The sequence below is a fragment of the Streptomyces sp. NPDC037203 genome (assembly GCF_055605065.1).
Genome location: NZ_JBVJUC010000002.1, coordinates 305,103 through 362,235, shown reverse-complemented (window position 1 = coordinate 362,235; position 57,133 = coordinate 305,103). Strand labels below are relative to the sequence as shown.

General features: G+C 73.1%; 48 protein-coding genes (1 of these 48 running past the window's edge). 26 read left to right on the top strand and 22 right to left on the bottom strand.

All coding sequences use genetic code 11. From position 1 onward, the window contains the following. Positions 1 to 817: the 3' portion of a 2-hydroxyacid dehydrogenase gene (locus ACZ7EC_RS06110; RefSeq protein WP_471058656.1), read on the top strand. The gene continues 206 nt to the left of window position 1, outside the view; the window shows 817 of its 1,023 coding nt (coding positions 207–1,023); its start codon lies off the left edge, out of view; the stop codon is at positions 815 to 817. A gap of 156 nt (positions 818 to 973) precedes the next feature. Here the strand turns inward: ACZ7EC_RS06110 and ACZ7EC_RS06105 are convergent, their stop codons facing one another. Beyond that, complete coding sequence (locus ACZ7EC_RS06105) at positions 974 to 1,630, bottom strand: mycothiol-dependent nitroreductase Rv2466c family protein (protein ID WP_471058654.1); 657 nt, start codon at positions 1,628 to 1,630, stop codon at positions 974 to 976. Positions 1,631 to 1,770: 140 nt separating this feature from the next. Between ACZ7EC_RS06105 and pepN (ACZ7EC_RS06100) the strand changes: the two genes are divergently transcribed. Both pepN (ACZ7EC_RS06100) and ACZ7EC_RS06095 read left to right on the top strand, forming a co-directional pair. Beyond that, a complete protein-coding gene (gene pepN, locus ACZ7EC_RS06100; protein ID WP_471058652.1) occupies positions 1,771 to 4,341 on the top strand; it encodes an aminopeptidase N in 2,571 nt (856 codons plus the stop codon). Positions 4,342 to 4,586: 245 nt separating this feature from the next. Further along, positions 4,587 to 5,648: a hypothetical protein gene (locus ACZ7EC_RS06095; protein ID WP_471058650.1), complete on the top strand. Its 1,062-nt coding sequence runs from the start codon at positions 4,587 to 4,589 to the stop codon at positions 5,646 to 5,648. 1 nt (position 5,649) lies between these two features. Here ACZ7EC_RS06095 and ACZ7EC_RS06090 read toward each other — a convergent pair whose 3' ends face one another. Together ACZ7EC_RS06090 and ACZ7EC_RS06085 are read right to left on the bottom strand one after the other, a co-directional pair. Then, a complete protein-coding gene (locus ACZ7EC_RS06090; protein WP_471058649.1) occupies positions 5,650 to 5,865 on the bottom strand; it encodes a hypothetical protein in 216 nt (71 codons plus the stop codon). A gap of 147 nt (positions 5,866 to 6,012) precedes the next feature. Further along, a complete protein-coding gene (locus ACZ7EC_RS06085; RefSeq protein WP_471058647.1) occupies positions 6,013 to 6,744 on the bottom strand; it encodes a Crp/Fnr family transcriptional regulator in 732 nt (243 codons plus the stop codon). Positions 6,745 to 6,848: 104 nt separating this feature from the next. Between ACZ7EC_RS06085 and ACZ7EC_RS06080 the strand changes: the two genes are divergently transcribed. After that, positions 6,849 to 7,586 (top strand): nucleotidyl cyclase domain-containing protein, encoded by a 738-nt coding sequence (locus ACZ7EC_RS06080; protein ID WP_471058645.1) that lies wholly within the window; start codon positions 6,849 to 6,851, stop codon positions 7,584 to 7,586. A gap of 10 nt (positions 7,587 to 7,596) precedes the next feature. Next, on the top strand, positions 7,597 to 8,040 hold the full coding sequence (locus ACZ7EC_RS06075; RefSeq protein WP_471058643.1) for a hypothetical protein: 444 nt from the start codon (positions 7,597 to 7,599) through the stop codon (positions 8,038 to 8,040). 77 nt (positions 8,041 to 8,117) lie between these two features. Here the strand turns inward: ACZ7EC_RS06075 and ACZ7EC_RS06070 are convergent, their stop codons facing one another. Beyond that, complete coding sequence (locus tag ACZ7EC_RS06070) at positions 8,118 to 9,245, bottom strand: serine hydrolase domain-containing protein (RefSeq protein ID WP_471058641.1); 1,128 nt, start codon at positions 9,243 to 9,245, stop codon at positions 8,118 to 8,120. Positions 9,246 to 9,347: 102 nt separating this feature from the next. Beyond that, positions 9,348 to 11,096: a TIGR03767 family metallophosphoesterase gene (locus ACZ7EC_RS06065; protein WP_471058639.1), complete on the bottom strand. Its 1,749-nt coding sequence runs from the start codon at positions 11,094 to 11,096 to the stop codon at positions 9,348 to 9,350. Positions 11,097 to 11,662: 566 nt separating this feature from the next. Here ACZ7EC_RS06065 and ACZ7EC_RS06060 point away from each other — a divergent pair. Continuing rightward, on the top strand, positions 11,663 to 12,679 hold the full coding sequence (locus ACZ7EC_RS06060) for an aspartate-semialdehyde dehydrogenase (protein WP_471058637.1): 1,017 nt from the start codon (positions 11,663 to 11,665) through the stop codon (positions 12,677 to 12,679). A 61-nt stretch (positions 12,680 to 12,740) separates the two neighbouring features. Here the strand turns inward: ACZ7EC_RS06060 and pepN (ACZ7EC_RS06055) are convergent, their stop codons facing one another. The 4 genes from pepN (ACZ7EC_RS06055) to ACZ7EC_RS06040 form a co-directional block, all read right to left on the bottom strand. After that, positions 12,741 to 15,311: an aminopeptidase N gene (pepN, locus tag ACZ7EC_RS06055; RefSeq protein ID WP_471058635.1), complete on the bottom strand. Its 2,571-nt coding sequence runs from the start codon at positions 15,309 to 15,311 to the stop codon at positions 12,741 to 12,743. Between the two features lie 362 nt (positions 15,312 to 15,673). Continuing rightward, entirely contained in the window at positions 15,674 to 16,222 is a 549-nt protein-coding gene (locus ACZ7EC_RS06050) for an NUDIX hydrolase (protein ID WP_471058633.1), read from the bottom strand. 12 nt (positions 16,223 to 16,234) lie between these two features. Then, complete coding sequence (locus ACZ7EC_RS06045) at positions 16,235 to 17,359, bottom strand: adenosylhomocysteinase (RefSeq protein ID WP_471058631.1); 1,125 nt, start codon at positions 17,357 to 17,359, stop codon at positions 16,235 to 16,237. Then, a complete protein-coding gene (locus tag ACZ7EC_RS06040; RefSeq protein ID WP_471058629.1) occupies positions 17,346 to 17,765 on the bottom strand; it encodes an ATP-binding protein in 420 nt (139 codons plus the stop codon). Before ACZ7EC_RS06040 ends, ACZ7EC_RS06045 begins: the two co-directional genes overlap by 14 nt. Positions 17,766 to 17,921: 156 nt before the next feature. Here ACZ7EC_RS06040 and ACZ7EC_RS06035 point away from each other — a divergent pair, with 156 nt between their 5' ends. Both ACZ7EC_RS06035 and ACZ7EC_RS06030 read left to right on the top strand, forming a co-directional pair. After that, positions 17,922 to 18,464, top strand: a complete 543-nt coding sequence (locus tag ACZ7EC_RS06035) for a UTRA domain-containing protein (protein WP_471058627.1) — start codon at positions 17,922 to 17,924, stop codon at positions 18,462 to 18,464. Beyond that, entirely contained in the window at positions 18,461 to 19,246 is a 786-nt protein-coding gene (locus tag ACZ7EC_RS06030) for a GntR family transcriptional regulator (protein WP_471058625.1), read from the top strand. Before ACZ7EC_RS06035 ends, ACZ7EC_RS06030 begins: the two co-directional genes overlap by 4 nt. 113 nt (positions 19,247 to 19,359) lie before the next feature. On the opposite strand, the gene ACZ7EC_RS06025 is transcribed toward ACZ7EC_RS06030, so the two are convergent. Continuing rightward, complete coding sequence (locus ACZ7EC_RS06025) at positions 19,360 to 20,871, bottom strand: FAD-dependent monooxygenase (RefSeq protein WP_471058623.1); 1,512 nt, start codon at positions 20,869 to 20,871, stop codon at positions 19,360 to 19,362. Positions 20,872 to 21,002: 131 nt separating this feature from the next. On the opposite strand from ACZ7EC_RS06025, the gene ACZ7EC_RS06020 reads away from it, so the two are divergent. After that, the gene (locus tag ACZ7EC_RS06020) at positions 21,003 to 21,602 is read left to right on the top strand and encodes a TetR/AcrR family transcriptional regulator (RefSeq protein WP_471058621.1); all 600 of its coding nucleotides are present in this window, start codon (positions 21,003 to 21,005) and stop codon (positions 21,600 to 21,602) included. A 110-nt stretch (positions 21,603 to 21,712) separates the two neighbouring features. On the opposite strand, the gene ACZ7EC_RS06015 is transcribed toward ACZ7EC_RS06020, so the two are convergent. Genes ACZ7EC_RS06015 through ACZ7EC_RS06005 form a run of 3 tightly spaced genes read right to left on the bottom strand, consistent with a single transcriptional unit; the run spans position 21,713 to position 24,485 of the window. Continuing rightward, positions 21,713 to 21,994: a hypothetical protein gene (locus ACZ7EC_RS06015; protein ID WP_471058619.1), complete on the bottom strand. Its 282-nt coding sequence runs from the start codon at positions 21,992 to 21,994 to the stop codon at positions 21,713 to 21,715. 58 nt (positions 21,995 to 22,052) lie between these two features. Continuing rightward, entirely contained in the window at positions 22,053 to 24,197 is a 2,145-nt protein-coding gene (gene malQ, locus ACZ7EC_RS06010; RefSeq protein WP_471058616.1) for a 4-alpha-glucanotransferase, read from the bottom strand. Further along, entirely contained in the window at positions 24,198 to 24,485 is a 288-nt protein-coding gene (locus tag ACZ7EC_RS06005) for a hypothetical protein (RefSeq protein WP_471058613.1), read from the bottom strand. Between the two features lie 129 nt (positions 24,486 to 24,614). On the opposite strand from ACZ7EC_RS06005, the gene ACZ7EC_RS06000 reads away from it, so the two are divergent. Continuing rightward, positions 24,615 to 25,160, top strand: a complete 546-nt coding sequence (locus ACZ7EC_RS06000) for a PadR family transcriptional regulator (RefSeq protein ID WP_471058610.1) — start codon at positions 24,615 to 24,617, stop codon at positions 25,158 to 25,160. A 121-nt stretch (positions 25,161 to 25,281) separates the two neighbouring features. Here ACZ7EC_RS06000 and ACZ7EC_RS05995 read toward each other — a convergent pair whose 3' ends face one another. After that, positions 25,282 to 25,818, bottom strand: a complete 537-nt coding sequence (locus tag ACZ7EC_RS05995) for an HNH endonuclease (protein WP_365578184.1) — start codon at positions 25,816 to 25,818, stop codon at positions 25,282 to 25,284. Positions 25,819 to 26,144: 326 nt separating this feature from the next. Here ACZ7EC_RS05995 and ACZ7EC_RS05990 point away from each other — a divergent pair, with 326 nt between their 5' ends. From ACZ7EC_RS05990 to ACZ7EC_RS05925, 14 genes are all read left to right on the top strand, one after another. Continuing rightward, positions 26,145 to 27,260, top strand: coding sequence for a mechanosensitive ion channel family protein (locus ACZ7EC_RS05990; protein ID WP_471058607.1), 1,116 nt, complete (start codon positions 26,145 to 26,147; stop codon positions 27,258 to 27,260). A gap of 167 nt (positions 27,261 to 27,427) precedes the next feature. Next, entirely contained in the window at positions 27,428 to 28,639 is a 1,212-nt protein-coding gene (locus ACZ7EC_RS05985) for an ROK family transcriptional regulator (RefSeq protein ID WP_471058604.1), read from the top strand. Between the two features lie 126 nt (positions 28,640 to 28,765). Then, positions 28,766 to 30,118 (top strand): ABC transporter substrate-binding protein, encoded by a 1,353-nt coding sequence (locus tag ACZ7EC_RS05980; RefSeq protein WP_471058601.1) that lies wholly within the window; start codon positions 28,766 to 28,768, stop codon positions 30,116 to 30,118. A 3-nt stretch (positions 30,119 to 30,121) separates the two neighbouring features. Next, positions 30,122 to 31,063, top strand: a complete 942-nt coding sequence (locus ACZ7EC_RS05975; RefSeq protein ID WP_471058598.1) for a carbohydrate ABC transporter permease — start codon at positions 30,122 to 30,124, stop codon at positions 31,061 to 31,063. Positions 31,064 to 31,065: 2 nt separating this feature from the next. Then, positions 31,066 to 31,959: a carbohydrate ABC transporter permease gene (locus ACZ7EC_RS05970; protein WP_471058595.1), complete on the top strand. Its 894-nt coding sequence runs from the start codon at positions 31,066 to 31,068 to the stop codon at positions 31,957 to 31,959. Positions 31,960 to 31,966: 7 nt separating this feature from the next. Further along, positions 31,967 to 33,232: a 6-phospho-beta-glucosidase gene (locus tag ACZ7EC_RS05965; protein WP_471058592.1), complete on the top strand. Its 1,266-nt coding sequence runs from the start codon at positions 31,967 to 31,969 to the stop codon at positions 33,230 to 33,232. After that, a complete protein-coding gene (locus tag ACZ7EC_RS05960; RefSeq protein WP_471058589.1) occupies positions 33,223 to 34,209 on the top strand; it encodes an N-acetylglucosamine kinase in 987 nt (328 codons plus the stop codon). The genes ACZ7EC_RS05965 and ACZ7EC_RS05960 overlap by 10 nt, the downstream gene beginning before the upstream one ends. A 200-nt stretch (positions 34,210 to 34,409) precedes the next feature. Then, positions 34,410 to 35,861 carry a hypothetical protein gene (locus ACZ7EC_RS05955; RefSeq protein ID WP_471058586.1) on the top strand — a complete coding sequence of 484 codons (1,452 nt, stop codon included), beginning with the start codon at positions 34,410 to 34,412 and terminating at the stop codon, positions 35,859 to 35,861. Positions 35,862 to 35,875: 14 nt separating this feature from the next. After that, the gene (locus ACZ7EC_RS05950) at positions 35,876 to 36,901 is read left to right on the top strand and encodes a glutamate ABC transporter substrate-binding protein (protein ID WP_471058583.1); all 1,026 of its coding nucleotides are present in this window, start codon (positions 35,876 to 35,878) and stop codon (positions 36,899 to 36,901) included. Between the two features lie 40 nt (positions 36,902 to 36,941). After that, positions 36,942 to 38,216, top strand: coding sequence for a coiled-coil domain-containing protein (locus ACZ7EC_RS05945; RefSeq protein WP_471058580.1), 1,275 nt, complete (start codon positions 36,942 to 36,944; stop codon positions 38,214 to 38,216). After that, entirely contained in the window at positions 38,213 to 40,738 is a 2,526-nt protein-coding gene (locus ACZ7EC_RS05940) for a serine/threonine-protein kinase (RefSeq protein WP_471058577.1), read from the top strand. Before ACZ7EC_RS05945 ends, ACZ7EC_RS05940 begins: the two co-directional genes overlap by 4 nt. A 3-nt stretch (positions 40,739 to 40,741) precedes the next feature. Further along, positions 40,742 to 42,220, top strand: coding sequence for a PP2C family protein-serine/threonine phosphatase (locus tag ACZ7EC_RS05935; protein WP_471058575.1), 1,479 nt, complete (start codon positions 40,742 to 40,744; stop codon positions 42,218 to 42,220). An 88-nt stretch (positions 42,221 to 42,308) separates the two neighbouring features. After that, positions 42,309 to 43,646: a vWA domain-containing protein gene (locus ACZ7EC_RS05930; protein WP_471058572.1), complete on the top strand. Its 1,338-nt coding sequence runs from the start codon at positions 42,309 to 42,311 to the stop codon at positions 43,644 to 43,646. A 72-nt stretch (positions 43,647 to 43,718) separates the two neighbouring features. After that, positions 43,719 to 45,518 (top strand): FHA domain-containing protein, encoded by a 1,800-nt coding sequence (locus ACZ7EC_RS05925; RefSeq protein WP_471058569.1) that lies wholly within the window; start codon positions 43,719 to 43,721, stop codon positions 45,516 to 45,518. A gap of 18 nt (positions 45,519 to 45,536) precedes the next feature. On the opposite strand, the gene ACZ7EC_RS05920 is transcribed toward ACZ7EC_RS05925, so the two are convergent. Next, positions 45,537 to 46,514 (bottom strand): methyltransferase domain-containing protein, encoded by a 978-nt coding sequence (locus tag ACZ7EC_RS05920; RefSeq protein WP_471058567.1) that lies wholly within the window; start codon positions 46,512 to 46,514, stop codon positions 45,537 to 45,539. Positions 46,515 to 46,614: 100 nt separating this feature from the next. Between ACZ7EC_RS05920 and ACZ7EC_RS05915 the strand changes: the two genes are divergently transcribed. After that, on the top strand, positions 46,615 to 47,019 hold the full coding sequence (locus ACZ7EC_RS05915; protein WP_471058564.1) for a globin: 405 nt from the start codon (positions 46,615 to 46,617) through the stop codon (positions 47,017 to 47,019). 24 nt (positions 47,020 to 47,043) lie between these two features. Here ACZ7EC_RS05915 and ACZ7EC_RS05910 read toward each other — a convergent pair whose 3' ends face one another. Genes ACZ7EC_RS05910 through ettA form a run of 3 tightly spaced genes read right to left on the bottom strand, consistent with a single transcriptional unit; the run spans position 47,044 to position 49,826 of the window. Then, a complete protein-coding gene (locus ACZ7EC_RS05910) occupies positions 47,044 to 47,736 on the bottom strand; it encodes a DUF8185 domain-containing protein (protein WP_471058561.1) in 693 nt (230 codons plus the stop codon). Continuing rightward, positions 47,733 to 48,155, bottom strand: coding sequence for an acyl-CoA thioesterase (locus ACZ7EC_RS05905; protein WP_471058558.1), 423 nt, complete (start codon positions 48,153 to 48,155; stop codon positions 47,733 to 47,735). The genes ACZ7EC_RS05910 and ACZ7EC_RS05905 overlap by 4 nt, the downstream gene beginning before the upstream one ends. Before the next feature lie 6 nt (positions 48,156 to 48,161). After that, positions 48,162 to 49,826 carry an energy-dependent translational throttle protein EttA gene (gene ettA, locus ACZ7EC_RS05900; RefSeq protein ID WP_471058555.1) on the bottom strand — a complete coding sequence of 555 codons (1,665 nt, stop codon included), beginning with the start codon at positions 49,824 to 49,826 and terminating at the stop codon, positions 48,162 to 48,164. A 261-nt stretch (positions 49,827 to 50,087) separates the two neighbouring features. Between ettA and ACZ7EC_RS05895 the strand changes: the two genes are divergently transcribed. Then, the gene (locus ACZ7EC_RS05895) at positions 50,088 to 50,498 is read left to right on the top strand and encodes a hypothetical protein (protein ID WP_471058552.1); all 411 of its coding nucleotides are present in this window, start codon (positions 50,088 to 50,090) and stop codon (positions 50,496 to 50,498) included. Between the two features lie 21 nt (positions 50,499 to 50,519). Here the strand turns inward: ACZ7EC_RS05895 and ACZ7EC_RS05890 are convergent, their stop codons facing one another. The 4 genes from ACZ7EC_RS05890 to ACZ7EC_RS05875 form a co-directional block, all read right to left on the bottom strand. Further along, positions 50,520 to 51,872, bottom strand: a complete 1,353-nt coding sequence (locus ACZ7EC_RS05890; protein WP_471059738.1) for a TQXA domain-containing protein — start codon at positions 51,870 to 51,872, stop codon at positions 50,520 to 50,522. Positions 51,873 to 52,135: 263 nt separating this feature from the next. After that, positions 52,136 to 52,612, bottom strand: coding sequence for a single-stranded DNA-binding protein (locus tag ACZ7EC_RS05885; RefSeq protein ID WP_471058549.1), 477 nt, complete (start codon positions 52,610 to 52,612; stop codon positions 52,136 to 52,138). A 337-nt stretch (positions 52,613 to 52,949) separates the two neighbouring features. Then, positions 52,950 to 55,424: a YfjP family GTPase gene (locus ACZ7EC_RS05880; protein ID WP_471058546.1), complete on the bottom strand. Its 2,475-nt coding sequence runs from the start codon at positions 55,422 to 55,424 to the stop codon at positions 52,950 to 52,952. Positions 55,425 to 55,427: 3 nt separating this feature from the next. Continuing rightward, positions 55,428 to 57,050, bottom strand: a complete 1,623-nt coding sequence (locus ACZ7EC_RS05875; protein ID WP_471058543.1) for a dynamin family protein — start codon at positions 57,048 to 57,050, stop codon at positions 55,428 to 55,430. Positions 57,051 to 57,133: the final 83 nt, after the last annotated feature.

Sequence of the window (57,133 nt, the reverse complement as noted above, 5' to 3'; positions counted from 1 at the left end):
CCTCGTCACCCAGAGGGCGCCGGTCACCGAGCGGGTCCTCGCCGCCCGCCCGGAGCTGCGGCTGGTCGCGGTCTGCCGGGGCCGCCCGGTGAACGTCAACCTCGACGCGGCCCGCGCCCACGGGGTCCGGGTGTGCTGCGCGCCCGGCCGCAAGGCCGCGGCGGCGGCCGAGTTCACCGTCGGCCTGCTGCTCGCCGCCCTGCGGCGGATACCGCAGGCCCACGACCGCCTTGCCGGGCAGGGGGGTTGGGCGGGGTCGAGGTACTACACGTACGAGCACAGCGGCCTGGAGGTGGAGGATCTGCCCGTCGGGCTCATCGGCTACGGCGCGGTCGGCAGCCGGGTGGCGCGGGTGCTGGGGGCGCTCGGGGCGCGGGTGATGGTGTACGACCCGTACGCGCGGGGCGAGATGCACGGGCTGCGGATGGCGTCGCTGGACGAGTTGCTGCGGCGCTCGCGGGTGATCAGCCTGCACGCCCGGCTCACCGTGGAGACGCGGGGGCTGATCGGGGCGCGGGAGCTGGCACTGCTGCCGCCGGGGGCGGTGGTGGTGAACGCGGCGCGGGGGGCGCTGCTGGACGAGGGGGCGCTGTGCGACGCGCTGGAGGACGGGCGGGTGGCGGTGGCGGCGCTGGACACGTACGCCGAGGAGCCGCTGCCGGCGGACTCGCGGTTGCGGGCGGTGCCGGAGCGGGTGCTGCTGACGCCGCATGTCGGCGGGGCGAGCCGGGCGGTGGCGGAGAAGGGGGCGCGGATCGCGGCGGCGGAGGTGGGCAGGTGGGTGCGGGGGGAGGCGCTGGCGCACTGTCTCACATGAGCGGGGGGACCGCGCGAGACGGGCAGGGCCTCGCGCGCGACTCGCGAAGCCCTGCCCGTTGATCACGGCGGCACTCTCCCGCACCCGCGGAATCGATCCGCCCCGGCACCCAGGGGCCGGGTGCGGTCGGTGCCGTACTCTCCGCGTCCGCGCAGGTCAGTCGAAAATGGGCCCCTGCGTCCGCGTTCGCTTGATCTCGTAGAAGCCCGGTACCGAGGCGACCGCCAGGGTGCCGTCCCAGAGGCGGGCGGCCTGTTCGCCCTTGGGGGCGGGGGTGACGACAGGGCCGAAGAAGGCGATCTGCTCGCCGTTGTCGCCGGGGACGGCGATGACCGGGGTGCCGACCTCCTGACCGACCTTGTCGATGCCCTCCTTGTGGGAGGCGCGCAGCTCGGCGTCGAACTCGAAGTCCTCCTGCTCGGCGTAGTCGATCAGCTCGGCGGGCAGCCCGACGTCGGCCAGGGCACCGGCGATGGCCTCCAGGGTCGCGCCCTCGCCGTTGTTGTGGATGCGGGTGCCGAGCGCGGTGTACAGCGGGCCGACGACCTCCTGACCGTGCTTCTGCCAGGCGGCGGTGACGACCCGGACGCCCTGCCAGGCGCGCACCGCGAGCATCTCCCGGTATTCCTCGGGCAGCGTGTCCAGCTTGTCCTCGTTGAGGACGGCGAGGCTCATGACGTGCCAGCGGATCTCGATGTCGCGGAGCTTCTCCACTTCCAGGACCCAGCGGGAGGTCATCCAGGCCCACGGGCACAGCGGGTCGAACCAGAAGTCGACGGGGGTCTTGCCGGACGGGGACGCGGTGTCGGACATGGCTCTCCTCAGCGGGAAGGTGATTCTTCACGGATCAACGGCGTCGTCGCGGAGCGCATTCCCCGGTGCTTCCGGTCAGGAGCGCATGGCAGGATCGGTCCTGTTCAGCCCCCATCACGCGATCACAAGGGAGTGCCGCCGTGCCCGGTGAGAATCTTTCCCGCGAGGAGGCCCGCGAGCGGGCCGCGCTGCTGTCCGTCGACGGATACGACGTGTCCCTCGACCTCCGGTCGGCCGTCGGCGACGGGGACGGCGAGCCGCGCACCTTCCGCTCGGTCACCACGATCCGCTTCCGCTGCAACGAGCCGGGCGCCTCCAGCTTCGCCGACCTGATCGCGCCGAGCGTGACCGCGGTGTCGCTCAACGGCAAGGACCTGGACCCGAGCGAGGTCTTCGACGGCGCCCGGATCACGCTGGAGGACCTGGCCGCGGAGAACGAACTGGTGGTCGACGCCCGGTGCGCCTACTCCCGCACCGGCGAGGGGCTGCACCGCTTCGTGGACCCGGAGGACGGCGAGGTCTACCTCTACACGCAGTACGAACCGGCCGACTCCCGGCGGGTGTTCGCCAACTTCGAGCAGCCCGACCTCAAGGCGCCCTTCCGTTTCGAGGTGCGCGCGCCCGAGGGCTGGACGGCGTGGAGCAACGGCGCCGGTGAACTCGTCGACGGCGTATGGAAGTTCGCGGAGACGAAGCCGATCTCGACGTACATCACCTGCGTGGTGGCGGGGCCGTACCACTATGTGACGGACTCCTACTCGCGCACGCTCGCGGACGGTACGACGCTGGAGATCCCGCTGGGTGCGATGTGCCGCAAGGGGCTCGCGCCGCACTTCGACGCCGACGACGTCTTCCTGGTCACCAAGCAGGGCCTGGACTTCTTCCACGAGAACTTCGACTACCCGTACCCGTTCGGCAAGTACGACCAGGCGTTCGTGCCGGAGTACAACCTGGGCGCGATGGAGAATCCGGGCCTGGTGACCTTCCGCGAGGAGTACATCTTCCGCGGGAAGGTGACGCAGGCGTCGTACGAGGCCCGCGCCAATGTGATCCTGCACGAGATGGCGCACATGTGGTTCGGCGACCTGGTCACCATGGCCTGGTGGGACGACCTGTGGCTGAAGGAGTCCTTCGCGGACTTCATGGGCACGTTCGCCAACGTGGGCGCGACCCGCTTCAAGGACGCCTGGATCACCTTCGCCAACCGCCGCAAGGCATGGGCCTACCGCGCGGACCAGCTCCCGTCCACGCACCCGATCACCGCGGACATCCGCGATCTCCAGGACGCCAAGCTGAACTTCGACGGCATCACCTACGCCAAGGGCGCCTCCGTGCTCAAGCAATTGGTGGCGTACGTCGGGCAGGACGCGTTCCTGGAGGGCGCCCGCCGCTACTTCAAGCGGCACGCGTACGGCAACACGCGCCTCGGCGATCTGCTGTCGGTGCTCGGCGAGACCAGCGGCCGGGACATGACGGCCTGGTCGCGGTCCTGGCTCCAGACGGCCGGGGTGAACGCGCTGACCCCGCAGGTGCTCGTCGGGGACTCCCGCGTCGCCGAGCTGGTGGTGCTCCAGGAGGCCGCCGGGTCGCATCCGGAGCTGCGCCCGCACCGGGTCGCGGTGGGCCTGTACCGGCTGACCGGGGACGGCTCCCTTGAGCGGTACGCGCGGGCGGAGACGGACGTGGAGGGCCCTCGCACGGTCGTGGCGGACCTCGCCGGTGCCGAGGCCCCGGACCTGGTGCTGGTCAACGACGACGACCTCACCTACTGCAAGATCCGCTTCGACGCGGCCTCGCTGGACACGCTCCGGGAGCACCTGGGCGGCCTGACCGACCCGCTGGCGCGCGCCCTGTGCTGGTCGGCGTTGTGGAACATGACGCGGGACGCGCTGCTGCCGGCCCGTGACTTCATCGCGCTGGTGCTGCGGTTCGCGAGCCACGAGTCGGACATCGGCGTGCTCCAGATGCTGCACGCGTGGACCCACACCGCCCTGGACCGCTATGCCGCCCCCGAGTGGCGCAAGGAGGGCGGCGCGCTGCTCGCCGAAGGCGCGCTGCGTCAGCTGCGGGCGGCCGCGGCGGGCAGCGAGCACCAGCTGGCCTGGGCGCGCTTCTTCGCCTCGACGGCCTCGGCCGAACCGGACTTCGCGCTGCTGAAGGTGCTGCTGGACGGCACGGCCTCGATCGAGGGCCTGGAGGTGGACCAGGAACTGCGCTGGGCGTTCCTGGAGCCGCTGGCCGCCCACGGCGTCGCCGACGAGTCCGTGATCGCCGCCGAGCTGGCCCGCGACGACACCGCCTCCGGCAAGCGCCACCAGGTGCGGTGCCTGGCCGCCCGTCCGTCGGCGGCGGTCAAGGCGCAGGCATGGGCGCAGGTGGTGGAGTCCGACACGCTGTCGAACGCGCTGGTGGAGGCCACCATCGCGGGCTTCGACCAGCCGTCCCAGCGGGAGCTGACCGCGCCGTACGCGCCGAAGTACTTCGCGGCCATCGACCGGGTCTGGCAGGAGCGTTCGATCCAGATCGGCATGGACATCGTCAGCGGGCTGTTCCCGGCGCTCCAGGACCGGCCGGAGACGCTGGCGGCCACGGACGCGTGGCTCGCGGCGCACGAGGACGCGGCGCCGGCGCTGCGGCGGCTGGTGCTGGAGGCACGGGACGACCTGGCGCGGGCGCTGCGCGCGCAGGAGCGCGACGCGCAGGCCGGGTGACCCCCGGCCCCTGAGCTATGGCCCAAGCTTTGGCCCGAGCTTTGGCCTGAGCTTTGGCGGCCGGTGACCGTTACGGGACCCGGACCCGCGAGGCCGTAACCCCTGGTCCGCACCCGAGCGGACCAGGGGTTTCCGGTGTGCTTTCGGCCTCCGAACACCTGACCTTTAGTACTACCTTGTCCGCATTCTTCGACGACCGTGTAACAGCGGTTACCAGGGGGATCAGGGGTGGGCATCGGAAGGGCATGACGCACAATGCACCGCTCTCCTCCCGCCCCCTCGGTCCCCTCGGCCCGCTCGCCGGGCCCCAGCAGCGGGTCCTGACCACGGCCCAGTTGCGCGCCCACGGGGTGACCGCGGCCGAACTGTCCGGGCGCTGCCGTCCGGGCGGGCCTTGGTCCCAACTGCTGCCACACGTCTACTTGTTGCACCCCGGACCGCCGACGGACGAGGAGCGGCTGCACGGCGCCCTGCGGTACGCGGCCCGTGAGCCCGCGCCGGGCGTCCCGGCGCAGCCGACCGGACGGCACGCGCACCGGCCGCCCTACCCCGGCGCGGTGCTCACCGGCCTCGCGGCGCTCGCCCTGCACGGGTTCGCACAGACGCCGCTGCCGGACCTGGAGCACATCGACGTGCTGGTGCCCCGGCAGCGCCGGCTGCGCTCCACCGGCTACGTGCGCGTCCTGCGCACCGCCGACCTGCCGGCCCCCGTCACGGTGACCGGGCTGCCGGTGGCGCCGGTGCCGCGCGCGCTGGCGGACGCGGTGGCCGGGCTGCGGGACGGGACGGAGGTGCGGCGGCTGCTGACCGAGGCGGTGCGCGGCGGACACTGCGAACCGGCCGCCGTCGTACGGGAGTTGACGCGCGCCAAGCTGCTGACTCTGCCGCATGTGGTGGACGCGGTGGACTCGCTGGTGGCGGAGGGCCGCGCGATCGCGGAGAGCCGGCTGTACCGGATGGTCCGCGCGTACGGGCTGCCGGACCCGCTGTGGAACGTCGATCTGCGGCTGCCCGGCGGCCCCCGCCTCGGCGCCCTGGACGCGTACTGGCCGGACCAGGCCGTCGCGGTCGAGCTGGACACCCGGACGCGGCACGAACACGCGGAGGACGGGGCGGACGAGGACGCGGAGTGGTCGCACCACGCCCGCAAGCGGGAGCACCTGGAGCGGCTGGGCATCACGGTCGTGCACCTGACCCCGAGGAAGCTCAGGGACGCGATGGAGCAGCAGGCGGCGGTGGTCCGTACGGCCCTGATGGCGGCGGACGACCGCGAGCCCGCCGCCTACGTGGTGGTCCTGCCCCGGTAGTTCAGGCCCCCTCCGGCGGGTCGTCGTGGTGGACGTGCAGGTCGCCGTTCATCACGGTGAAGACGGTGCCGTGGTCGTTCGCGGTGTTGTTCTGGACGGGACCGGCCGGCTCCGGGGCGCTCTCGGGGGCGGCCCCGCGGACCTCGACGCGGTTGTCGTTCCCGGCGACGACGGGCCCGGAGGCGTCGCCGCCGATACGGATGCTGTGACGGGACATGGGGTGCCTTTCCGGGGCGGTGGTCGCGTCGGCGCCCTGTCGCCACACTAGCCGCGGACGGGCACCGGAATGGCGTCGAAGTACGGTTTTCCCGGCCCGGCTTCGAGCGGCCGCGCAAGGGCCGGCAGCACACCCCCACAAGGGAGTTCAAGGTTCCGGGTAGGCGATGCGGTACAGCAGGGCGAGGTCCTCGACGCGGACGCTGCGGTACCCGGTGGCGACGGCGCCCGAACGGCGCAGCCCGCGCAGCGCCTTGTGCACGCTGGGCTCGGCCGCGCCCGCCAGGGTGGCCAGTTCGGGCTGGGTGATCGGCCAGTGGATCACCGCGCCCGCGCCCGCTCGCTCCCCGTAGGTCACCGCGAGGTGGTGCAGCACCCGCGCGAGGCGGGTGCCGACGTCGCAGCCGGTGAAGTTGACGCGGTGGGCGTTGGCGAGGCGCAGCTTGGCCACGATGGCGCGGTTCACGGCGTCCGCGATCCGCGGGTCCCGGCGCAGGCAGTCCAGGAAGGCCGCACGGGTCGTCATGCGGGCGACGACCGGGCCGCAGGTGGTGACCGTGGCCGAGCGCGGGTTGCCGTCCACGGCGGCGAGTTCGCCCACCAGATCGCCGCCCATCCGCACGGCGAGCAGGGCGTCGCGTCCGTCGCTGGTGCGGCCGGTGGCCTTGACCACGCCGTCGAGCAGGAGCAGCACGAAGTCGGTGCGGTCGGCCTCCCGCAGGAGGGTCCGGTCCGCGTCGTAGCGCACCCGCGTCCCCAGGGCCAGCAGCCGGGCGCGCGCGTCCGCGCCGAGGCCGCCGAGCAGGCTGGGCGCCGGCCAGTCCCACTCCTCGCGCGGCCTGCGTCCGGCGCGCGCGACGGGCCGTGTGCCGTCCACCATGGCCCCAGTATCCCCGCCGAACCCCGTATTCCGACGAGTTGTGCGCGCGCCGGTGCGGGAAGACTGGGGTACGCCGCCCCCGCCGCCGAGCCGAAGCAGGTGCCATGAACGACGCGTTGGAGTACCGGGCCGTGCTGGCCGTGGACATCGAGCGGTCCGCCGGGCGCGGGGACCGGGCGCTCCTGGAGATCCGGGCGCGGCTCGCGCAGATGCTGCGGGAGGCGTTCGCGGCGAGCGGCATCGACTGGGCCGCGTGTCTGCGCCATGACCTGGGCGACGGACTGCGGGTGACGGCACCGGCGGGCACCCGCAAGGCGGCGCTGGTCCATCCGCTGGTGCCCGAACTCGTACTGCGGCTGCGCACGTACAACCGGGGGGCCTCGCCGCTGACCGGGATCCGGGTGCGGATCGCGCTGCACGCGGGCGACGTCCACGTGTCCCCGGACGGGACGGTCGCCGGGAGCCCGCTGGAGGTCCTGGCCCGGCTGCTCGACGCGCCGCCCGCACGGGCCGCGCTGGCGGAGGCGCCGCGGACGGTGCCGGCGTCGTTGCTGCTGTCCGGGCACTTCTACGACGAGACGGTGCGGCACGGCCACCTCGGCCTGTTCCCGGAGGACTTCCGCAAGGTGGCCTTCACGGTGAAGGAGCACACCGCCGACGCCTGGCTCCAGTTGCCGGGCCACCGGCTGGAGCCGGACCCACAGGACGTCCGGGACACCGCCGAGGGGCCGGAGGCGGGCGCGGTGGCCGGTTCGAAGATGGTCAACAAGGCCTCCGGCCACGGCGTCGTCTACGCCACCCAGCACGGCACCCAGCACATCCGGATCGACGGGAAGCAGTGAGGAAGGCCGTATGAACGACGAACTGACGGTGCTCGCCGAGGCCGGGGCCGCCGCCGTGGTCACCGCGATGGCCACCGACCTGTGGCAGGAGACCCGCGGCGCCGTCGTCGCCCTGTTCCGCCCGGACCGCCGCCGCCGGGCCGCGCTGGAGAACCAGCTCGACGGCAACGCGGCGCTCGTCCGGCAGGCCGCGGACCCCGAGGCCGCCCGGCGGGCGCTGTTCTCCTACTGGACCCTGGAGCTGACCGCGCTCCTCCGGCGCGACCCGGCGGTCCGCGCCGCGCTGGAACGCCTCGCGGCGGCCGCCGGGGACGGCCCCGGCGGCGGGACGCGGGAACGGGTGCTGCGGCAGACGAACACGGCACGGGACTCCGGGACGGTCTTCGCCGTACAGCAGGGCGATCAGCACGCCTACGGCCCGCACGGGGACGCGGCCGAGCGCGCGCAAGGCTAGGGCCTCTCGTTTGGATCTTGCCGGGCTCGCGGGCCCTGGCACCGCGCCCTGATCCGGCCTGATCCAAACGAAAGACCCTAGCGCCCGCAGTACTCGGCCTCCAGGACCGCGTCCGTGTGCCCCGCCCAGTCGCCGTTGAAGTTCAGCGCCAGCGTGTGGCGGCCGTCGGGGGTCGAGGCGGCGACCGAGGTGGAGCCCTGGATGTCGCCGGTGTGGGTCCAGACGTGGACGCCGCAGGACAGTCTCCGGTCCATGAGCCCGAGACCGTAGCGGACGTCCGGGGCCGTGCCGACCGCCACGGTGGTCTTCATCTCGGCCAGTTCGCGCGCGGGCAGCAGCCGGCCGCCGAGCAGGGCGGCGTAGAACCGGTCCAGGTCGGCCGAGTCGGAGATCATCGCGCCGGAGGCGCCGGCGAGGGAGGGGTTGAGCTCCGTGACGTCGTACGGCTCCCCCGTCGGGTCACCGAACGTCGAGTAGGCCCGTCCGGCGGGCCGCGGGACACCGGCCGCCGTACCGGGTACGGAGGTCGCGGTCAGCCGCAGCGGATCGATGAGGCGGCGGGTGATCTCGGTGGCGTACGACCGTCCCGTCGCCTTCTCGACGACCATCCCGGCGATCACGTAGTTGGTGTTGGAGTACCGCCAGGAGGCGCCCGGCGCGAAGTCGGGTGCGTGGCGCAGGGCGACGGCCACCAGCCGGCGCGGGGTGAGGGTGTCGTAGCGGTGCTTCCGGAAGCCCTCCTCGGTGAGGTACCGGGCGCGGAAGTCCGGGTCGGCGGTGTAACCGGGGATGCCGCTGGTGTGGTCGAGGAGCTCGCGCAGGGTGATCCGGCGTCCGTCGTTGCCGTGGCCCGCGACGAGACCCGGCAGCCATCTGTCCACGGTGTCGTCCAGGGACAGCCGGCCCTCCGCCGCGAGCTGGAGCATGACGGTGGCGACGAAGGTCTTGGTGAGGCTGCCGACGCGGTAACGGTCGTCCGGCGAGCGGGGCTTGCCGGTGCGCAGGTCGCCCGTCCCGGCGGCGGCGGACCAGGTGCCGCGGGCGTCGTGGACGGTGACGATCGCGCCGGGCACGCCCGAGCGCACCGCCGCCTCGACGGCGGCGCGGGTCGCGGCGTGGGCCGGGGCCGCCGGGGCCGTGAAGGCCGTCGCCAGCGCCGTCGTCAGCAGCAGGGCGGCGCCCGTCAGAGCCGTGCGGAACGGCATGGCTTGCCCCCAACCGGTGGTGTGTGGTCGGGGGACGATACCCGTACGGCCCGCCCGGAGGTCGTCCCGGCGCGGATACCGGCCCTTCCGGAGCAGCGGATATCAGCCCTTCTGGAGCACCAGTTCCGTGTTGCGGTCGGCCAGCGCGCCGGCCAGGTTCGTCTTCGCGCCGGGGGCGTTGAAGGCCAGCTCCCGGTAGAGGGAGGCGAGTCCGGTCTGGGAGAAGTCGGTGAAGTCGGTGCGGGCCGGGGCGGCGGACTCGATCAGGGTGGTGAACAGGGAGACCGTGCCGTCCTTGTTGTCGACCAGCTCGATGATGCGGGCGAGGTGCGGGTGGTCGATGTGCGAGGCGGTGGAGATCTCCCAGAAGGAGCGGCCCGCGCCGTTGCGGTGCGGGGTGATCTCGTTCTCGTGCTTGTGTCCGTTGACCCAGGCCAGCACGTTGGCGTGCCGGGACAGCAACGTGACCAGCTCGGCGCCGGTGTGCCGCTTCTCGTCGGGGCGGGCCGGGTCGGGGCGGGTGTTGATCATCGAGTCGCTGGTGTGGTGGCTGAAGACGACGGCGTAGGAGTCCTTGTTGTCCTGCAGCGTCTTGTTCAGCCACTTCAGCTGTGCGGTGCCCACGGAACCCTGGTAGTGGCCGCCGGCGTCGGTGGTGTCCAGGCTGATGCCGATGACGTCCTCGGCGATCCGGAAGGCGTAGTACTGGGTGCCCGCGTCCACGTTCGCCGAGGAGTAGCCGTGGCCCACCGGACCGTGGCCCTGGTAGGCCGGGTCCAGGTGGGCCCTGAGGTACTCGTCGGGGGTGTACAGGGCGCGCGACTCGTCGGGAGTGACCGAACGCATGCCGCTCGCGTGGGACATGAGGAAGTCGCGGTAGGCGGTGCCCTTGGGGTCCTTGCCGCTCCAGATGGAGTCCTGGAGCTTCTTGGCGTCGGCGGCGCTCACGCTGTACAGCTTCTTGCCGCCGATCGCGGCCTCGGCGAGATAGGGGTCGCCGTGGGCGCCGTACAGGCCGAGCGGGAGGGCGTCGTGGTTGCCGACGGTGGAGTACCAGGGCAGGTTCAGGCCGGGGCTGCGCACCTCGCGGATCGCGGCGGCGAGGAAGCCCTCCAGGTGCGGGAAGCCGAGCGCCTTGTCACCGTCCCCGGCGGTGGACTCGGGCTGCCAGTACAGGGGCAGCCCGCTGTTCTGCACACCCTCGTAGTGTCTCGGGTCGCCGGTGTCGGGGGTGATCCGGCCGCCGCTCATCACCTTCATGAACCACTCCAGCTCGCAGCGCGCGTTGTTGTCGGTGTTGTCGCCGGTGGTCATCACGAACTGGAGCGGGGCGCCGGTGACGGGGGCGCCGCGCAGCGCGTTGACCCGCTCCACCAGCGAGACGGCGCCGGGCACGGTGAGCGCCTCGTGCGGGCGCCAGACGTCCTGGTGGGCGGCGCGCAGGTACTCCAGGCGCAGCGGGTGCTGCACATCCTGCAGGTGCAGGTCGGTGAACTGCACGAACGCGGCGAGGGCCGTCCGGCGCTTGTCGCGGCCCACCCTGGGCCTGGCCAGCTCGGTGCGGATGACGCGCGGCCAGCCGGGGCCGTCGGCGAGGCGCCGGTAGCCGGAGCCGTGCGGGGTGGAGACGGTGGCGAGGGTGGTGCCCTTGCTGTAGGGGGCGAGCGAGGCGGCGGCCGGGCGGGACCGGGCGACCGGGGTCTGCCCGGCGGCGGTGGTGGCGGCCTCGCTGTCGGTGGGGCGCAGGGCGCAGCCGACGCCCGCGGCGAGCGAGACCGCTCCGGCGGCGGTGAGGAGGGTACGGCGGTCGATCCCCGCGACGGAGGCGGCGGCAGAGCGTAGGCGCGACATGGTGCGATCTCCCCGAGTGCGAACGCGTCGGCAGTGGCCGCGGGCCGTCACGGACGCGAACGCCCCGCTTGCTATGGACTGTTGGCAACCGGGATGGCATCCATGCGAACGGCACTGCAACACGCGGGGCCGATCACCGTACGCGGATCTGCGGCGCCCGGCCCGGCCATCGACTCGTCCGCGCGCCGTCCGGGACCGGTCGCCTGCCGTTCAACTACCGGGGTACGCGTGCCTTCCCGGCCTGCGGGCACGTCATCCGCCGGCACCCCGGCAGGGCCGCCCCGATCCGGGCGCGCGCCGCCGTCGGGCAGGAAGCCGGCGGCAGGCAGAGGCGTACGTCACGCGGCCGGCAGAGGCATACGTCACATCGTCGTATGAGCGCGACCCGCATGGGCAGGGGCGGCGAGGGGAGGCTGGGGATCCCGGAACCGTCCCCGCGGCCGGTGGTGTCCCACTCCTCGGGCACATGTCGCAAAGAATTGGACAGGTGGACCGGGGTCGGCCGCATCATGGAAACGCCCCGGTCATCCATGGGGCACGGCAGAAATCGGACAGAGGGAGTCGTCGTGAGGGTCGGAATCGTCGGAGCCACCGGTCAGGTCGGCACGGTCATGCGCAGGATCCTCACGGAGCGCAACTTCCCGGTCACGCAGCTGCGCCTGTTCGCCTCGGCCCGCTCGGCCGGGACGGTGCTGGACGGCGTGACGGTGGAGGACGCGGCGACCGCCGACTACTCCGGCCTCGACATCGTCCTCTTCTCCGCGGGCGGCGCGACCTCCAGGGCACTGGCCGAAAAGGTCGCCTCGCAGGGCGCCGTGGTGATCGACAACTCCTCGGCGTGGCGCCGGGACCCCGAGGTGCCGCTGGTCGTCGCCGAGGTGAACCCGCACGCGATCGCCGACCGCCCCAAGGGCATCATCGCCAACCCGAACTGCACCACCATGGCCGCGATGCCGGTCCTCAGGCCGCTGCACGAGGAGGCGGGCCTGGAGGCGCTGGTCGTCGCGACGTACCAGGCGGTGTCCGGGTCCGGGCTCGCGGGCGTGGCGGAGCTGCACGGCCAGGTGCAGAAGGTCGCCCCCGAGGCCGACAAGCTCACCCACGACGGCGCGGCGGTCGACTTCCCCGAGCCCGCGGTCTACAAGCGCCCCATTGCCTTCAACGTGCTCCCGCTGGCCGGCTCGATCGTGGACGACGGTCTGCACGAGACCGACGAGGAGCAGAAGCTGCGCAACGAGTCCCGCAAGATCCTGGAGATCCCCGAGCTGAAGGTCTCCGGCACCTGCGTGCGCGTCCCGGTCTTCTCCGGCCACTCCCTCCAGATCAACGCCCGGTTCGCCCGTCCGATCTCCCCGGAGCGCGCCACCGAGCTGCTCGCGAAGGCTCCGGGCGTCGCCCTCTCCGACATCCCGACCCCGCTCCAGGCGGCCGGCCAGGACCCGTCGTACGTCGGCCGGATCCGCGGCGACGAGACGGTGGACAACGGCCTCGCGCTGTTCGTCTCCAACGACAACCTCCGCAAGGGCGCCGCGCTGAACGCGGTGCAGCTCGCGGAGCTGGTGGCGGCGGAGCTGTCCGCCTGACCCAGGGCATGCGAAGGGGCGCCCGGCGAGCCGCCGGGCGCCCCTTCCCCTTCTCGGGGTGCTACTTGGCGGCGCCGTCCGCGGCCTGGGCCTTCAGCGCCCGCTCGACGCCCGCGCGGGACTCGGAGACCAGGCGGCGCAGGGCCGCGGAGGGCTCGGCCGAGGCCAGCCAGGCGTCCGTCCGCTCCAGAGTCTCGGCGCCGACCTGGAGGGACGGGTACAGACCGATGGCGATCTGCTGGGCGATCTCGTGCGAACGGGAGTCCCAGGCGTCCTTGACGATCTCGAAGTACCGCTCCGCGTACGGCGCCAGCAGCTCCCGCTGGTCCGTCTGCACGAAGCCGCCGATCACGGCCTCCTGCACGGCGTTCGGCAGCTTGTCGGAGTCGACCACCGAGGACCAGGCCTCCGCCTTCGCCTCCTCGGTCGGCCGGGCCGCGCGGGCGGTGGCCGCGTGCCGCTCGCCGGCGGCGGTCTTGTCCCGCTCGTACTCGCCGGCGATCTCCGCCTCGTCGTACCGGCCGACCGCGGCGAGGCGCTCCACGAACGCCCAGCGCAGCTCGGTGTCCACGGTCAGGCCCTCGATGGTCTGGGTGCCGTCCAGCAGGGCCTCCAGGAGGTCCAGCTGCTCGGGCGTGCGCGCGGTCGCGGCGAAGGCCCGCGCCCAGGCCAGCTGGTGGTCGCCGCCCGCCTCGGAGCTGCGCAGGTGCGCGAGCGTGGCGTCGGTCCAGCGGGTGAGCAGGGACTCGCGGGCGGCCGGGTCGGCGTACAGGTCGAGGGCCAGCTTCACCTGGCGGTGCAGCGACTGCACGACGCCGATGTCGGACTCCTTGCCGATGCCGGAGAGCACCAGCGAGAGGTAGTCGCGGGTGGCCAGCTCGGCGTCCCGCGTCATGTCCCAGGCCGAGGCCCAGCACAGGGCGCGCGGCAGGGACGCCTCGAAGTCGCCGAGGTGCTCGGTGACGAAGGCGAGGGAGTGCTCGTCCAGGCGGACCTTGGCGTACGACAGGTCGTCGTCGTTGAGCAGGATGACGGCCGGGCGGGTCCGGCCGGTCAGCTGCGGTACGGCGGTCAGCTCGCCGTCCACGTCCAGCTCGATCCGGTCGGTGCGCACCAGTTTGCCGGCCGCGTCCAGGTCGTACAGGCCGATCGCGATGCGGTGCGGGCGCAGGGTCGGCTCACCCTGGGCGCCGGCGGGCAGCGCGGGGGCCTCCTGGCGTACGGCGAAGGAGGTGATGACGCCGTCCCCGTCCGTCTCGACCTCGGGCCGCAGGACGTTGATCCCGGCGGTCTCCAGCCACTTCTTCGACCAGGTCTTCAGGTCGCGGCCGGAGGTCTCCTCCAGGGCGCCGAGCAGGTCGGACAGGCGCGTGTTGCCGAACGCGTGCCGCTTGAAGTACGCCTGCACGCCCTTGAAGAACTCGTCCTCGCCGACGTAGGCCACCAGCTGCTTGAGGACGGAGGCGCCCTTGGCGTAGGTGATGCCGTCGAAGTTGACGAGGACGTCGTCCAGGTCGCGGATGTCCGCCATGATCGGGTGCGTGGAGGGCAGCTGGTCCTGCCGGTACGCCCAGGTCTTCATGGAGTTGGCGAACGTGGTCCACGAGTGCGGCCAGCGCGAGCCGGGGGCGGCGGCCTGGCAGGCGATGGAGGTGTAGGTGGCGAACGACTCGTTCAGCCACAGGTCGTTCCACCACTCCATGGTGACCAGGTCGCCGAACCACATGTGGGCCAGCTCGTGCAGGATCGTCTCGGCCCGCACCTCGTACGCCGCGTCGGTCACCTTGGACCGGAAGACGTACTGGTCGCGGATGGTGACCGCGCCGGCGTTCTCCATGGCGCCCGCGTTGAACTCGGGCACGAACAGCTGGTCGTACTTCTCGAAGGGGTACGCGTAGTCGAACTTCTCCTGGAACCAGTCGAAGCCCTGCCGGGTGACCTCGAAGATCGCGTCCGAGTCGAGGAACTCGGCGAGCGAGGGCCGGCAGTAGATGCCGAGCGGCACGCTCTGGCCGTCCTTCTCGTACACGCTGTGCACCGAGTGGTACGGGCCGGCGATCAGCGCGGTGATGTACGACGAGATGCGCGGGGTCGGCGCGAACGTCCAGACGTTGTCGACCGGCTCGGGCGTCGGCGAGTTCGACACCACCGTCCAGCCCTCGGGCGCCTTCACGGTGAACTGGAAGGTGGCCTTCAGGTCCGGCTGCTCGAAGGAGGCGAAGACGCGGCGGGCGTCCGGGACCTCGAACTGGGTGTACAGGTACGCCTGCTCGTCGACCGGGTCGACGAACCGGTGCAGGCCCTCGCCGGTGTTGGTGTACGCGCAGTCGGCGACGACCCGCAGGACGTTACGGCCCTCCAGCAGACCCGGCAGCGTGATCCGCGAGTCCGCGAACACCTCGGCCGGCTCCAGCCGGTCGCCGTTGAGCACGACCTCCTGGACGGCCGGGGCGACCAGGTCGATGAAGGACTCCGTCCCGCCGCGGGCGACGTCGAAGCGCACCGTGGTCACGGACCGGTAGGTACCGCCCTCCTGCGCGCCGGAGAGGTCGAGATCGATCTCGTACGAGTCAACGTTGAGCAGCTCAGCCCGCTGCTGCGCCTCTTCGCGAGTCAGGTTTGTGCCAGGCACGCGGTCATCTCCTCGTTTATGTGTGGTTGCGCCATCCTTCCATGCCGTCCGGTGGAAACGCGATGTCCGTTTCCCGCCGGTGAGGTGGGCCGCGCCGCCGGAAGGCGGACTCCTGACGCACCCTGCCCCGGAGCCCGCGTCCGCCCACGTGCGGACGGTGGAGTACGGGTGCTTCCGGCACGAGGCCCACCGCAACCGACCGGCCGGTCCGGCACCGGCAGCCGGTATCCGACCTCTTCGGTGCCGGCCGGCCACTCCTGCCGGCGAGAGCAGCCGGAAGACGGCCCAGCTCGTGGGGGGGCGGCCCGGTCGTGGGCACGCAGGGCACGGGCGGAGGAGTCCGGGGCGGGGCCGCAGGCCGCTCATCCGCGCAGGGCGCCGAGGAGCCGGCCGCGCAGGATCACGTCCTCGATGGTCTCGGCCGGGCGCCAGGCCGCCGCGCTCACTTCATCGGTCTGCAATTCGCCGATATCGGCCGAGGTGCGGAAGAGGAACCGGAAGTCGAAATGCTGGTGCTCCGGCTCCCCCTTGGCCGCGTTGGCCCGGATGGGATGAACATCGATGTGGACGGGAGAACGCCCAGCCGGGACGACAGCGGCATCGGAGATGCCCGTTTCCTCGGCCAGCTCACGCAGTGCGGCGGCAGGAAGGCTGGTGTCGTCCGGTTCGAGGTGTCCGCCGGGCAGCAGCCAGCGGTCGAGGGCAAGATGCTTGACGTGGAGTACCCGACCCGCAGGGTCGACGAGGATCGCCCCGGCCGTGGCGTGTCCCCGGAACTCCTTGCGGCTGGTGAGATCCGTCGACGGCGCGTCGAGGAGTGTCGAGACACAAGCGAGCCGTTCCTTTTCCGCCGGGTGGAGATCGAGGTACTCACCGAGAGTCTCTCGGATGTGGTCGGCTGTGATGGGCACCGTATGTCTCCTTCACCGGTTGAAGTAGTCGAGCCAGGTCGCGGCGATGGTGGTGCGATCAGCCCGGCTGATCTCGTGCATACCAGAGTCGAGTTCGCCGCGTGCGAGTACCGCGGAGGCGGCAAGGATTTCGGCCTGCACGAGGTAGATGAACGGTCCCACGCTGGCGCCATGCAGGAAGTTGACGGCGTTGCCGCCGTTGAGCAGGTAGAAGTAATGCCCCGTTGTCGTGTAGCGAGTGATATGCCGGCCGACGAGGAAACGCTCGTACACGTCGGTCAGTCCGACGAGATCGAGTTCATCCTCACTGCTCGTCACCGTGGCGACGTATGCACCGTTCCGCAGTTGCCCGAAGTCCTCACTGCGTAAGGACAGGGCTCCCGTGGCACACAGCACCAGCCCCGCGCCTTCCAACCCGTCCCCGAGTGCTCCTACAACCTTGAAACCCTGAGAGAGCGCCTGTGCCCGGCGGACGGGGTCGATGTCGTACACGGTGACGCGTACGCCCTTTGCGTGCAGCAGACGCGCGATGCTCGAACCGAGTTTGCCGAAACCGATGACGAGCGCCACGCGGCCGTGCAGGATGTCGCCGCGATCCCGGATGAGCGCCTCGGTCGAGAACACGACCGACTGACCGACGAGGAAGTCCTCGGGGTCCTTGAGCGGTGAGCGCGCCACCGATACGACGGGGCAGGGGAGTTTTCCCAGCTCGGCGTAGCGCCGGTGACCGTTCTCGGTGTCCTCGACCACACCGAGGACTCGTCCCGAGAAACGCTCGCAGAGTGCGTGCAGCGAGGGGGCGAAGTAGCCGCCCACATCAAGCAGGACGATCGGTCGGCCGGCGGCGCGGGACTCTACGTACCGTACGGCCCGGTCCGGTTCCGCGAACAGCTCACGCGACAACTGGTCACAGACGTGCCCACCGCTCTCCACCTCGCGGGCTGCCTCGGCGTGAACGGACTTGGGCTTGGGCAGCAACGCCCTGAGGTCCGTCATCCCCGCCACTCCTCGCACGAAAGCCGGGCGTTCGGGGAGCAGATGCGTGATCAGCAATGCGGCGGGGCGTTCGAGGGGCTTGAAGTGCGCGGTGATGCGCCCGAAATACGCATCGATCCGAGCACGTTCAGACGCTTCCATCAAGCACCCCCGGTGACGCGGAGAGAGCCGACTTGAAGACCGCCCACACCGTTTTGCCGGGGTTGTGCCTGGTGACGCCGTACTCGTCGGCGAGAGCCGCCACCAGTAGTAGACCTCTACCCCGGCATTCCTCGACCGAGCCACGGACGGTCTCCGGGTACCCGCCCCCGCTGTCGCGCACTTCGAGCCGGATCAACGGGCCGTCCCCGACGAGCGCCAGACTGAACTCACGCCCCGGCGGGACTCCGTGCACGACGGCGTTGGTAGCTAACTCCGAGACACAGAGCCGCACATCGTCGTGCCGATCGCGGTAGCCCCAGTCCGTCAGGGTCTGGAGTGTGAACGCGCGTGCGGCTCTCACGGATCTCCGCGTGCGAGGGAATCGCTGTTGCCGTGACAGAGACATGGCGCAGCACCACCTTGCTCTCTAGGTGAGCGGTTCGCGGGCTACCGTACCACTTTTCGCGAAAGGCAGATAGGTGCATGCTGGAGACGACGAGAGCTGATGAATTGATTCACCTACGGTGTAGGCGGCAGCGATGACGTGCGACAGGAGGACACCTTGAGCAGCAGCACGTGGGTCAGTAGCTCGATGCCGTACCTGACACCACGGGAGCGGGGGCAGTCCGATGCGTGGGCGGCCGAGGCCGCGGCGCGCGGGGGCAAGGGAAGTCAGCGGATCGTGCGGGCCGGGGAGGTGCCCGCTCCCCGGGAGGTCGCCGCCCTGCTCGGGGTGGCCGCCGGAGAGGTCGTCGTCGTACGGCGCCGGGTCATCGAACTGGACGGTGAACCATGCGAGTTGACGGACACCTACTACCCCGCCGACATCGCGCGGGGCACTCCTCTCGCCGGGACCGGAAAGATCCGCGGCGGAGCCGTGACCCTTCTCGCCGGGCTCGGTCACGTCGGCGCGCGCGTCCGGGAGGACGTGACCGCCCGCCTGCCCGCCCCAGAGGAGCGCGACACCCTGCGCCTCCCACCGGACGAGCCGGTCCTCGAACTGAACAGGGTCACCTTCGACGGCGACGACCGGCCCATCCAGGTCGACCTGATGGTCATGCCGGCTCACCGGCAGCGACTGCGCTACGAGATGCGGATCGGATGACCGTGCCCACCACCGACATCAGCCCCAGCGCCGACGACCGGCGATCCTTGCACGAGCGGATCGCCGCCGACCTCCGCGACGAGATCATGAGCGGCGATTTGGCGCCAGGCGCGAGCCTGCCCTCGACCGTCCAGCTCAAGGCCCGTTTCGACGCCTCGAATGCCACCATCCAGAAGGCCGTCCAACTTCTCAAGGACGAGCGGCTCGTGGTCGGGCGTGCCGGTGCGGCGGTCACGGTCCGCGAACACCGCCAGCGGACCATCCGGCCGGCCGCCACCATGGCTCCGGCCGAGCACGGCAAGCCGTACCGCTGGCTGACGGAGACCCCAAAACCGGGCTCTCAGGCTCACAGCACCCTGCTCGACGTAGCCGAGGCGCGTCCTCCCGCGGATGTCTCGGCGGCCCTGGGTATCGCCGCTGACGGGACGGCCTTGCTACGGCACCAGGTCCTCTCCCTCGATGGCGAACCCGTCGAGCTGGTCAAGTCCTACTACCCCCTGGCCATCGCCCGGGGAACCGCCCTCGTGGAAAGGCGGAAGATCAGGGGCGGTACGCCCACCCTGCTCGCGGAACTCGGCTTCCCACCGCGTCGAAGCGTGGACCGCGTCTCCGCGAGGGTCCCCACGCAGGAGCAGTACCAGGCGCTGCGTCTGCCCAGCGACCTCCCCATCCTCCGGACCCTGCGCGTGGTCTACGGCGACGGCGATCACCCCCTCGAAGCCACCGTCATGGTCAAGGCCGGTCATCTTTACGAGTTGCAATACGAGTTCACCGCAGATTGACCCCGCTCGTCGCGGTGGAAAGCGCGTCGATCGCGAGGCCGCCCGCAGAGGGCGGGCGGCTCTGCGGGCGGGGAACGACCCGCCGGGGGTTAACTCGCGAGAGCCCCGGAGGATCAGCGGGTTCGGGCAGCCTGCGTCAGGGTCGGGGGGCCCAAGTAGGCGGTCAGGGTGGCTTCGAGGGTGGCCGGGGCCGGAGGTGTGTCCGTGGCCCAGGCCGCGTAGCCGTCGGGGCGGATCAGGAGGGTGGTGCGGCGTGGGCTCGACCAGTGGGCCGTGGTCAGGCGGTCGGGGCGGGGCGCGGCCGGGGGCTGGTCGGCCGGGGTCACCAGGACGAACCGGCCGGCGCGCAGGGCCTCGTAGAGACGGATGCCGTCGGCGAGACGGAGGTCGGGGACGCGGGTGCCGGTGAGCGGGTGGGCGCCGCGGGGCGCGGGATAGCGGTAGCCGATGCCGGTGATCTGGGCGGTGGCCTTGCGGCGGAGGGGGCCGACGGTGTTCAGGAGCCCGGTGAGCGCGCCGCGGGCGGCCCGGCTCCAGGGATGCTTGGCCATGGCCAGCCGCACGATCCCGCCGCTGCTGCGCAGCACCGACGTGCCGACGGGGTGCCGTTCGGCCTGGTAGGTGTCGAGCAGGGCCGGGTCCGCGTGCCCGACGAGCACCGCGGCCAGCTTCCAGCCGAGGTTGGCCGCGTCCTGGAGTCCGGTGTTCATGCCCTGCCCGCCGGCCGGGGTGTGCACATGCGCCGCGTCCCCGGCGAGGAACACCCGCCCGGCCCGGTACGCCGGTGCCTGCCGCTCGTCGCTGTGGAAGCGGGACATCCAATGGGCGTCGTGCATCCCGTAGTCACGGCCGAGCGCGAGCCGGGTGATCTCCTTGACCTCGGCCAGGTCCAGCGGCTCGGTCTCGGGCACGTCGCGGCCCCGGTGCCAGCCGATCACCCGGTGGTACCCGTCCCCGAACGGCGCGAGGAACGCGAACGCGTCGCCCACCGCGTTGACCGTGAGCAGCCCCTCCGGCTGCTCGGCCAGCTTCACGTCGGCCAGCACGACGGACCTGATCACCGACTTCCCCGGAAACGGCAGCCCGGCCGCGCCGCGCACCGCGCTGCGCATGCCGTCCGCGCCGACGACGTACGCGGCCCGCAGGGTGTCCGTACGGCCATGCGGGCCACGCGTTTCGACCGTCACCCCGTCCGCGTCCTGGACGAGCCCGGTCATCTCGGTGTCGTACCGGAACTCCGCCCCCGCCTCTGCGGCCCGCCGCGTCAGCGCCTTCTCGACCTCGTACTGCGGGATGACGAGGAGGTGGTTGAAGCGGGAGGGGAGGTCGGCGAGGTCGATGCTGAGGCGGCCGAAGAGGCGGAGCCGGTCGAGGGTGCGGCCGGTGGCCTCCAGCTCGTCGGCGAGTCCGCGGGCGTCGAGCTGTTCGAGGGTACGGGCGTGCAGGACGAAGGCGCGCGAGAGGTTGTTGATCTTCCGGGGGCGCTTCTCCAGCACGGTGACCGGGATGCCGGCGGTGGCGAGATCGCCGGCGAGGAGGAGACCGGTGGGGCCGGAGCCGACGACGATCACTTGCGCGGGGGCGCGGAGGACAGGGGGGACGGGGGTGTCCACGGTGCCGGTCATGGTGGCCTCCTAGGGGCGCCAACACCCGTTGGTCAACACTTGTTGGCCAACGTTCGTTGACAACGGTAGTGCGTGCCGGAGCGACGGGTCAACGCTTGTTGGCCTACGAGCGTGGGCCTACGCTCGGTGACGTGACCGAGAAATCCCCGCCGCCACCCGCGTCCCCGTCCGCCCCCGCGCCCCGCCGCTCGGACACCACCCGCGCCGCTATCCTCACCGCCGCCCGCGAACGCTTCGCCGCCGACGGCTACGACCGGGCCACCATCCGCGCCATCGCCAAGGACGCGCGGATCGACCCGTCGATGGTGATGCGCTACTTCGGCAGCAAGGACGCCCTGTTCGCCGCCGCCATCGAGGTCGATCTACGCTTCCCCGACCTGACACCGGTGCCCCGCGACGAGGTCGGCCGGGCCCTCGTGGGGCACTTCCTGGACTTGTGGGAGGGGAACGATCAGCTGCGGGCCGTGCTCCGGGTCGGCGTCGCCGATCAGGCCGGGGCGGAGCGGATACGGGACATCTTCCGGGAGCAGCTGCTGCCCGTGGCCCGGCAGGTGTGCCCCGACCCCGAGCAGGTCCCGGCGCGCGCGGCCCTGTGCGCCGCCCAGCTCCTCGGCCTCGCCCTGACCCGCTACATCCTCCACATGCCGGCCGCACAGGCACTGACCAGGGAGGAGCTGGTGGTGTGGCTGGCCCCGACCGTGCAGCGGTACCTCACCGCGCCGCACCCGTGAGCCGCACCCGCACGGAAAACGCCGGGGGCGCCGACCTCGCCCGTGTACGTGGCGCGCACGTAGCGACGGGAGGTCAGACGCCCCCGGCGTGGAAACCGCTGTTCCGGCGATCAGGCCTTGGCCTGGGCGTCGGGCTTGACGTTGATGTTGGACGAGGTGGTCTTGCCCTTGGGGCGGGACTTGTCCAGCACCATCACCAGACCGGCGATGATCCCGAAGATGACCAGCGGGAGCAGGACGTACAGACCCAGCGTCTGGGCGACGCTGAGGCCCGGACCGGGGTCGTCGCCGTCGTCGCGGATCAGCGCGAGCGCAGGGGACGACATGAGCAGCATCATCAGCGTCGTACCGGCGCCCAGGGTGCCGGCGCGCAGGGCGTTCTTCTTGTCCACGATCTCAAGTTAGCGAATCACCCGGAAGCACGCGCGCGCGGGGTACCGTAGCGGCCCCTCACCCTCCCCTGAGCTGGGCGAACACCTCCAGGAGCGCGCGCAGGCGCGGAGCGGCCGTCAATTCCTCCAGCGGCACCGCCCGACCCGAGCGGTCCGCGACCGGCAACCGCCAGTTGGGGTATTCGTCCCAGGTGCCCGGCAGATTCTGCGGGCGGCGGTCGCCCACCCCGTCCGGGAGCCAGACCCCGATCAGCCGGGCCGGGGTGCGCAGCAGGAACCGGTGGACGGCGCGCACCTCCGCCTCCTCGTCGGTGCCGGGCGGCCCGGTCGCCGTACTGTCCACCAGCCCGAGGCTGCCCAGCAGGGCGAGCCATTCGGCGGCGTCGGCGACGGCCTCGGCGCGTTCCTCGGCGGCGGGCCGGGTGAGCAGCCCGAGCCGGTCGCGCAGCTCGACGTGGTCGCCGGTGAGGCGGGCGGCGGTGGGCGGCAGGTCGTGGGTGGTGGCGGTGGCGAGGCAGTCGGCGCGCCAGCGCTCGGGGGGCAGCGGGCGGCCGTCGCCGGTCCAGTCGCGTTCGAACCAGAGCACGGAGGTGCCGAGGACCCCGCGCCGCTGGAGGGTCTCGCGGACGCCGGGGGCGACCGTGCCGAGGTCCTCGCCGATGACGAGGGCCCCGGCGCGCCCGGCCTCCAGCGCGAGGACGGCGAGCATGGCCTCGGCGTCGTAATGGACGTACGTGCCCTCGGTCGGCGGGCTGCCCTCGGGGACCCACCAGAGCCGGAACAGGCCCATGACGTGGTCGATGCGCAGGGCGCCCGCGTAGCGGAACAGGGCGCGCAGGAGGTCGCGGTAGGGGGCGTAGCCGCAGGCGGCGAGGCGGTCGGGGCGCCAGGGCGGCAGGCCCCAGTCCTGACCGCGCGCGTTGAAGGCGTCCGGGGGCGCGCCGACGGTCATACCGGCGGCGAAGACGTCCTGCTGGGCCCAGGCGTCGGCGCCGGTGGGATGCACACCGACGGCGAGGTCGTGCACGATCCCGACCGGCATCCCGGCCTCCCGCGCGGCGCGCTGCGCGGCCCGCAGCTGCCCGTCGGTGAGCCAGGCGAGACGGGTGTGGAACGCGACGCGGCCGGCGTGTTCGGCGCGGGCGCGGGCGGTCTCCTCGGAGCGGGGGTCGCGCAGGCCGCCGGGCCAGGTGGTCCAGTCGGGGCCGTACGACTCGGCGAGGGCGCAGTAGGTGGCGTGGTCGTCGAGGGCCTGGCCGTGGGCGGCGCGGAAGGCGTCGTAGGCGGCCTGCCGGCCGGGGCCGAGGGGGACGGCGAGGACCGTCTCCAGTGCCTCGCGCTTGAGTTCCCACACCGCGTCGCGGTCGATGAGGGCGCCCTTGTCGAGCACGGCGGCGCGCAGCCGGGCGGCGCGTTCCAGGAGCCCGGCGAGCCGCTCGCGGTCCTCGGCGTACGCGTACTCGGGGACGTCCTCGACGCGCAGGTGCACGGGGTCGGGGAAGCGCCGGGAGGACGGCCGGTACGGCGAGGGATCGGTGGGCGCGCCGGGCACCGCCGAGTGCAGCGGGTTGACCTGCACGAACCCGGCCCCGGCGACCCTTCCGGCCCAGCCCGCCAGCTCGGCGAGGTCCCCGAGGTCGCCCATGCCCCAGGAGCGGCGGGAGAGCAGCGAGTACAGCTGGACGAGGAGTCCGTAGGAGCGTCCGGGCGGCGCGGGCAGCCGGTCGGGGGCGACGACGAGGTGGGCGTGGCCGGTGCGGCCGTCGGGGGCGAGGGCGGTGATCCGGTGGACGCCGAGCGGGAGCCCGGCGACGAGGGCCGCGCTCGCGGGGTACGACTCCTGGCCGCGCCCCTCGTCCCCGTGCGGCCCCGGCACGTCCGCTTCCCGCTCCTCCCCCTGCTCCGTCTCGACGCGCACGCGGGTGCCGGGCGGCAGGGCGGTGAGGGCGGCGGGGTCGTGGCTGTCGCCGGCCCAGTGGACGACGGTCGGCGGCAGCAGGCGTTCACGCAGCGCGCGTTCCCGGTCGGCGAGCGCGGCGCGGACCGCTTCGGGGGTGGCGGCGTCGACGCCGAGGGCGTGCAGCGCGGCGGTGACGGCGGAGGCGGGGACGGTGACCGTACGGTCGGGGGCGGGGCTGTAGGAGACGGCGATTCCGTGCAGCTCGGCGAGCCGGGAGAGCTCGTCCGTGCGCGCCCCGCTCATCTACGACCCCGCCGCGTAGGCGTCCGACTCGCTGGTCAGGGTGCTGGTGTCGGGGAGCGGGGGCTCGCTGGTCAGGGGCTCGGCGGCGGGCAGCGGGGGCTCGCTGGTGAGCGGTGCGGTGGTGGCGGCGGCCTCCGCGTTGAACGCGTACAGCCGGATCTCGCCGGTCTCGGTGGACTCGATCGACTCGATGGTCTCGGCGGACGTCTCCGCCAGGGGTTTGCGCGGGGTGCCGGTCCGGCCGTGTTTCCACTGGGCCGGGATCGGGGTGCGGGCCGGTGCGGCCACGGGGGCCTCCCTTGTCTGGGTCTTCGGGGTCGTCTGTCCGGTCTTCGGGGGGTCATCGCAGCCCTACCCCGTGAGCGCCGCCGCACTCACTATTCACTCAGTACATGTATCTGATGAATACTGATCACCATGAGCCCCCGGCACATCCTCCTGGGCCTGCTGGAGGCGGGGCCGAGCCATGGCTACGACCTCAAACGCCGCCACGACGAACGCTTTCCGGGGGCCCGCCCACTGGCCTACGGGCAGGTCTACACGACGCTGCGACGCCTGGTCAGGGACGGTCTGGCGGAGATCGAGGGGACGGACGCGGACGGCGGTCCCGAGCGCACGCTGTACCGCTCGACGGCCGCGGGCGCACGGGAACTGGCCCGCTGGGCCGGTGAGATCGCCCCGCCCGCGCCGTTCGTGGCGAACGAGATCTTCGCCAAGCTCGTGGCCTCCCTCCTGGCCGGCGGCGACCCGGCCGCCTACCTGCGCGCCCAGCAGGCCGCCCACAAGGCGCGGATCCGGGAGCTGACGGCGGTGAAGGCGGATCCGGCCGCCGACCTGGCGACCGTGCTCTGTGCGGATTACGCCCTGAACCACCTCGACGCCGACCTGCGCTGGATGACCACCACGGGTGCCCGGCTGACCACTCTGGCCCCGGAGGTCGCACCGGCACGAAGAACGCGGTGAGCCGGGCGAGGATCTCCAGCTTCATGGGCGCCGGTGAATCCGGGACCGAGGAGCCGTAACGGCGCGCGACGGGGCGCCCCGCCTCCCGAGGGGCGGGGCCGGGACGCGGGAGCCCGGAGCGTCAGGCGGAGATGCCGTCGATCCGGGCCATGGCGTCGTCCGCGCCGTACGGCTGCAGGTAGGGCAGCCAGCGCGGGTCCCTGTGGCCGGTGCCGATGATGCGCCAGGCCAGACCGGTGGGCGGGGCCGGTTTGTGGCGCAGGCGCCAGCCCAGTTCGACGAGGTGGCGGTCGGCCTTCACGTGGTTGCAGCGGCGGCAGGACGCCACCACGTTGTCCCAGACGTGCTTGCCCCCGCGGCTGCGCGGGATGACGTGGTCGACGCTGGTTGCGACGCCACCGCAGTACATGCACCGGCCCCCGTCCCGTGCGAACAGCGCACGGCGGGTGAGCGGGACGGGCCCTCGGTAGGGGACCCGGACGAATCGCTTGAGCCGGACCACGCTGGGTGCGGGGACTGTGACGGTCGCGCTGTGCATAAAGGCGCCGGATTCCTCGAGGGAGACGGCCTTGTTCTCCAGGACGAGGATGAGCGCGCGGCGGAGCGGTACGACGCCGAGCGGCTCGTACGACGCGTTGAGGACCAGGACATGCGGCACGGGTGCCTCCTTGGGCGTCGGCGGCGCGTGGCTCGCGCCGGGACGATCTGCGGCCAGTCTCCCCTCATGCCTGGTGGTGGCGCCACCATGTCCCGGTAACGGGCTGGGAGTGTTTTCGACCACAGGTGATACATCCCCGGGATCAGGGCCTGTTCAAGCCAGGGTGAGCCGTGTCTCTCCTGCGCCCCTCCTTGGCGGAACCGCACAAGGCACTCACAATGCCCCGTTAGTGTGGTGGTGCTGGCCGTCCGGTGATCTTTTCGTGACCTTCGCAGACCCTGCCCGCCCCACCGGTACGGACCGTGCAGCACCTGGAGGTACCTGCCGTGTCGTCCTTGCCCGTGGTCCTGCTGGCCGCCGGGGCCTCCCCGTCCTCGGCCCCGTCGCCCTCGCCGTCCGGTACGGCGCCCGCGGTGCCGACGCTCCAGGACGCGCAGGAGAGCGCGACGAACGCGGCGAGCTGGGTCGAGCAGAACTGGTCGACGTGGCTCGCCATGGGGTTGCAGATCCTGCTGATCATCGTGGTGGCGGTCGCGCTGCGCTCAGTCGTGCGGCGGGCGATCACCAAGCTGATAGAGCGGATGGCCCGCACCGCGCAGGCCGTGGACGGCACCGCGCTCGGCGGGCTGCTGGTCAACGCCGAGCGGCGGCGGCAGCGGTCGGCGGCGATCGGGTCCGTGCTGCGCTCGGTGGCGAGCTTCCTGATCCTCGGTACGGCGGCGCTGATGGTGCTGTCCACCTTCAAGATCAACCTGGCGCCGCTGCTGGCGTCCGCCGGTGTCGCCGGTGTCGCGATCGGTTTCGGCGCGCGGAACCTGGTCACGGACTTCCTGTCCGGCGTGTTCATGATCCTGGAGGACCAGTACGGCGTCGGCGACGTGATCGACGCGGGCGTGGCCACCGGCGAGGTGATCGAGGTCGGTCTGCGGGTGACGAAGCTGCGCGGTGCCGAGGGCGAGATCTGGTACGTCCGCAACGGCGAGGTCAAGCGGATCGGCAACCTGTCCCAGGGCTGGGCGACGGCCGGCGTCGATGTGACCGTGCGGGCGAGCGAGGACCTGGACAAGGTCAAGGCGACGCTGGACGAGGTCGCCGAGAAGGCGAGCAAGGAGGAACCCTGGAACGAGCTGCTGTGGGGCCCGATCGAGGTCCTCGGCCTGGACTCCGTGCTCATCGACTCCATGGTGGTCCGGGTCTCCGCCAAGACGATGCCGGGCAAGTCCGTCGCCGTCGAGCGTGAGCTGCGCTGGCGCATCAAGCGCGCGTTCGACGAAGCCCACATCCGGATCGTGGGGGGCGCGACGGCGGTCGAGGACGCGGAGGACACCCCCGATCCGTCGGCCGCGGTGGCCGCCCCCTCCGCCTTCTCCAACGCCGACTCCCCGCAGTCGATGGCCGCGACCCCGCTCACGACCCAGCGGACGGCCCCGCCGAAGAAGTAGCGGAGCGGCCCGGCGCACTCCCGGCACCAGCCCGGCCGGCATCCCCGCGCGCCACGGGATAACGACTCCGTTCCGCCCGGCTCCCGTGTATTGACGCCCGCTCCCCGGCGGGCTTACGTTCGGGCACAATAGGAAAGTTTCCTAACAGTGAGGCGGGTGCGGGAACCATGGCAGGAGCGGCCGGTACGCCGGGGACTCCGCGCGTGCTGCGTGCGATGAACGACCGTGCCGCGCTGGATCTGCTGCTGGAGCACGGCCCGCTGTCCCGTACCCGGATCGGGAATCTGACGGGGCTGTCCAAGCCCACCGCCTCCCAGCTGCTGGCCCGTCTGGAGGCCGCGGGGCTGGTCCGGGTCACCGGGACCAGCGAGGGGCGGCCGGGGCCCAGCGCCCAGCTCTACGCCGTCGACCCCGGTGCCGCCTACGCCGCCGGCCTCGACGTCGCCCCCGACCGCATCCGCGCCGCCGTCGCCGACATCACCGGCCGCACGGTCGGCGAGTACGAGCTGCCCACCCCCGGCAGAAGGCCCGCACAGCCCGTCGTACGGCAGGTCACCGACGCCCTCGACGGCGCGGTGAAGGCCGCCGGACTCGCACGCGGCGAGCTGCACCGGGTCGTCATCGGCACCCCCGGCGCCTTCGACCCGAACACCGGCCGGCTGCGCTACGCCTCGCACCTGCCCGGCTGGCACTCCCCCACGCTGCTCGACGAGCTGGCCGCCGCGCTGCCGATGCCGGTGGAGTACGAGAACGACGTCAACCTCGTCGCCCTCGCCGAACAGCGCCTCGGCGCCGCCCGCGGCCACGGCGACTTCGTGCTGCTGTGGAACGAGGAGGGCCTCGGCGCCGCCCTCGTCCTCGGCGGCCGGCTGCACCGCGGCTGGACCGGCGGCGCCGGCGAGGTCGGGTTCCTGCCGGTGCCGGGCACGCCCCTGGTGCGCCAGGTGACCCGCGCCAACAGCGGCGGCTACCAGGAGCTGGCCGGCGCGCAGGAGCTGCCGAAGCTGGCCCGTGCACTCGGCGTCCCGGACGTGCCGCCGGGGCCGTACACCGAGGCGGCGCGCGAGCTGCTGGCGCGCGCCGCCGACCACACGGGCGGCCCGCACCGGGAGCTGCTCCAGGCGTACGCGACCCGCCTCGCCACCGGTCTCGCCGCCCTCGTCTCCGTCCTCGACCCGGAACTCGTCGTCCTCAGCGGCTCCGCCCTCACCGCCGGCGGCGAGGTGCTGCGCGCCCTGATCCAGGCCGAGCTGGAGGAGCTGGCGGCGGCCCGGCCCCGACTCGTCCTCGGTGACATCCGCGAACGCCCGGTCCTGCGCGGCGCGTTGGAGGCCGCGCTCGCCACCACCCGCGACGAGGTCTTCGACACCTCCCGCTGACCGGCCTCTGAGCCCGCGCCCCGGCCCGCAGAACACGCCGGGGCCCCGGAACACCCGCCGCGCCCCCGAGTACCGCCCGCACCGCGCCCTCCCCACTCCGACCCGACCGTCCTGGGAGATCTCGCCATGCCCACCGCAGCACCCGGAGTCACCAGAGCCACCCGCACCGCCGCCCTCGCCCTCGCCGCCTCCGCCGTGCTGCTGGCCGCCGGCTGCACCGGGCAGTCCGGCGCGGGTGCCACGGACGACCCCACCAAGGACACGACGATCAACTTCTGGCACGCCTGGAGCGCGCCGAACGAGGTCGCGGCGGTCGGATCGCTGGTCGCCGGCTTCGAGAGGGCGCACCCCAACATCCATGTGCACATCGTCGGCAACATGACCGACGACAAGATCAACCAGGCGCTGCGCGCGGGCGGCGGCGACGCCCCCGACGTGGTCTCCTCCTTCACCACGAACAACGTGGGCAAGTTCTGCTCCTCGGGCGCGCTCGTCGACCTCGCCCCCTTCCTGAAGAAGGCGGGCATCGATCCCGCGCGGACCTTCCCGAAGGCGATGAACGAGTACACCCAGTTCGACGGCGACCGCTGCACCGTGCCGCTGCTCGGGGACGCGTACGGGCTGTACTACAACAAGACGGCGTTCGCGAAGGCCGGGATCGGGCGGCCCCCGAGGACCTGGAGCGAGTTCGAGGCCGACGCCAGGAAGCTGACCATCCCGGACGGGGACTCGTACAAGCAGCTCGGGTTCATGCCCGACTACCACGGCTGGGAGACCACCACCGAACACTACTTCGGCCAGTTCTCGCCGACGTACTTCACCAGGGACGGGAAGTCGAACGTCGCCGAAGACCCCGCGTTCAGGGAGGGTTACGCGCTCCAGAAGCGGCTCGTGGACGAACTCGGCGGATTCCGGCGGCTGGAGCGGTTCCGCGCCACCCTCGGCGACGAGTGGGGCGCCCGACACCCCTTCCACACCGGGCAGGTGGCGATGCAGCTGGACGGCGAGTGGCGGCTCGGGATGGCCGAGCAGGCCAAGCCGAAGTTCGCGATAGGCGTCGCGCCGCTGCCCGTACCGGACGATCAGCGTAACCAGTACGGCAAGGGCTACCTCACCGGCACCATCACCGGCATCGCCGCCACCAGCCGCAAGCAGAACGCCGCCTGGGAGTTCGTCAAGTACATCAGCACGGACACGGACGCCGTGGTCGGCTTCGCCAACGACATCCACAACGTGCCGTCCACCCTCGCCGCCCTCAAGTCCCCGAAGCTGACGTACGATCCGCGCTTCAAGACCTTCCTGGACATCGCCGCCGACCCCGACTCCACCACCACGCCCGCCTCCCTCAACGGCGGCCAGTACCTGGTGACGCTCCAGCAGTTGGGCTACGACTACGAAAGCGGCAGGGTCACGGACCTGACGGCCGGCCTGAAGAAGGCCGCCGCGCAGATCGACACGGACATCGCGCAGGCGAAGTAGCCGATGAGCACGCTCACTCTCGCCGCCAAGCGCCGCCGGTCGGCCCTGCGGACGCTCGCCTTCCTGTCGCCCTGGCTGATCGGCTTCGCGGTGTTCTTCGCCTACCCGCTGATCTCCACGGTCTACTTCTCCCTCATGCACTACGACGGCTTCCGGCCGCCCGCCTGGAGCGGCGGGAAGAACTGGGCCTACGTCTTCGAGCACTACCCGCTGTTCTGGCCCGCGCTGCGCAACACCCTGTGGCTGGTCCTGGTGATGGTGACCCTGCGCGTCGCCTTCGGACTCGGCATCGGGATGCTCATCACGAAGATCAAGACGGGTACGGGTGTCTTCCGCACCCTGTTCTACCTGCCCTACCTCGCCCCGCCGGTCGCCGCCACCATGGCCTTCGCCTTCCTCCTCAACCCCGGCACCGGGCCGGTCGACTCCCTCCTGGAGAAGGCCGGGATGCCGGCGCCGGGCTGGTTCGGCGACCCCGACTGGTCCAAGCCGGCGCTGACCCTGCTCGCGCTGTGGGGCATCGGCGATCTGATGGTGATCTTCATGGCCGCGCTGCTCGACGTGCCCAAGGAGCAGTACGAGGCGGCCGAGCTGGACGGCGCCGGCGCCTGGCAGCGGTTCCGGTACGTGACGCTGCCGAACATCTCCCCCATCGTGATGTTCGCCGTCGTCACCGGCGTGATCCAGGCCATGCAGTACTACACGGAGCCGCTGGTCGCGGGGAAGGTCGCCTCCGGGGTGATCCAGGGTGCCGGCGCGCAGTTCGAGCCCGGCTACCCCGACAAGTCCACGCTCACCCTGCCCCAGCTCGTCTACAACCTCGGCTTCCAGCGCTTCGACTACGGCTCCGCGTGCGTCGTCGCCCTCGTACTCTTCGCCCTGTCCACGGCGTTCACCGCGCTTCTGATGCGGCGCCGGGGCGGCCTGATCCAGGCAGGTGACTGACCATGACCCATGTGCTCGCCCCGCCCACCCGGTCGGCACCGGCGTCCGCGCCCGCGCGGCGGACCGCCCGCCGCAAGGAGCTGCTCCACTGGATCGCCGTGCACTCCCTCGGCGTCGCCGCCGCCCTCTTCTTCGTCCTGCCCTTCGTGTTCGTGCTGCTGACCTCGCTGATGAGCGACAGCCAGGCACTGAGCCGCGACCTGATCCCGCACACCTGGCAATGGGGCAACTACCGCACGGTCTTCGACACGCCCGGCTTCCTCACCTGGTGGCGCAACACGCTGGTCTACGCCGGCCTCGGCACCGTGCTGACCGTGGTGTCCTCGATCCCCGTGGCCTACGCGCTCGCCAAGTTCCGCTTCCGGGGCCGCAATCTCGCCCTGATGCTGGTGATCTCGATGATGATGCTGCCCCCGCAGGTCGTCGTCATCCCGATGTACCTCTTCTGGGCGAAACAGCTGGGCCTGTCCGGGACGCTGTGGCCGCTGATCATCCCGATGGCGTTCGGCGACGCGTTCTCCATCTTCCTGCTGCGCCAGTTCCTGACGACGATCCCGGACGAGTACGTCGACGCCGCCAGGGTGGACGGCTGCGGCGAACTGCGCACCCTCGTCCGGGTGGTGCTGCCGATGGCCAGGCCCGGCATCGCCGCCGTGGCCCTCTTCCAGTTCTTCGGCGCCTGGAACGACTACTTCGGCCCCCAGATCTACGCCTCCGAGAACCCCGGTGCCTGGACGCTGAGTTACGGCCTGGAGTCCTTCAAGGGCGCGCACCACACCGACTGGAACCTCACCATGGCCGCGACGGTCCTGGTGATGGCCCCCGTGATCATCGTGTTCTTCTTCGCCCAGAAGGCATTCGTCGAAGGCGTCACGCTCACCGGAGTGAAGGGTTGACCTCTGTATGAAACTCACCGTGGTCGGCGGCGGCTCGACCTACACCCCCGAACTGATCGACGGCTTCGCCCGGCTCAGGGACACCCTGCCCGTCGCGGAACTGGTCCTGGTGGACCCGGACGCCGAACGCCTGGAGCTGGTGGGCGGGCTGGCCCGGCGGATCTTCGCCAGGCAGGGGCACGGCGGGCGGATCGTCACCACCGCCGACCTGGACGCGGGCGTCGAGGGCGCCGACGCCGTGCTGCTGCAGCTCCGCGTCGGCGGGCAGGCGGCCCGGCAGCAGGACGAGACGTGGCCGCTGGAGTGCGGCTGCGTCGGCCAGGAGACCACCGGCGCCGGCGGCCTCGCCAAGGCGCTGCGCACCGTGCCGGTCGTGCTCGACATCGCCGAGCGGGTCCGCCGCACCAATCCGCGCGCCTGGATCATCGACTTCACCAACCCGGTCGGCATCGTCACGCGCGCCCTGCTGCACGCCGGGCACCGCGCCGTCGGCCTGTGCAACGTGGCGATCGGGCTCCAGCGCAAGTTCGCCGACCGCCTCGGGGTGACCCCGCAGGACGTGCACCTCGCGCATGTGGGGCTCAACCACCTCACCTGGGAGACCGCGGTGCGGCTCGGCGGGCCCGAGGGCGAGAACGTGCTGCCCCGGCTGCTCGCCGAGCACGGCGACGCCATCGCCGACGACCTGCGCCTGCCGCGCGCCCTCCTCGACCGCCTCGGCGTCGTCCCCTCGTACTACCTGCGCTACTTCTACGCCCACGACGAGGTCGTCCGCGAACTGCGCACCAAGCCCTCGCGGGCCGAGGAAGTGGCGCGGATGGAACGGGAACTGCTGGCGATGTACGGCGACCCGGCCCTGGACGAGAAGCCGGCGCTGCTCGCCCGGCGGGGCGGCGCGTACTACTCGGAGGCCGCGGTGGACCTGGCGGCGGCGCTGCTCGGCGGCGGCGGCAGCCCGTACCAGGTGGTGAACACGCTGAACAAGGGCACACTGCCGTTCCTCTCCGACGACGCGGTGATCGAGGTGCAGGCGGCGGTCGGCCCGACCGGTCCCGCGCCGCTGCCGGTGCCGGAGGTGGACCCGCTGTACGCGGGGCTGATCGCGAACGTGACGGCGTACGAGGAGCTGGCCCTTCAGGCGGCGCTGCGCGGCGGCCGGGACCGGGTCTTCCGCGCCCTGCTCGCGCACCCGCTGATCGGTCAGTACGACCGTGCCGAGACCCTGACCGACCGACTGATCGCACACAACCGGGAGCACCTCGCGTGGGCCTGACCTCGACCGACACCGCGAGCGTGCTCGCCATCGACGCGGGCAACAGCAAGACCGACGTGGCCGTGGTCAGCGCCGCGGGCGAGGTGCTGGGCACGGCGCGCGGCGGCGGTTTCCGGCCCCCGGCGGTGGGGGTGGCGGCGGCCTTCGACGCGCTCGCCGAACCGGTGGCGCGGGCGCTGGCGAAGGCGGGCCTGGACCGCGTCACCCATGTGTCCGCGTGTCTGGCCAACGCCGATCTGCCCGTGGAGGAGGAGCGGTTGGCGACCGCGCTGCACGCGCGGGGCTGGGGCGGCGCGGTGGAGGTGCGCAACGACACCTTCGCGATCCTGCGCGCGGGCGTCGCCGAGCCGCGGGGTGTGGCGGTGGTCTGCGGGGCGGGCATCAACTGCGTCGGGATGCGGCCCGACGGCCGTACCGCCCGCTTCCCGGCCATCGGCCGCATCTCCGGTGACTGGGGCGGCGGCTGGGGCCTCGCGGAGGAGGCGCTGTGGTGGGCGGCGCGGGCGGAGGACGGCCGGGGCGAGGCGACCGCGCTGGCCCGCGATCTGCCCACCCACTTCGGGCTGCCCTCCATGTACGCGCTGATCGAGGCCCTGCACCTGGAGCACCTGGCGCCCGAGCGGCGGGGCGAGCTGGCGCCGGTGCTGTTCGCCACGGCGGCCGGCGGCGACCCGGTGGCCCGCGCGCTCGTGGACCGGCTCGCGGACGAGGTGACGGTGCTGGCCACGGTCGCCCTCGCCCGCCTGGAACTGCTGGACGAACCGGCGCCGGTGCTGCTCGGCGGCAGCGTGCTGACCGCCGGGCACGCCCAGCTCGACGACGGCGTCCGGGCCCGGCTGGCGGCCCGCGCCCCCAAGGCCGCCGTGCACGTCGTCACCGCACGCCCGGTGCTCGGCGCCGCCCTCCTCGGGCTCGACCGGCTCGGGTCGTCGGCACAGGCGCAGGAGCGGGCGCGGAGGTACTGGGAGGCGCCCTGAACTCCCCTGTGGAGAAACGGTTTCCTCGGGGTGTGGCGCGGTCCGGCGCACACCCCGCCCCGAGGAACCGAACACCTGGTCCCGGCGTGTATAACGGCAGCGCACGCTGGGGCCCGTACAAGATCCAGTGAAGGCCGGTGCGGAATGTCGGTCCGTGCGGCGATACTTGGCTGCGTACGGATGACCATGGGGGAGGTCGAGTGACACACCCGCCGCAGAGCGCAGCACCGCCGGCCGCCGGCCCCGCGGTGCCCGCCGCCCCCGGCATCCCCGCCCAGTCCGGCCGGCCGTCCCCGGCGCCGTCCCGCGCACCGCAGCAGCACCGGGAGCCGCACTCCCGGCGGACCGCCTTCGCCGAGGGCGCCGGGAAGCTGCGGGCCGCCGCGGCCACCGAACCGGGCCGGCTGCGCGTCATCGGGGCCGTACTCGCCCTGCTGGTCGTGGCGTTCGGCGCGGCCACCGCCTGGCAGAGCAGCGAGCGCGCCGCCGCGGCGGACGACATCCTGCACCGCAGCCAGCCCCTCAGCTCCGGCGCCGCCGACATCTACCGCTCACTGGCGGACGCCAACACCGCGGCCTCCAGCGGCTTCCTGGCGGGCGGCCAGGAACCGGCGGCCACCCGCGACCGGTACGAGAAGGACATCAGCGCCGCCGCCTCCGGCCTGGTCACCGCCGCCGCCAACGCCGAGCCGGGCAGCGCCTCCGAGGCCACCGTCGCCCGGCTGAACCGGCTGCTGCCCGAGTACAAGGGCCTCGTCGAGCGGGCCCGCACCTACAACCGGCAGGGCTACCCGGTCGGCGGCGCGTATCTGCGGTACGCCAACGAGAAGATGCAGACGCAGATGCTCCCGGCCGCCGAAGACCTGTACACCAGGGAGAACGCGCGTCTGGACGCCGACTACGGGGACGCGACGCCGTACCCCCGGACGGCCATCGCGCTCGGCGTGCTCACCCTGGCCGGGCTCGGCTGGGCCCAGCGCCGCGACTACCGGCGCACCAATCGCGTCCTCAACCGAGGCATGCTGACCGCGAGTTGTGCCACCGTCGTCGCCCTGCTGTGGCTCACCGCCGGCCACACCGTCGCCCGCTCCGAGCTGACCGGCTCGTACGACCACGGCATCCGCTCCCTGACCGTCCTGCACGACGCCCGCATCGCCTCCCTGAAGGCGCGGGGCAACGAGAACCTGAGCCTGGTGGCGCGCGGCGCCGAGACCCTCACGATCGACGGCAAGCAGTACGACACGTACTACTACGACTTCGACAAGGACATGACCGCGCTCGGCAGGGGACTGGGCCGGGCGGAGCGGCTCGCCGACGACTCCGGCGGCACCGCCCCCGTCAAGGCCGCCGAGGCCGGCACGGCGCTGTGGAAGCAGCGGCACACCGCGGCCCGCACCGAGGACGAGAACGGCGACTACCAGCAGGCGCTGGACAAGGTGATCGGAGCCAGGGGCACCACCGGCGAGTGCTTCGACGGGGTCGACAGCGACCTGGCCCGCGCGATAGGCCATGAGCAGGCCGAGTTCCAGCGGGCCGCCGCGCGCGGGCGGGACGCCATGACCGGGCTGCCCGTCGGCGCCGCCGCCCTCGCGGTGCTCGGCGCGGCGGGCGCGCTCGCGGGGATCGGCCGCAGGCTTTCGGAGTACCGGTGAGAAGGGGCGGGGCGATGGACGCGAGCCGGCTGCGCGGCTGGGGCGGGGTCGGCACGATGGCGCTCCTGTGCGCCCTGGCGCTGGCCTTCGTCCTGCTGCTGCCGTGCACCCAGGTCGCGCACCACCACCGCGCCCCGGTCCGGGCCGGGCAGCAGCTCGCCGAGGGCAGCCAGGTGCGCGCCGGCTCCTGCCAGGACTCCGCGGCGCAGCAGCAGACCCTCGCCCCGTCCGGCGCCGACGGCCCGGCCATCGACGCGATCAAGGCCCGCCAGGGCGCCCGGCGCAAACTGATCGTGGGCGTCGACCAGAACAGCTACCGCTGGGGCTACCGCAACCCGAACACCGAGGGCGCCCAGCTGGAGGGCTTCGACATCGACCTGGTGCACCGCATCGCGCGGGACATCCTCGGCGACCCGGACGCGGTGCAGTTCAAGGCGATACCGACCAGCCAGCGGATCTCGGCGATCCAGGACGGCCGTGTGGACATGGTGGTCCGTACGATGACGATCACCTGCGAGCGCCTCGGGCAAGTGGCTTTCTCGGCGCCGTACTTCAAGACCGGGCAGCAGGTCCTCGCACCCAAGTCGTCGCCGATCACCGGGTACAACGGCACCCTGGCGCACAAGAAGGTCTGCACGGCCGCCGGTTCGACGGGGTACGCGAAGCTGGCCGCGGACAAGAAGGCCGGGGCGCTGCCCGCCTCCACGGACATCTCCACCACCGTGCCCAGCCAGCTCGACTGCCTGGTGCGGCTCCAGCTCGGCGAGGCGGACGCGGTGGTCACCGACGGCGCCCTCGCCGCGAGCCAGGCCGCGCAGGACCCGACCGTGGAGCTCAAGGGCGCGCCGTTCACGACCGAGTACTACGGAGTGGCGATGAGGAAGGACGCCTCCGATCTGGTGCGCCGGGTCAACCGGGTCCTGGTCGCCTACCGCGCGAGCGGCTGGCAGGCGTCGTACGACACATGGCTGTCGGCCACACTGGGAAAGGACTCCTCGGCGTCCAAGCCGCCCGCACCGCGGTATCTGCGCACCAGTTGAACCACGGCCGACGGAACACACAGCAAGCGAGAGGTGATCGATGGGCGTCACGGACCCCGCCGGGCCGGTGATGGACCGGGACGAGGTGGACCGTGCGCTGGCGCGGCTCGGCCAGGAGCACGAGGCGATCGAGACGTCGCTGCTCGCCCTCCAGGACCACGCGGGCCGCCGGCTCCTGGAGGGCGCCGAACTGTCCGGCGTCACACAGGAGCGCTGGCAGGCCACCGAGGCGCGGATCACCCTGCTGTGGTCGTACTTCGACGCCTATACGGCCGCGCTGCGCGGCGCCCGCGAGATCCGCGCCCGGCGCCGCTGGTCCAGCCGGGAGGACCTGGCCGAGCTGACCGAGCTGCTGCGCGGCACCTCCGTGGCGGTCGCCGACCCCGGCCGCGGACGGCTCAGCGAGAGCTTCTCGCTGGCCGAGCTGGTGGACCGGATGAACGAGATGTACGCGAGCAGCCTGGACCTGGTCGTCGCCGCCGACGCGGTCTGGTCGGCGCTGCCCGCGCGGATCGACCTCCTCGCCGCCGAGCTGGCGCGCACCCGGCAGCTCGCGCACTCCGTCGGCGTGCGCCCCGGCGAGCACCCGGCCGGTGACGACCTGGAGCGGATCACCCGCACCCTGACCCGGCTGCGCGCGGACGTGATCCGCGACCCGCTCGCCTTCTGGGTGCCGGCCAAGGGCAGTTCCGCGCCCGGCGGCGGCCGCCCGGACACCACGGTGTACGACCGCGAGGCGCGCGCCCTGGAGGACGTGCGCCGGGAGATCGACGCGGTGCTGACCGTGCGCCAGGACGCCGAGGCCCGGCTGATCCGGCTGCGGGACGTCCTCTCGCGCGCGGACCGCACCCTCGCCGAAGCGCGCACCGCACGCGGCGAGGTGCTGGCGAAGATCGCCGCCACCGAGGTGCCGGTGGTCAGCGGCCCGCCGACCGTGCTCCAGGAGCAGCTGGCGACGGCGGCCGAGTACCGGCGCAGCGCCCAATGGCACCGGCTGTCCCCGCTGCTGGAGTCCCTGGAGCAGCGCGCCGAGGACGAACTGCTGCGCGCCCGAGAGCAGTTGGCCGCGGTCACCGCGCCGCTCGCGGTCCGCGCCGAACTGCGCGGCCGGCTCGACGCCTACAAGGCGAAGGTCGCCCGGCACGGACTGGCCGAGGACCCGTTCCTGGTGGAGCGCTACGACGCCGCCCGGCGGATGCTGTGGAGCGCGCCCTGCGATCTGCGGGTGGCCGAGACCGCGGTGCTGCGCTACCAGCGGGCGGCGGCCGAACTGCTGGAGAGCGCGCCCGAGGAGCGCAAGGGGGAGCAGGGATGAGCGGGGCCGGGCGGGCCTGTCAGCGGCCGGACTGCGCTGGGGCGTACGAGGACGTCGGCGGCGGCGAACTGTACTGCGGCACCTGCGGACTGGCGCCCGTGGTGTCGGCGACCGGGTTGGTCGGCTCGCCCCCCACCGGTGTGACGCGGGGGGCCGCCGACAGTCGGGGTTCGGGCAGCGCCCGCAGCGCCCGCACCTCCTCGCAGTCGTCCCGGTCCCGGCGCTCGGTGTCCGGGCGGCTCTCGCGGTCCCTGTCCGGGGGCGCCGCCACCGCCCGTTCGGTGTCGGTGCGCAGCTCCGGCTCCGCGTCGGGGTCGTCGGGGCGCGGGCGGCTCGGCGCGGGCCTGGTGGACGTGCCGCAGGTGCCCCGGCCCGACCCGCAGACCATGGTCCTGGACCACCCCGAGGTGCCCGAACGCAAGCGGTTCTGCTCCCGCTCGGACTGCGGGGCGCCGGTCGGCCGGGCCCGCGGCGACCGGCCGGGCCGCACCGAGGGGTTCTGCACCAAGTGCGGCCACCCGTACTCCTTCGTGCCCAAGCTGAAGGCCGGGGACATCGTGCACGGCCAGTACGAGGTGGCGGGCTGCCTCGCGCACGGCGGCCTGGGCTGGGTCTACCTGGCCGTGGACCGGGCCGTCTCGGACCGCTGGGTGGTGCTCAAGGGCCTGCTGGACACCGGGGACCAGGACGCGATGGCCGCGGCGATCTCCGAGCGGCGCTTCCTCGCGGAGATCGAGCACGCCAACATCGTGCGGATCTACAACTTCGTGGAGCACCTGGACCAGCGCACCGGCTCCCTCGACGGCTACATCGTCATGGAGTACGTGGGCGGCAAGTCCCTCAAGGAGATCGCCAACGCCCGCCGTACGCCGGAGGGCAGACGCGATCCGCTGCCGGTGGAGCAGGCGTGCGCGTACGGCATCGAGGCGCTGGAGGCGCTCGGCCACCTGCACAGCCGCAACCTGCTGTACTGCGATTTCAAGGTCGACAACGCCATCCAGTCCGAGGACCAGCTCAAGCTGATCGACATGGGCGCGGTGCGCCGCATGGACGACGACGAGTCCGCGATCTACGGCACGGTCGGCTACCAGGCCCCCGAGGTCGCCGAGACCGGCCCGTCGGTGGCGAGCGACCTGTACACCGTGGGCCGCACCCTCGCCGTGCTGACCTTCGACTTCCAGGGATACACCAACGTCTACGCCGACTCGCTGCCGGACCCCGAGACCGTCGACGTCTTCCGCGGCTACGAGTCCTTCTACCGGTTCCTGGTCCGCGCCACCGACCCCGACCCGGCCCGCCGCTTCGGCTCCGCGCGGGAGATGGCGGAGCAGCTGACGGGGGTGCTGCGGGAGGTCGTGGCGCTGCGCAGCGGCCAGGCACGGCCCGCCCTGTCGACCCTGTTCGGACCCGAACTGCGGGTCACCGAAACGGAGTTGTTCCCCCGCCTGTTCGGGGAGGTGTCCCGGCTCGGGGCCCGGACGATCCCGAGGCGGAAAGGCGGTTCCCCCGGCCGCCCCGGCGCCGCGAACGCCCCGGCACCGGCCGCCCCCGTGCCGTCCGCCTCCCTGCCGGCCGCCCTGGTCAAGCCGCTCGGCGTCGCCGCCGCGGCCCTCGCGCTGCCCGTGCCCCTGGTCGACCCGGCCGACCCCAACGCCGGTTTCCTCGCGGGCCTCGTGGCGTCCGCGCCCGCGGAACTGCTCGGCGCGCTGACGGCGGTGCCCGCGCAGAGCGTCGAGACGCGGCTGCGGCAGGTGCGGGCGCGGCTGGAGACCGGGGACCACTACGGCGCCGCGACCGGGCTCGCCGCGCTGGACGAGGAGCGGCCCGAGGACTGGCGGGTGGTCTGGTACCGGGGCCTGGCAGCGCTGGTCACCGGCGACTTCGAGGGCGCCGCGCTCGCCTTCGACGCGGTCTACGACGCCTTCCCCGGCGAGGCCGCGCCCAAGCTGGCGCTGGGCGCCTGCGCCGAGGTGCTGGGTCAGCTGGACAACGCGGCCGACTACTACCACCTGGTGTGGACGACCGATCCCAGCTATGTGAGCGCCGCGTTCGGGCTCGCGCGGGTGCGGCTCGCGGCCGGGGACCGGCAGGGCGCGGTGCGGACGCTGGAGTCGGTGCCCGAGTCGTCCATCCACTACACGGCCGCCCGGATCGCCGCCGTCCGGGCCCGGCTCAGAGGACGCGTCGCGGGACCGGGTGACGTACGGTTCCTGGAGGACCTGACCACCGCCGCCGGGCAGATCGAGGCGCTCCAGGCGTACGGGCTCGACCCGGCACGGCGCGAGGTGCTGTCGGCGGAAGTGCTCGGTTGTGCGCTGGACTGGATACTCTCCGGGGGCCAGGACACCGCCCGGCCGGCCACCGGCGGGCGGGTGCTGCTGGGCAGCGGGCTGGACGAGCGGGGCCTGCGCTTCGGTCTGGAGCGCGCCTACCGCGCGCTGGCCCGGCTGGCTCCCGGCGGCCAGGAGAGGATCGAACTGGTGGAACGGGCCAACCGTTACCGCCCCCGGACGTGGGTGTAGTTGATGTCGCAGATGCCCCAGCAGGCCGCACCGGCCACGTGCCCGAGCTGCGCGGAGCCCGTCGAACCCGACGACCACTTCTGCGGTGCGTGCGGTCACGACCTCTCGGTGGTGCCCGCGCCGCCGCGGGACCTCCCCACGCTCGCCATGACCGGACGACCGGCGACGCCCACCCCTCCGGCCCCCGGCACCCCCGCCACGCCCGGCGCCCATGCGCCCGGCCCGTCCGCGCCCCGCATCCCCGCCCCCGGCGCCCCGAACGGTTCGCCAGGACCCGGTTCGCCGGCACCCGGTTCCCCGGTCTCCGGGGACGACGTGGAGTGGCCCGCCCCCGAGCCCCCCGGCTCCAATTCCGCCTCCCCCAAGACGCATCTGCCGACCGACCTGCCCGGCACCGACTCGGGCGGCCACCCGCTGCACCCCGGCGCGCCCGAGGCGCCCGCGGGACAGCCCGCGTCCGGCGTCCGCTTCGACCGCCCGGCGGAACCCGAGGAGTACCCCTTGCAGGCCCCCGACCCCCGCGCGGCCAACGAGACCCCCGCGCCCGAGCAGCAGCCCGCGCCGCCCGCCACGACCTGTGTCGCCTGCCGCGCCGGCCGCGTGGACAGCGACGGCTACTGCGAGAACTGCGGGCACGCCCAGCCCCGCGAACGCGACCACATGGAGCGGGAGTCGGGCCCGGCCGCCGCCGTCAGCGACCGCGGACTGCGCCACCACCGCAACGAGGACTTCTTCACCCTCGGCCACACCACGCTGCCCGACGGCAGCCCCGCCACGCACGCCGTCGTCTGCGACGGCGTCTCCTCCGCGACCCGCCCCGACGAGGCGTCGGCCGCCGCCGCGCGCGCGGCCGGCGACACCCTGCTCGCCGCCCTGCCGCGCGGTACGCACCCGCAGGCGGCCATGCACGAGGCGATCGTCGCCGCCGCGCAGGCCGTCAACGCGCTCGCCGGGGAACCGGACGCGGCCCGCGAGCACGACCCGCACCAGAACGCCCCGGCCTGCACCATCGTCTCCGCCGTGGTCGCCGCCGGGCTCCTGGTGGTCGGCTGGGTCGGCGACAGCCGCGCCTACTGGGTACCGGACGACCGCAGCGCGCCGCCCGCCCGGCTGACCGAGGACGACTCCTGGGCCGCGCAGATGGTCGCCGCCGGACTGATGAGCGAGGCCCAGGCGTACGCCGACGAGCGGGCCCACGCGATCACCGGCTGGCTCGGCGCGGACGCCTACGAACTGGACCCGCACACCGCGTCGTTCGAACCGGACCGGCCCGGCGTGGTGGTGGTGTGCACCGACGGGCTGTGGAACTACGCCGAGACGGCGCGGGAGATGGCCGAGACGATCCCGGCGGACGCCGCCGTCCGGCCGCTGCACAGCGCCCGCGTCCTGGTCGGCCACGCCCTGGACGGCGGGGGCCACGACAACGTAACAGTGGCCGTACTGCCGTTCCCCGCACCACCGCGGGGGGCAGGATCGGCCTGAGGCCACGGGGGCCACGGACCGGAGGGGACCGGCCCGTACACGGCATCGCCGCGCGTAAGCGGGGCGGTGGAGGGGGATTTGAGTTCGTATGGCCAATTTCGCGAAACCGAGCGTGCCACGGTTCTCGGTGGACGTGTACCAGAACGAGTACCTGCCCGAGGGCGGCCGCGAGGTCAACGCCATCATCACGGTGACGGCGACGGGGGGCGGGACGCTGGGCGGGGGCCCGGACCCGGTCGCCGCCGCGGGGCGGCCCTCCGCCGCCGTGGCGATCATGGTCGACTGCTCGGGCTCCATGGACTACCCGCCGACGAAGATGCGCAACGCGCGGGACGCCACGGCCGCCGCGGTGGGCACCCTGCGCGACGGCACCCACTTCGCCGTGATCGCCGGCACCCATGTGGCCACCGAGGTCTACCCCGGCGACGGCGGTCTCGCCGTCGCGAGCCCCGCCACCCGGCACCAGGCCAAGCAGGCGCTGCGCCGCCTCACCGCGGGTGGCGGTACGGCCATCGGCACCTGGCTGCGCCTCGCCGACCGGCTGCTGTCCTCGGCGGACGCCACCCTGCGGCACGGCATCCTGCTCACCGACGGGCGCAACGAGCACGAGTCGCCCGAGGAGCTGCGCGCCGCCCTGGACGCCTGCGCCGGGCGGTTCACCTGCGACGCGCGGGGCGTGGGCACCGACTGGGAAGTGAAAGAAGTCACAGGGATCGCCTCCGCGCTCCTCGGCACCGCCGACATCGTCGCCGATCCGGCCGGCCTCGCCGCCGACTTCACGCGGATGATGGAGACGGCGATGGGCAAGGAGGTCGCCGACGTCGCCCTGCGGGTGTGGACGCCGGTCGGCACCGCCATCCGCTTCCTCAAGCAAGTCGCCCCTGCCGTCGAGGACCTGACCGGCCGCCGCAGCGAGGCCGGGCCGCGCGCCGGAGACTATCCCACCGGGTCCTGGGGCGACGAGTCCCTCGACTACCACCTGTGCGTGGCGGTGCCCCCGGCCGGCCTGGGCCGCGAAATGCTGGCGGCGCGGGTGTCGTTGGTGGTTCCGCAGGCGGACGGGACGGCGCAGGACCTCGGCGCGCAGGGCCTCGTACGGGCCGTGTGGACCGGCGACATGGCGGCCTCCACCGCGATCAGCCCCCAGGTCGCCCACTACACGGGCCAGGCCGAACTGGCACATGTCATCAAGCAAGGGCTCGATCTGCGCAAAGTGGGCGATTTCGACGGCGCAACGGCCAAACTGGGGCGGGCGGTTCAGCTGGCGAGCGCCTCGGGGAACGCGGATACTGCGAAACTGCTTTCGAAGGTGGTGGACGTGGTCGACGCCGCGACAGGTACTGTGCGGTTGAAGACGAGGGTCGCGGAGGCGGACGAGATGACTCTGGAGACCCGGTCCACAAAGACTGTTCGTGTAAAGAAGTGACCCTGGAAGCGTCCCTGGCGATCCAGTTGGACCCTTGAAGGAAGAACTTAAGGAAGAAGGGGAAGCACCGACATGCCGACCTGCCCGAACGGACACCAGTCGGGTTCCGACGACTGGTGCGAGGTCTGCGGTCACCGCATGGCCGGTGCCGTACCTCCGCCCCCGCCGCCCCCGCCGCCCGGCGGTTACGGCTTCCCGCCCCCGAGCGGCGGCCAGCAGGGCGGGCGCCCGCCGGCCGCGGCCGGGGAGCCCGAGCTGTGCCCGCAGTGCCGTACGCCCCGCGAGGGCGGCGCGCCCTTCTGCGAGGAGTGCCGGTGGAACTTCCTGACCAACACCGCGACCTCGTACACCCCGGCGGCACCGCGGCCCTCGGGCGGCCCGCACTTCCAGTCGCCGGGCACACCGTTCGGCGGCCGTGACGGGTACGAGTACCAGGGCTCGCGGCCCTCGCAGGTGAACCGTCCCGCCGAGCCGATCCCGCCGTTCGGCAGCGAGCCGTCGGGGCCGACCCCGTTCGACCGCACCCCGCCGAGCCCGCCGACCTCCCCCGGCCCGCCGGCCCCGCCCGCCTTCGGCCGGGTGCCGGGCCAGGGCGCACCCGGCGCACCGTCCATCCCCGGCCAGGGACCCGGCGGTCAGGGCGGCGGCTACGGCTACCCCCAGCCCGGCAACCCGCAGTCCCCGCCCCCGCCGCCCGGCTTCGGCGACCGGGGCCCCGGCGGTCCGGCCGGCGGTCCCTCGGGTCCGGGCCAGGGTCCCGGCGGCCCGGGCCAGAACGGCGGGTACGGCTATCCCCAGCCCGGCGGCACCCAGACCCCGCCCCCGCCCCCCGGCTTCGGCGGCGACCGCGCTCCGGCCGGCCGCCCCTCCCCCTTCGGCAATCCTCCGGGCCAGGGTCCGGGCGCCGGTGGTCCGGCGGGCGGCCCCTCCGGTCCCGGCCAGGGCCCCGACGGCCAGGGCCGGAACGGCGGCTACGGCTACCCCCAGCCCGGCGGCACCCAGACCCCGCCCCCGCCCCCCGGCTTCAGCGGCGACCGGAGCCCCGGCGCTCCGGCCGGCGGCCCCTTCGGCGGCGGGCCCGGCCAGGGCCCCTTCGGCGGCGACCCCGCCCGCCCCGGCGGTCCCGGTCATCAGGGTCCCGGCGGCTCCAGCGGTCCCGGTGGCGCCCCGCAGGCGTTCCCGTCGGCCGGCGGCCCGCCCGCGCCCCCCGCCTTCCCGCGGGAGACCGGCCGTCCACCGGCGGGCGGTCCGCCCGGTGGTCCCTCCTCCGGTGGCCCCTCCTCCGGTGGTCCCTCCTTCGGCGGTGACGACGACTGGGTGATCTCCCCACCGTCGTCCGCGAACCCCTCGGGTCCCGGCCAGGGCGGCGGCTACGGCTACCCCCAGCCCGGTGACACCCGGACCCCCTCGGGACCGGGCTTCCAGAAGGCCCCCGCGGGCCCCGGCTTCCCGGACGCGCCGGGGCAGTCCACCTGGACCGCCACCATCGGCCCGGACCGCGAGTACTTCATGGCGATGATGCAGCGCTCCGGCCCCGAGGCCACGGGCCTGAACCTGCCCGCGTACTCCCCCGAGCAGCAGCGCACCCTCACCGGCGACCAGGTGACGATCGGCCGCCGCCGGCACTCCACCGGCGACACCCCGGACATCGACCTGGCCGTGCCGCCGGAGGATCCGGGCGTCTCGCACCAGCACGCGATGCTGGTGCAGCAGCCGGACGGCAGCTGGGCGGTGGTCGACCAGAACTCGACCAACGGCACCACGGTCAACATGTCGGAGGAGCCGATCCAGCCGTTCGTGCCGGTTCCGCTGCGCGACGGCGACCGGGTGCACGTGGGCGCCTGGACGACGATCACCGTCCGCCGGAGCTGAGTTCCGGCGGCGGAGCGGTCACGGGAGGGGCCAGGTGTACGGCCCCTCCGGGTCGTCCAGCCAGGCCCGGCCGCGGCCGGGCGCGAGCGTGACACCGTACCGTTCGCGCTCCGGCTCCTCCTCGCGCTGCCACAGCGCGTACGCCTCCCGCGGGTCCAGCGTGCCGCTGCTCAGTGCCCACAGGAAGCGGAAGGTGTCCTGCTCGCGGGCCCGGCGCGGCAGTCCCGCGAGGCCGGCCTCCGCCGTCCCGGCCCGGCCCTGCCCGCGCAGCGGCACGAAGTAGGCGGCCGTGGCGAGGAATCGGCCACGGGCGTGCTCCGCGTCCCGCACGGTGAGCGCGAGCAACCCGGTCGCCAGCGGAAGCAGGACGCGGGCGCCGGGGCGGCACTGGGCGAGCCAGGCGCGCGGCACCGTGGGCAGCGCGCAGGTCGCGATGATCCGGTCGAAGGGGGCGCGTTCAGGCACTCCGCGCGCCCCGTCCCCGGTGACGACCACCGGCCGGTACCCGGCCGCGGCCAGATGCGCCCGCGCGGACTCGGTGATCTCCGGCTCCAGCTCGACGCTGGTGACGAGGTCGTCGTCGCCGAGCCGGTGCGCCAGCAGGGCCGCGTTGTATCCGGTGCCCGCGCCCACCTCCAGGACCCGGTCGCCGTCCCCGACCTCCAGCGCGGCCAGCATCCGGGCCATCAGGGAGGGCTGGCTGCTGGAGGACAGCAGCTCGCCGTCGCGCAGCCGGGTGGCCAGCGGCTCGTCCGCGTAGGCGCCGCGCACCCACCGCTCGCGCTCCCGCGGGTCCGGGCTCTCGCCCCAGCGCCGCTCGTAGCCGCGCGGCCCGGCGACGAAGTAGTAGGGCACGAACAGATGCCTGGGGACCTGTTCGAACGGCTCGCGCCACCGCGGGTCCGCCGCGAAGGCGCCCTCCGCCGCGATCTCCCGTACCAACCCGGCCCGCGCGGCGGCGGCCAGCTCCCCGGTCCGTGCGTCGTCACCACCCATACCCCCACGGTAAGCACCGGCGAGGAGGGTCCTTAAGCCTGGAGACGAGGACGGTCCTAAGCCTGGAGACCTGGGCCGCCTCGTCTGAGACCATGGAGGGGTGAAAGAGATTCGGCGCGGCACGCTTCAGGAGCAGACCTTCTACGAGCAGGTCGGCGGGGAGGACACCTTCCGCCGGCTCGTCCACCGTTTCTACGAGGGGGTCGCCGGGGACCCGGAGCTGCGGGCGATGTACCCGGAGGAGGACCTGGGCCCGGCGGAGGAGCGCCTGACGCTTTTCCTGATGCAGTACTGGGGCGGCCCCACCACCTACAGCGAGCACCGTGGCCACCCCCGGCTGCGGATGCGGCACGCCCCCTTCGCGGTGGACCGGGCGGCGCACGACGCCTGGCTGCGGCACATGCGCGCGGCGGTGGACGACCTTGGCCTGTCCGAGGAGCACGAGCGGACGCTGTGGAACTACCTGACGTACGCCGCCGCGTCGATGGTCAACACCCCGGAGTGAGCCCGCCCTCGGGCGGCCGGCGGCTCAGCCGCCCACGCTGACGCCGAGCGCCCCGAGGGATCCCGGCGCCCCCGCCCGCCGTACCGCGATCGAGCCGTACGGCGTGCGCAGCCGCAGCCACGCGCCCGAGGTCAGCAGCCCGGTGTCGGCCGCCCGCGTGCCCGGTCGCAGGAAGCCCAGGGACTGCGCCGCGTGCACGGCCCGCACGGGCAGGGGGGTGTGCCCGATCTCGCGGGACCAGATGTCCCGCCCGATCCGGTCCAGCTCCGCGCGGGTACGCCGCTCGGGCGGCAACTCCTCGGTACGCGCCCGGAATTCACCGACCGCCGCGGCGACGGTCGCCCGCAGCGCGTCCGGCGCCGGCAGCCCCGGCTCGGGCCGCCAGCCCCCGCGCGGCGGCAGCACACCGGCCCAGGGCGGCCCGGTGACCGTGCCCGGCACGGCCGCGGTGGCGGCCCGCTCGTCCACCGACTCCAGCAGCTCGCCCGCGGAGACGGTGGCGTCGAGGGTGACGTCGAGGCCGTTCTCGTACGGCTTGGCGAGCCGTACCGCGCGCACCGCGAGCACCTCGAAGGACGGCGGCCGGCCGAAGACGGCGAGCGCGGTGCCGGCCGCCTGGAGGCGCACCGCGGCACCGCGGTCGTAGTGGAGCAGCCGGCCGAGGAAGGCGGCGAGGTCCGCCGCCTCCGTCTCGTCCACGAGGTGCAGTACCGTCATGCGGCGACGGCCTCGCCCTCTTCGGCGCCGGCCTGCTCCAGGTACTCCCCGAGGAACTCCCGCTCCTGCGCGGTGATCCGGCGCGGCCGCTGCGCCTCGAAGTCGAACGGCACGACGACGGTCGAGGCCCGCACGTACACCGTGTCCGCGTCCTTCACCTCGTAGGCGATGGTGAAGGACGCGGCCCGGATCTCGGTGATCCACAGCTCGATGTCCACCGGGTGGTGCCGGTGGACGAGCTGGCGCTTGTAGTCGATCTCGTGGCGCGCCACCACGGAGCCCTGCTGGAACTCCTTGTCCGGTCGGAACAGGAAGTTGATCCGGGCTTCTTCCAGGTAGCGGACGAAGACCGCGTTGTTGACATGGCCGTAGGCGTCCATGTCGGACCAGCGCAGCGGGCAGGCGTAGATGTGGCGCAAGACCGATCAGCCCCGCGTCAGCTTCTTGTAGGTCGCCCGGTGCGGACGCGCGGCGTCCGCACCGAGGCGCTCGACCTTGTTCTTCTCGTACGACTCGAAGTTGCCCTCGAACCAGAACCACTTGGAGTCGCCCTCGTAGGCGAGGATGTGGGTGGCGACCCGGTCGAGGAACCAGCGGTCGTGGGAGACGACGACGGCGCAGCCGGGGAACTCCAGGAGCGCGTTCTCCAGGCTGGAGAGGGTCTCGACGTCGAGGTCGTTGGTGGGCTCGTCGAGGAGCAGCAGGTTGCCGCCCTGCTTCAGGGTGAGCGCCAGGTTGAGGCGGTTGCGCTCACCGCCGGACAGCACGCCGGCCGGCTTCTGCTGGTCGGGGCCCTTGAAGCCGAAGGCGGAGACGTAGGCGCGGCTGGGCATCTCGACCTGGCCGACGTTGATGTAGTCGAGCCCGTCGGAGACGACCTCCCACAGCGTCTTCTTCGGGTCGATGTTGGCGCGGCCCTGGTCGACGTAGGAGACCTTGACGGTCTCGCCGACCTTGATGGTGCCGGAGTCGGGGGTCTCCAGACCCTGGATCATCTTGAACAGCGTGGTCTTGCCGGCGCCGTTCGGGCCGATGACGCCGACGATGCCGTTGCGCGGCAGCGTGAAGGACAGGTCCTCCACCAGGACCTTGTCGCCGAAGGCCTTGTTGAGCTTGTCGACCTCGACCACGACGTTGCCCAGGCGCGGGCCCGGCGGGATCTGGATCTCCTCGAAGTCCAGCTTCCGCATCTTGTCGGCCTCGGCGGCCATCTCCTCGTACCGGGCGAGGCGCGCCTTGGACTTGGCCTGGCGGCCCTTGGCGTTGGAGCGGACCCACTCCAGCTCGTCCTTGAGGCGCTTCTGCCGCTTGGCGTCCTTCTGGCCCTCGACCTTGAGGCGGGCGGCCTTGGTCTCCAGGTACTTGGAGTAGTTGCCCTCGTAGCCGTGCAGGCGGCCGCGGTCGACCTCGCAGATCCAGCCGGCGACGTTGTCCAGGAAGTACCGGTCGTGGGTGACGGCCACGACGGTGCCCGGATACTTGGCCAGGTGCTGCTCCAGCCAGTTCACCGACTCGGCGTCGAGGTGGTTGGTGGGCTCGTCGAGGAGCAGCAGGTCGGGCTGTTCCAGGAGGAGCTTGCAGAGCGCGACGCGGCGCTTCTCACCACCGGAGAGGTTGACGACCGGCCAGTCGCCCGGCGGGCAGCCGAGCGCGTCCATGGCCTGCTCGAGCTGGGCGTCGAGGTCCCAGGCGTTGGCGTGGTCCAGCTCCTCCTGGAGCTTGCCCATCTCCTCCAGCAGCGCGTCCGAGTAGTCGGTCGCCATCTGCTCGGCGATCTCGTTGAACCGGTCGAGCTTGCCCTTGGTCTCGGCGACGCCGTCCTGGACGTTCTCCAGGACCGTCTTGTCCTCGTCGAGCGGGGGCTCCTGCAGGAGGATGCCGACGGTGTAGCCGGGCGACAGGAACGCGTCGCCGTTGGACGGCTGCTCCAGCCCAGCCATGATCTTCAGCACGGTCGACTTGCCGGCACCGTTCGGACCGACGACGCCGATCTTGGCACCCGGCAGGAAGTTCAGGGTGACGTCGTCGAGGATCACCTTGTCGCCGTGCGCTTTGCGCGCCTTGCGCATGGTGTAAATGAACTCAGCCAAGAGAAACCGTCCGGCAACTTGAAATCTGGCAGTGGGCAGATACACCCCATCTTGCCGTACGGCCACCCCTGTGCGGAAACTCGTTGGGCCGGGGGGCTGTGACCTGGGGGTTCCCCGGTGGCTACCCGTGGTCGGGCGGGCCGCGGCCGCTCGGGGGTGCGGCCTGCGGCTCGTCGGGAGGGGCGGGTGAGTAGGAGTACGGGGGTGAGGTGAGTACGTGTGCCCTGCGTGGGGGCGGGAGCCCGGAGTCACGCTGGAGGTATGCGTCGAGGAACGTGGTGGAAGAAGGCGGCCGGGCAGTCGGTGCGGGTGCTCGGGATGGGCGTCGTGGCGGCGGGGCTCTGGGCCGGGTGGCTGGGGTGGGATCAGCACAAGGGCGTGCGGGCCGACGGTACGGAGAGCGGGCCGTACGCGGTGTGGCAGGTGGCCGGGCTGGTGCTGACGCTGCTGGTGGTGGTCGGCTGGGCGGCCTCGCGGCGGCAGGTCGTGGGGCCGGTGGCCGGGACGACGGCCGGGCTGGCGGCCGCCGCCTGGTGGGACTGGTCCGACGACTCCACCGGTCTCTTCGTGATCGGGGTGGCCATGGTCACGCTCGGGAGCCTGGCCGCCACCGTCCTTCTCTGCGCGCTGGTCAGGAGCGTGGCACCGGGCGCCCGGCCGGCGGACCGCTGAGCCGTCCGCCGCGCGCCGGGGTCACTCGCCGGGCTGTTCCGGCTTGCGCAGCAGGACCAGCACCGCGCCGCCGATGACGACCAGGCCGATCGCGGCGCCGGCTATCAGGGGTGTGAGGGCGGAGCCGCCGGTGGCGGCGAGGTCGGTGCCCGCGGGGGTGGGCGTGGTGAGCGGGGTCGGCTCGCCGACGGTCTGGACGGCGGTCTTCGCGACGATCGTGCCCTGGATCTTGCAGTCCAGGACGCCGGTGAAGCGGCGGGTGAAGCCGTTCGGGCCGGTGATCGTGAAGTCGTAGCCCTGGTCCTCCTGGAGGGGGACGGGGATGGTGCGCGTGGCGCCGGCCGGGACGGTGTGCCCGGTGCCCATCAGGCTGAAGGTGAAGGGCTGGTCGCCCTTGTCGGAGGCGGTGATGTCCACGGTGCCCTTGGCGCAGTCCTTGTGGGCCGACACCGCCGGTATCGCGCCGTGCACGGCCCAGTCGGCCGTCGCGCTCGCGGAGACCGCGGACTCGCTGGAGCCGGCCAGGATCTGCGTCTGGCTGCGGCTGTCGGAGGAGAGGGCGCGGCCCACCGGGACGGTCGTCGACGCCTGCACGCTCAGCTGGGCGGAGCCGTCCGCCGCGTCCCGCGGGATCCGGAAGTAGAGCCGGCTGCCGTCCTTCGCCGTGGTGAGCGCCTTGCCGGTCTTGTCGGTGATCCGCACCCCGCTGGTGGCCGCGTCCGCGGGCGGTATCACCGCGACCGCGCCCGCGTTGGTGTGCACGGTCACCGGGCCGACCACGCTGCCGGGCCGGCCGGAGACCGCGGGCGGGTCCAGGGTCAGCGAGGCGCCCGGCTCGGCGCTGCCGCGGGCGCTGCGCTGGAGGTAGTCGGCGAGCTTCTCGGCCTCCGGCGCCACGGCGTCGATCCTGGCGTGCTCGGAGTAGCGCCAGATGGCCACCTGGGTGCCGGCAGCCGCGTCCTGCTCGGTGAGGGTCCGCACGCCGGCCCGGTGGGCGAGCGCGGCGAGGTCGTTGACCTGGGGGTAGGAGTTCTGGACGATCCAGTGGATCTTCCCCGCGTCCCGGTTGGTGCCGAGCGAGGTGCCGCTCCAGGAGGTCTCCTCGTAGCGGGCGTCGCGCTGCACCGGGCCGTGCAGGTCGACGCCGTACGTCTGGAGGGTGCCGCCGCCGTCCACCGACATCTCGGACAGCCCCGCCGACACCCGCTGGTCACCGCCGCTCTCGTGGACCACGGCCTCGCCGAAGGTCTTCAGGCCGTCCAGGGTGGCGCTCGCCCCGCCCTCGGTCTGCGGCGCCGCGTCGGCCGCGGCCGTACCCGCGCCGGACAGCACACCGGCCGCCACGAGCCCGGACACCGCGGCGGTGGCGGCCAGGCGGGACACGGCGGTGGACCGGCAGAACCCAGAGAGCGCAGCAAGCACAGAATTCCCCTTCGAGCAGGACCCGTTGAACGTGGGGGACGGGTCCCACCAGCAGAATCGGCGGCCCCGAGGGGCACGCCCGGCATCCTATGGACTCGGACTGTGCCTCCCCGGCCGGTCGGATGATCCGATGGCGTTTCCGATCCGGAATCGTTATCGCCGGACCGTCTTTGAGCAGCACTTATCGATAAATCAACCCTGGCGGACGGCTGACTTCACGTCACGGTGGCCGGTTCCGCGGCCTGTTGGGTGCCGGCGCTCTCGCCGGTGTCCGGTGGGCGCGGGGTGGCCCAGTCGGGCTCGGGCCGGTTCGCCGCGGCGGGGGGCTCCGGTTTGGCCGCGCGGCGGAAGACCGCCGTACCGCGCGAGAGGTCGTGGCCGATGGCCGTGGCGTCGATGTCCGCGGACGCCCACTGCTGCTGTCCCTCGCGCCCCTCCGTCCGCACCTTCAGCCGGCCCTGCACGACCAGCGGCTGCCCCACCTCGACCGACGCCATCGCGTTGGCGGCGAGCTGGCGGTTGGCCCACACCGTGAAGAAGTTGGTGTGCCCGTCCGTCCAGGCACTCTTCTCCCGGTCCCAGTAGCGCGCGGTGGCCGCGAGCCGGAACCGCAGCGACGGCCCCGCCGCCAGCTCCCGGTACACCGGCGCGGTCGCCACGTTGCCCACCACGCACACCACGGTCTCGTTCATCGTCTCGCTCCCCTCCCCCGCCCGGCGCGCTCGGCCGGGCGGGCGGACGTACGGGTCCGTCCCGTACGGCGGCGTCTGCCACGGCCTCAGACTGCCTCCGCCGGGCCGGTCCCGCCGGGCGCTGTGGACGACCCCTGTGCCTGTGGACAACTCCGCCACCCGCACGAGTGACCACCACCGGCGAGCCACCCCGGCCCACGGCACCGATCCAAGACGTACGGCACCGATCCACGGCGTTCGGCACCGGTCGTCGTCGGCACCTGCCACGGCCTACGGCTCCCGCCGACGGCCTCAAGCTCCCGCCCAAGGCGTACAGCCCCCGCCCACCGGCCCCCCGTCAACTCACCCGGTACGCCCCCGACTCGCCCATCCCGGACTCGGGCCGCACCACCTTCCCGTACTGCTCCCGCACCTCCCCGTACCGCAGCAACTCCGAGGCCACGGGGTCCAGCACCCGCGCCCGGCCGCAGCTCGCGGCCGACTCGCGCAGGCGCCGTTCCGCGTCCTGGCCGTAGCGCCTGGCCGGTCCCCGCGCGGCCATCCGGCAGCCCCACTCCACCAGCGGGCCGCCGACGATCCCGCACACCATCAACAGCACCGGAACCCCCAGATCGGGTGCCATCAGCCCGGCGATCTGCCCGGCCAGCCACAGCCCGCCCGCGATCTGGAGCAGCGTCATCGCCGCCTGGACCAGCACCGCCACCGGCCACCAGCCCGGCCGCGGCGGCCGCCCGGACGGACCCCCGGCCCGCTCCGCCAGCTCGTCCAGCGCCTCCGGCAGCCCCTGCGCACCGCGTACGGCCGCCTCGCGCACCGCCTGCGCCCACGGCACCGGCAGCCCGGCCGAGGCCCGGTCGGCCACCGTACGGACCGCCTGTTCGACGCGCTGCCGTGCCGTCGCCTCCTCGTCCGGCTGGGCGTTCACCTGATGGCGCCCGGTGGGTGCCGTACCGCGCCTCTGGTACCAGCGCCACAGCCGCAGCCAGGGTGTGCCGCAGGCCCGGTTGGCGTTGCGCAGCCAGGCGCGTTCGGCGGCCTCGCCCGCCGCGGTGGCGCCCACCGCGTCCGCGAGCCGCGCGGCGAACTCCTCGCGCGCCTCCTCGCTGAGCCCGGCCCGGCACCCGGCGGCGTAGACGGGCCGCAGTCCGGCCGCGGCCGCGTCCACGTCGGCGGCGACCCGGCGGGCCGCCGCGCCCCGCTCGGCCACGAACTCGCCGAGCGCCTCGCGCAGATCGCCGACGCCATCGCCGGTGAGCGCGGACAGCGCGAGCACGGTGGCGCCGGGCTCGCCGTGCTCGCCGAGCGCCACGCCGTCCTCGTCCAGCAGCCGCCGCAGATCGTCCAGGACCTGGTCGGCGGCCTCACCGGGCAGCCGGTCGACCTGGTTGAGGACGACGAACATGACCTCGGCGTGCCCGGCCATGGGCCGCAGATAGCGCTCGTGCAGCACGGCGTCGGCGTACTTCTCCGGGTCGACCACCCAGATCACCGCGTCCACCAGCTTCAGGATCCGGTCGACCTGCTCACGGTGCTGCACGGCGGCGGAGTCGTGGTCGGGCAGGTCGATCAGGACCAGCCCGCGCAACTGCTCCTCCGACTCCGGGTGGTGGAGCGGACGGCGGCGCAGCCGGCCCGGAATGCCGAGCCGGTCGATGAGGCCGGCGGCGCCGTCGCTCCAGCTGCACGCGATCGGCGAGGAGGTGGTCGGGCGCCGTACCCCGGTCTCCGAGATGGCTACCCCGGCGAGTGAGTTGAACAACTGCGATTTGCCGCTGCCGGTGGCGCCCGCGATCGCGACGACGGTGTGCCGCCCGGACAGTTTGCGCCGGTCCGCGGCCTCGTCCAGGACCCGGCTCGCCTCGGCGAGGGTCTGGCCGTCCAGCCGCGTCCGGGAGAGCCCGACGAGTTCCCGCAGGGCGTCCAGGCGGGCGCGCAGGGGGCCTTCGTAGGCGAGCGGGACGATCGTGCGGGCGGCGCCGCCACGGGCCGGGACCGGCTCCAGGGGGGCGACGAGCGCGGCGGCGTCGGCGATGCGGCGGGCGATGAGGCCGTCGTCCCAGGCGCCGGAGGAGTCGGCGGACTCGGTGGAGCGGGCGGAGCGGGGGGGCTCGGAGGACGCGGCGGGGGCGGCGGGCGCGGGAGCCGCCGGTGCGGGGGCGGCTGGTGCGGGCGCCGGGGGACGCTCGGCGCGCGGGGGGCGAGGGGCGCGGTCGGCGCGAGGGGTGCGGTCGGCGTGGGGGGCGCGGTCGGCGTGGGGGGCGCGGTCGGCGTGGGGGGTACGGTCGGCGTGGGGGGTACGCGCCGGGCCGCCTGGCTCGCCGGCCCGGCTTCCCTCGTCTCCCGCCGGACCCGGAGCGGCCTTCCGCCCGGCGCCACCGCCTTCCCGGACCCCGTCGCCCGCGCCGGCGACCTCGTCCTCCGCTGCGACCCCGCCCGCACCCGGCATCGGCGTGCCCTCCTCGCCCCGGTCCGCCGCGGCAGCGGCCGGTCTGACCGTCGTACCGCTTCCCTCTCCCCCGTCGTCCCCCGCCGCCCCTCGGCCTCCTTGGGCCTCTTTCACTCCTTGGGCCACCTGGGACCTCTCCCCCTGCTTCACGATGTCGATGGTCGGCGCGTCGGCCCGCGTGCGGCCGTTGCGACCGCCGCGGCCGGTGTCACCGGAGTGGCTGCTGTGTCCACTGCGCTCGGCGCGCTCGCCGCGGTCGCCGCTGTCGCTGTGATCCACGGGATCGCTGCCTTCGACGTGATCCGTGGGCGCGGCCTCGACGCGATCGGTGTGGTCCATGTGCTCCTGATCAGTGACGGCGGCCACCGGTCACCTCTCCTTCTGCAGTACGGACAGGGCGGCGATGAGCTCGGCCTGGGGCTCGGGATGGATGTCGAGGGCGTCGAGCGGGGCGAGCCGGCGCTCGCGCTCGCGGTGGACGACGCGGTCCACGTGCTCGGTGAGCAGCCGTTCGGCACGGTCGCGCAGGCGCAGCGCGCCGTGGGCGCCGACCCGGTCGGCGAGCCGTTCGCCGGCGTGGCGTGCCCGGCGGCCGCCCAGCAGGGCGGTGGCGGCGAGGGCGGCCACGGCCTCGGAGTCGGGTGCGACACTGCGGTCCAGCTCCCGCACCTCGTCCTCGGCGTACTCCTCCAGCTCGCGCCGCCAGCGCCGTACCGCGAGGCCGATACGGTGCTCCGTGCTCTCCGACGAGGGCTCGCACCCGGCGAGTCCCGGAGCCTGTGCGGCGGGTTCGCGGCGCCATGCCTCGGCCACCCGCTCGTCGGCGGCGGTGACGGCGCACAGCAGCAGCGCGCCGAGGCTCTCCACGAGGGCGTCGAGCAGTTCACCGGCGGTGCAGTCCAGCGGGAAGGCGCGCCAGCGCTTGAGGGCGCCACCGGCGAGTACGGCGCCGGACTGGAGGCGGTGGCGCAGGCGCGCATGCTCCCGGTCGTACGCGCCGTCCACGGCGGTGGTGAGCCGGAGCGCGGCCGCGTACTGGGCGGCGGCCGCGGCGGCCAGCTCGGGCATACGGGTGCGCAGCGAGTCGAGGAGGCCATGGGCGGTACGGGCCATGACGTACTGCCGGGCGCCGGGGTCCTGGGCATGCTGGATGAGCCAGGTGCGCAGGGCCGCGACGGCGGTGGCGGGCAGCAGGCCCGCGCTCCACACGGATTCGGGCAGCTCGGGCACGGTGAAGCGGGGTACGTCGCCGAGACCGGCCTTGGTGAGCAGGGCGGCGTACTGCCGGGAGACCTCGGAGACGACCTGGTGGGGCACGCGGTCGAGGACGGTGACGAGTGTGGCGTCGTACTCCTTGGCGGTGCGCAGCAGATGCCAGGGGACGGCGTCGGCGTAGCGGGCCGCACTGGTGACCATGACCCAGATGTCGGCGGCGCAGAGCAGTTCGGCGGCGAGGACGCGGTTCTCGGCGACCAGGGAGTCGACGTCGGGCGCGTCGAGGAGGGCGAGGCCGCGCGGGAGGGTGTCGGCGGTCTCGACGCGCAGGGCGCGCACGGGCTGGTCGCCGGGTTGCTCGCCGGGGAGCAGCAGGTCGTCGTCGCGGGAGGCGTGGTGCGGCATCCAGACGCGCGCCAGGTCGGGCAGGACGCGCATGCCGCTGAACCAGTGGTGATCTGCCGGATGGCAGACCAGGACCGGGGTGCGGGTCGTCGGCCTGAGCACGCCCGCCTCGCTCACCCGGCGCCCCACGAGGGAGTTGACGAGGGTCGACTTCCCCGCGCCGGTGGACCCGCCGACGACGGCCAGCAGCGGCGCCTCGGGAGCCCGCAGCCTGGGCATGAGGTAGTCGTCCAGCTGCGCGAGGAGTTCGTCGCGGTTGGCACGCGCGCGTGGGGCGCCGGCGAGGGGCAGCGGAAAGCGTGCGGCGGCGACACGGTCGCGCAGAGCGGAGAGTGTGTCGAGCAGCTGAGGCCGTACGTCCAAGGTCACCACATGTGAAGAATGCCCAATTTTAGGGGAATTCTGAAGCATATGGACATGTCTGCGCGCCGACGGAACAGAAAGGGCGGATGGGA

Coding starts and splice junctions, on each gene's coding strand:
- ACZ7EC_RS06045 (WP_471058631.1), bottom strand. CDS start 17,359: ATGGAAGCGTCTGAACGTGCTCGGATCGATGCGTATTTCGGGCGCATC.
- ACZ7EC_RS06105 (WP_471058654.1), bottom strand. CDS start 1,630: ATGTCCGACACCGCGTCCCCGTCCGGCAAGACCCCCGTCGACTTCTGG.
- ACZ7EC_RS06040 (WP_471058629.1), bottom strand. CDS start 17,765: ATGTCTCTGTCACGGCAACAGCGATTCCCTCGCACGCGGAGATCCGTG.
- ACZ7EC_RS06080 (WP_471058645.1), top strand. CDS start 6,849: ATGAACGACGCGTTGGAGTACCGGGCCGTGCTGGCCGTGGACATCGAG.
- ACZ7EC_RS06075 (WP_471058643.1), top strand. CDS start 7,597: ATGAACGACGAACTGACGGTGCTCGCCGAGGCCGGGGCCGCCGCCGTG.
- ACZ7EC_RS06070 (WP_471058641.1), bottom strand. CDS start 9,245: ATGCCGTTCCGCACGGCTCTGACGGGCGCCGCCCTGCTGCTGACGACG.
- ACZ7EC_RS06085 (WP_471058647.1), bottom strand. CDS start 6,744: ATGGTGGACGGCACACGGCCCGTCGCGCGCGCCGGACGCAGGCCGCGC.
- ACZ7EC_RS06000 (WP_471058610.1), top strand. CDS start 24,615: ATGAGCCCCCGGCACATCCTCCTGGGCCTGCTGGAGGCGGGGCCGAGC.
- ACZ7EC_RS05925 (WP_471058569.1), top strand. CDS start 43,719: ATGCCGACCTGCCCGAACGGACACCAGTCGGGTTCCGACGACTGGTGC.
- ACZ7EC_RS05885 (WP_471058549.1), bottom strand. CDS start 52,612: ATGAACGAGACCGTGGTGTGCGTGGTGGGCAACGTGGCGACCGCGCCG.
- ACZ7EC_RS05985 (WP_471058604.1), top strand. CDS start 27,428: ATGGCAGGAGCGGCCGGTACGCCGGGGACTCCGCGCGTGCTGCGTGCG.
- ACZ7EC_RS05940 (WP_471058577.1), top strand. CDS start 38,213: ATGAGCGGGGCCGGGCGGGCCTGTCAGCGGCCGGACTGCGCTGGGGCG.
- ACZ7EC_RS06025 (WP_471058623.1), bottom strand. CDS start 20,871: ATGACCGGCACCGTGGACACCCCCGTCCCCCCTGTCCTCCGCGCCCCC.
- ACZ7EC_RS05970 (WP_471058595.1), top strand. CDS start 31,066: ATGACCCATGTGCTCGCCCCGCCCACCCGGTCGGCACCGGCGTCCGCG.
- ACZ7EC_RS05895 (WP_471058552.1), top strand. CDS start 50,088: ATGCGTCGAGGAACGTGGTGGAAGAAGGCGGCCGGGCAGTCGGTGCGG.
- ACZ7EC_RS06030 (WP_471058625.1), top strand. CDS start 18,461: ATGACCGTGCCCACCACCGACATCAGCCCCAGCGCCGACGACCGGCGA.
- ACZ7EC_RS05975 (WP_471058598.1), top strand. CDS start 30,122: ATGAGCACGCTCACTCTCGCCGCCAAGCGCCGCCGGTCGGCCCTGCGG.
- ACZ7EC_RS05980 (WP_471058601.1), top strand. CDS start 28,766: ATGCCCACCGCAGCACCCGGAGTCACCAGAGCCACCCGCACCGCCGCC.
- ACZ7EC_RS06090 (WP_471058649.1), bottom strand. CDS start 5,865: ATGTCCCGTCACAGCATCCGTATCGGCGGCGACGCCTCCGGGCCCGTC.
- ACZ7EC_RS05910 (WP_471058561.1), bottom strand. CDS start 47,736: ATGACGGTACTGCACCTCGTGGACGAGACGGAGGCGGCGGACCTCGCC.
- ACZ7EC_RS06065 (WP_471058639.1), bottom strand. CDS start 11,096: ATGTCGCGCCTACGCTCTGCCGCCGCCTCCGTCGCGGGGATCGACCGC.
- ACZ7EC_RS05935 (WP_471058575.1), top strand. CDS start 40,742: ATGTCGCAGATGCCCCAGCAGGCCGCACCGGCCACGTGCCCGAGCTGC.
- ACZ7EC_RS05920 (WP_471058567.1), bottom strand. CDS start 46,514: ATGGGTGGTGACGACGCACGGACCGGGGAGCTGGCCGCCGCCGCGCGG.
- ACZ7EC_RS05965 (WP_471058592.1), top strand. CDS start 31,967: ATGAAACTCACCGTGGTCGGCGGCGGCTCGACCTACACCCCCGAACTG.
- ACZ7EC_RS05930 (WP_471058572.1), top strand. CDS start 42,309: ATGGCCAATTTCGCGAAACCGAGCGTGCCACGGTTCTCGGTGGACGTG.
- malQ (WP_471058616.1), bottom strand. CDS start 24,197: ATGAGCGGGGCGCGCACGGACGAGCTCTCCCGGCTCGCCGAGCTGCAC.
- ACZ7EC_RS05950 (WP_471058583.1), top strand. CDS start 35,876: ATGGACGCGAGCCGGCTGCGCGGCTGGGGCGGGGTCGGCACGATGGCG.
- ACZ7EC_RS06095 (WP_471058650.1), top strand. CDS start 4,587: ATGACGCACAATGCACCGCTCTCCTCCCGCCCCCTCGGTCCCCTCGGC.
- ACZ7EC_RS05945 (WP_471058580.1), top strand. CDS start 36,942: ATGGGCGTCACGGACCCCGCCGGGCCGGTGATGGACCGGGACGAGGTG.